At 69.6% G+C, this 45,280-nt stretch carries 39 protein-coding genes and 4 pseudogenes; 20 read left to right on the top strand and 23 right to left on the bottom strand.

Translation table 11 applies throughout. The features are described 5' to 3' along the window. Nucleotides 1-43: 43 nt before the first annotated feature. The 4 genes and pseudogenes from ACFU5F_RS33375 to ACFU5F_RS33360 all read left to right on the top strand — a co-directional run. Nucleotides 44-772, top strand: a pseudogene (locus ACFU5F_RS33375) (hypothetical protein); the annotation flags it as partial. Continuing rightward, nucleotides 772-2,238, top strand: a complete 1,467-nt coding sequence (locus tag ACFU5F_RS33370; RefSeq protein ID WP_383895508.1) for a hypothetical protein — start codon at nt 772-774, stop codon at nt 2,236-2,238. The pseudogene ACFU5F_RS33375 and the gene ACFU5F_RS33370, both read left to right, overlap by 1 nt. A gap of 125 nt (nt 2,239-2,363) precedes the next feature. After that, nucleotides 2,364-2,924: an RDD family protein gene (locus ACFU5F_RS33365; RefSeq protein WP_230218042.1), complete on the top strand. Its 561-nt coding sequence runs from the start codon at nt 2,364-2,366 to the stop codon at nt 2,922-2,924. A gap of 190 nt (nt 2,925-3,114) precedes the next feature. Then, on the top strand, nt 3,115-3,558 hold the full coding sequence (locus ACFU5F_RS33360) for a hypothetical protein (RefSeq protein ID WP_383895506.1): 444 nt from the start codon (nt 3,115-3,117) through the stop codon (nt 3,556-3,558). Nucleotides 3,559-3,710: 152 nt separating this feature from the next. Here the strand turns inward: ACFU5F_RS33360 and ACFU5F_RS33355 are convergent, their stop codons facing one another. The 4 genes from ACFU5F_RS33355 to ACFU5F_RS33340 all read right to left on the bottom strand — a co-directional run bounded on the left by ACFU5F_RS33355 (nt 3,711) and on the right by ACFU5F_RS33340 (nt 6,968). Continuing rightward, complete coding sequence (locus ACFU5F_RS33355) at nt 3,711-4,946, bottom strand: DNA cytosine methyltransferase (RefSeq protein WP_383895504.1); 1,236 nt, start codon at nt 4,944-4,946, stop codon at nt 3,711-3,713. A gap of 1 nt (nt 4,947) precedes the next feature. Then, the gene (locus tag ACFU5F_RS33350; protein WP_383895502.1) at nt 4,948-5,667 is read right to left on the bottom strand and encodes a phosphoadenosine phosphosulfate reductase; all 720 of its coding nucleotides are present in this window, start codon (nt 5,665-5,667) and stop codon (nt 4,948-4,950) included. After that, nucleotides 5,664-6,029 carry a hypothetical protein gene (locus ACFU5F_RS33345; RefSeq protein WP_383895499.1) on the bottom strand — a complete coding sequence of 122 codons (366 nt, stop codon included), beginning with the start codon at nt 6,027-6,029 and terminating at the stop codon, nt 5,664-5,666. Before ACFU5F_RS33345 ends, ACFU5F_RS33350 begins: the two co-directional genes overlap by 4 nt. A gap of 87 nt (nt 6,030-6,116) precedes the next feature. After that, complete coding sequence (locus ACFU5F_RS33340; protein ID WP_383895496.1) at nt 6,117-6,968, bottom strand: hypothetical protein; 852 nt, start codon at nt 6,966-6,968, stop codon at nt 6,117-6,119. Nucleotides 6,969-7,297: 329 nt separating this feature from the next. Between ACFU5F_RS33340 and ACFU5F_RS33335 the strand changes: the two genes are divergently transcribed. Next, nucleotides 7,298-7,672 (top strand): DUF6573 family protein, encoded by a 375-nt coding sequence (locus ACFU5F_RS33335; protein WP_383895494.1) that lies wholly within the window; start codon nt 7,298-7,300, stop codon nt 7,670-7,672. 159 nt (nt 7,673-7,831) lie between these two features. Here the strand turns inward: ACFU5F_RS33335 and ACFU5F_RS33330 are convergent, their stop codons facing one another. The 4 genes from ACFU5F_RS33330 to ACFU5F_RS33315 form a co-directional block, all read right to left on the bottom strand. Next, nucleotides 7,832-8,092, bottom strand: a complete 261-nt coding sequence (locus ACFU5F_RS33330) for a hypothetical protein (protein ID WP_383895491.1) — start codon at nt 8,090-8,092, stop codon at nt 7,832-7,834. Between the two features lie 30 nt (nt 8,093-8,122). Then, nucleotides 8,123-9,049, bottom strand: coding sequence for a hypothetical protein (locus tag ACFU5F_RS33325; protein WP_383895488.1), 927 nt, complete (start codon nt 9,047-9,049; stop codon nt 8,123-8,125). A 227-nt stretch (nt 9,050-9,276) separates the two neighbouring features. Then, nucleotides 9,277-10,482, bottom strand: a complete 1,206-nt coding sequence (locus ACFU5F_RS33320) for a hypothetical protein (protein WP_383895485.1) — start codon at nt 10,480-10,482, stop codon at nt 9,277-9,279. Then, a complete protein-coding gene (locus ACFU5F_RS33315) occupies nt 10,479-10,736 on the bottom strand; it encodes a hypothetical protein (protein ID WP_383895482.1) in 258 nt (85 codons plus the stop codon). The genes ACFU5F_RS33320 and ACFU5F_RS33315 overlap by 4 nt, the downstream gene beginning before the upstream one ends. 480 nt (nt 10,737-11,216) lie before the next feature. Here ACFU5F_RS33315 and ACFU5F_RS33310 point away from each other — a divergent pair, with 480 nt between their 5' ends. Both ACFU5F_RS33310 and ACFU5F_RS33305 read left to right on the top strand, forming a co-directional pair. After that, a complete protein-coding gene (locus ACFU5F_RS33310; RefSeq protein WP_383895479.1) occupies nt 11,217-11,576 on the top strand; it encodes a hypothetical protein in 360 nt (119 codons plus the stop codon). Between the two features lie 282 nt (nt 11,577-11,858). Next, nucleotides 11,859-12,458 (top strand): tetratricopeptide repeat protein, encoded by a 600-nt coding sequence (locus tag ACFU5F_RS33305; RefSeq protein WP_383895475.1) that lies wholly within the window; start codon nt 11,859-11,861, stop codon nt 12,456-12,458. 237 nt (nt 12,459-12,695) lie between these two features. On the opposite strand, the gene ACFU5F_RS33300 is transcribed toward ACFU5F_RS33305, so the two are convergent. Together ACFU5F_RS33300 and ACFU5F_RS33295 are read right to left on the bottom strand one after the other, a co-directional pair. Then, nucleotides 12,696-12,875 (bottom strand): hypothetical protein, encoded by a 180-nt coding sequence (locus tag ACFU5F_RS33300; protein ID WP_383895472.1) that lies wholly within the window; start codon nt 12,873-12,875, stop codon nt 12,696-12,698. Nucleotides 12,876-12,933: 58 nt separating this feature from the next. Further along, a pseudogene (locus ACFU5F_RS33295) lies at nt 12,934-13,100 on the bottom strand (cation transporter); the annotation flags it as partial. A gap of 246 nt (nt 13,101-13,346) precedes the next feature. On the opposite strand from ACFU5F_RS33295, the gene ACFU5F_RS33290 reads away from it, so the two are divergent. Continuing rightward, nucleotides 13,347-13,817 (top strand): hypothetical protein, encoded by a 471-nt coding sequence (locus ACFU5F_RS33290; RefSeq protein WP_030044230.1) that lies wholly within the window; start codon nt 13,347-13,349, stop codon nt 13,815-13,817. Between the two features lie 26 nt (nt 13,818-13,843). On the opposite strand, the gene ACFU5F_RS33285 is transcribed toward ACFU5F_RS33290, so the two are convergent. The 7 genes and pseudogenes from ACFU5F_RS33285 to ACFU5F_RS33255 form a co-directional block, all read right to left on the bottom strand. After that, complete coding sequence (locus tag ACFU5F_RS33285) at nt 13,844-18,232, bottom strand: hypothetical protein (RefSeq protein WP_383895469.1); 4,389 nt, start codon at nt 18,230-18,232, stop codon at nt 13,844-13,846. Continuing rightward, nucleotides 18,229-19,365 (bottom strand): ATP-binding protein, encoded by a 1,137-nt coding sequence (locus ACFU5F_RS33280; RefSeq protein ID WP_051870214.1) that lies wholly within the window; start codon nt 19,363-19,365, stop codon nt 18,229-18,231. Before ACFU5F_RS33280 ends, ACFU5F_RS33285 begins: the two co-directional genes overlap by 4 nt. A gap of 219 nt (nt 19,366-19,584) precedes the next feature. After that, a pseudogene (locus ACFU5F_RS33275) lies at nt 19,585-19,846 on the bottom strand (ArsR/SmtB family transcription factor); the annotation flags it as partial. Between the two features lie 82 nt (nt 19,847-19,928). Continuing rightward, nucleotides 19,929-22,232: a hypothetical protein gene (locus ACFU5F_RS33270; RefSeq protein ID WP_383895466.1), complete on the bottom strand. Its 2,304-nt coding sequence runs from the start codon at nt 22,230-22,232 to the stop codon at nt 19,929-19,931. A gap of 53 nt (nt 22,233-22,285) precedes the next feature. Next, entirely contained in the window at nt 22,286-22,633 is a 348-nt protein-coding gene (locus tag ACFU5F_RS33265; protein ID WP_383895463.1) for a helix-turn-helix domain-containing protein, read from the bottom strand. Next, the gene (locus tag ACFU5F_RS33260; protein WP_383895511.1) at nt 22,630-23,757 is read right to left on the bottom strand and encodes a tyrosine-type recombinase/integrase; all 1,128 of its coding nucleotides are present in this window, start codon (nt 23,755-23,757) and stop codon (nt 22,630-22,632) included. The genes ACFU5F_RS33265 and ACFU5F_RS33260 overlap by 4 nt, the downstream gene beginning before the upstream one ends. A 117-nt stretch (nt 23,758-23,874) precedes the next feature. Then, nucleotides 23,875-24,423, bottom strand: a complete 549-nt coding sequence (locus tag ACFU5F_RS33255) for a hypothetical protein (RefSeq protein WP_383895460.1) — start codon at nt 24,421-24,423, stop codon at nt 23,875-23,877. Nucleotides 24,424-24,470: 47 nt separating this feature from the next. Here ACFU5F_RS33255 and ACFU5F_RS33250 point away from each other — a divergent pair, with 47 nt between their 5' ends. From ACFU5F_RS33250 to ACFU5F_RS33235, 4 genes and pseudogenes are all read left to right on the top strand, one after another. Beyond that, entirely contained in the window at nt 24,471-25,646 is a 1,176-nt protein-coding gene (locus ACFU5F_RS33250; protein ID WP_383895457.1) for a tyrosine-type recombinase/integrase, read from the top strand. After that, nucleotides 25,643-28,174 carry a tyrosine-type recombinase/integrase gene (locus ACFU5F_RS33245; protein WP_383895454.1) on the top strand — a complete coding sequence of 844 codons (2,532 nt, stop codon included), beginning with the start codon at nt 25,643-25,645 and terminating at the stop codon, nt 28,172-28,174. Before ACFU5F_RS33250 ends, ACFU5F_RS33245 begins: the two co-directional genes overlap by 4 nt. Further along, on the top strand, nt 28,167-28,730 hold the full coding sequence (locus ACFU5F_RS33240) for a DUF6262 family protein (RefSeq protein ID WP_383895452.1): 564 nt from the start codon (nt 28,167-28,169) through the stop codon (nt 28,728-28,730). Before ACFU5F_RS33245 ends, ACFU5F_RS33240 begins: the two co-directional genes overlap by 8 nt. Nucleotides 28,731-28,793: 63 nt before the next feature. Then, nucleotides 28,794-28,934 (top strand): annotated as a pseudogene (locus ACFU5F_RS33235) (IS6 family transposase); the annotation flags it as partial. Nucleotides 28,935-28,976: 42 nt separating this feature from the next. Here ACFU5F_RS33235 and ACFU5F_RS33230 read toward each other — a convergent pair. Beyond that, nucleotides 28,977-29,987: a terpene synthase family protein gene (locus ACFU5F_RS33230; RefSeq protein WP_383895449.1), complete on the bottom strand. Its 1,011-nt coding sequence runs from the start codon at nt 29,985-29,987 to the stop codon at nt 28,977-28,979. A gap of 265 nt (nt 29,988-30,252) precedes the next feature. On the opposite strand from ACFU5F_RS33230, the gene ACFU5F_RS33225 reads away from it, so the two are divergent. From ACFU5F_RS33225 to ACFU5F_RS33205, 5 genes are all read left to right on the top strand, one after another. Then, nucleotides 30,253-31,281, top strand: a complete 1,029-nt coding sequence (locus tag ACFU5F_RS33225) for a transglutaminase domain-containing protein (RefSeq protein WP_383895447.1) — start codon at nt 30,253-30,255, stop codon at nt 31,279-31,281. After that, complete coding sequence (locus tag ACFU5F_RS33220) at nt 31,278-31,571, top strand: phosphopantetheine-binding protein (RefSeq protein ID WP_383895444.1); 294 nt, start codon at nt 31,278-31,280, stop codon at nt 31,569-31,571. The genes ACFU5F_RS33225 and ACFU5F_RS33220 overlap by 4 nt, the downstream gene beginning before the upstream one ends. A gap of 2 nt (nt 31,572-31,573) precedes the next feature. Next, nucleotides 31,574-33,070: a class I adenylate-forming enzyme family protein gene (locus ACFU5F_RS33215; RefSeq protein ID WP_383895442.1), complete on the top strand. Its 1,497-nt coding sequence runs from the start codon at nt 31,574-31,576 to the stop codon at nt 33,068-33,070. 191 nt (nt 33,071-33,261) lie between these two features. Next, nucleotides 33,262-34,545, top strand: a complete 1,284-nt coding sequence (locus ACFU5F_RS33210) for a wax ester/triacylglycerol synthase domain-containing protein (RefSeq protein WP_383895439.1) — start codon at nt 33,262-33,264, stop codon at nt 34,543-34,545. A 234-nt stretch (nt 34,546-34,779) separates the two neighbouring features. After that, a complete protein-coding gene (locus ACFU5F_RS33205; protein WP_383895435.1) occupies nt 34,780-35,244 on the top strand; it encodes a hypothetical protein in 465 nt (154 codons plus the stop codon). An 898-nt stretch (nt 35,245-36,142) separates the two neighbouring features. On the opposite strand, the gene ACFU5F_RS33200 is transcribed toward ACFU5F_RS33205, so the two are convergent. Both ACFU5F_RS33200 and ACFU5F_RS33195 read right to left on the bottom strand, forming a co-directional pair. Continuing rightward, on the bottom strand, nt 36,143-36,970 hold the full coding sequence (locus ACFU5F_RS33200; RefSeq protein ID WP_383895432.1) for a transposase family protein: 828 nt from the start codon (nt 36,968-36,970) through the stop codon (nt 36,143-36,145). A 51-nt stretch (nt 36,971-37,021) separates the two neighbouring features. After that, a complete protein-coding gene (locus ACFU5F_RS33195) occupies nt 37,022-37,468 on the bottom strand; it encodes a hypothetical protein (RefSeq protein WP_383895430.1) in 447 nt (148 codons plus the stop codon). 320 nt (nt 37,469-37,788) lie between these two features. On the opposite strand from ACFU5F_RS33195, the gene ACFU5F_RS33190 reads away from it, so the two are divergent. Genes ACFU5F_RS33190 through ACFU5F_RS33180 form a run of 3 tightly spaced genes read left to right on the top strand, consistent with a single transcriptional unit; the run spans nt 37,789 to nt 41,260 of the window. After that, nucleotides 37,789-39,381 (top strand): prenyltransferase/squalene oxidase repeat-containing protein, encoded by a 1,593-nt coding sequence (locus ACFU5F_RS33190; RefSeq protein ID WP_383895427.1) that lies wholly within the window; start codon nt 37,789-37,791, stop codon nt 39,379-39,381. Next, nucleotides 39,381-40,655, top strand: a complete 1,275-nt coding sequence (locus tag ACFU5F_RS33185) for a cytochrome P450 (RefSeq protein WP_361374422.1) — start codon at nt 39,381-39,383, stop codon at nt 40,653-40,655. The genes ACFU5F_RS33190 and ACFU5F_RS33185 overlap by 1 nt, the downstream gene beginning before the upstream one ends. Beyond that, nucleotides 40,652-41,260 (top strand): HAD family phosphatase, encoded by a 609-nt coding sequence (locus ACFU5F_RS33180; protein ID WP_361374424.1) that lies wholly within the window; start codon nt 40,652-40,654, stop codon nt 41,258-41,260. The genes ACFU5F_RS33185 and ACFU5F_RS33180 overlap by 4 nt, the downstream gene beginning before the upstream one ends. 658 nt (nt 41,261-41,918) lie before the next feature. Here ACFU5F_RS33180 and ACFU5F_RS33175 read toward each other — a convergent pair. The 3 genes from ACFU5F_RS33175 to ACFU5F_RS33165 form a co-directional block, all read right to left on the bottom strand. Then, nucleotides 41,919-42,911 carry a hypothetical protein gene (locus tag ACFU5F_RS33175; RefSeq protein ID WP_383895424.1) on the bottom strand — a complete coding sequence of 331 codons (993 nt, stop codon included), beginning with the start codon at nt 42,909-42,911 and terminating at the stop codon, nt 41,919-41,921. 140 nt (nt 42,912-43,051) lie between these two features. Continuing rightward, a complete protein-coding gene (locus ACFU5F_RS33170; protein ID WP_383895421.1) occupies nt 43,052-44,548 on the bottom strand; it encodes a hypothetical protein in 1,497 nt (498 codons plus the stop codon). 37 nt (nt 44,549-44,585) lie between these two features. Continuing rightward, a partial coding sequence (locus ACFU5F_RS33165) for a hypothetical protein (protein ID WP_383895419.1) occupies nt 44,586-45,280 on the bottom strand: 695 nt, incomplete at its 5' end.

Here is a 45,280-nt window from a genome sequence, read left to right as displayed (position 1 = left end):
TACGAGCGCAAGGCCGAACACTTCCTGGCCTTCACCGCCATCGCCTGCACCCTCATTTGCTACCGCCGACTCACCAAATGAGACGACGTCTAAGAACACCATCAGTAAGAAGACCAACAAGCAGAAGACCAGACCCCTCCGTCCGTGCGGCGAAGCGCCGCCGGCACGTGGACGGACGGACCAGCCGAACACGCCGGCATCCCTGCCGACCGTGCCCGCGGCGGATGAGATGCACCCAGGGATCCAGCTGCTGCTCGAACTCGCGGCGGCCAGGCCCGAACTGCTGCTGACCGGGCAGGCGCTGACCGATCAAGGCCGCGTCGTGACGGTGATGCTGGAGTCCGGCTGGAGCCGCGAGCAACTGCTTCACGTCATCGCCGCCCGGCCCCTGCCCCACCCAGTGCGGACCACGGTCGGCGCGATCATCGCTGCCCGCCTTCGAGCCGCCCAGGCCTACCCCCCGCCCGCCATCGCGGCCGACCACCACGACGAGCCCACGGGGGACGACTCGCCGCCGCGTCCGAGCAGCTCCTCGGCCTCGCGCTCCGTGAGTGAGGCCCTCACCTACCGCGCCCTCGTCGAATGCGCCGGCTGCGGCGTGCCCGGCACCGCCCCCGGCGAGGACCTCTGCCCGGCCTGCCTCGGCTGGCCGCCGTGCCGCACCTGCCCGGGGCCCACTCCCCGGCGCGCCCACCCCGACGGCGAAGGCCGCTGCACGACCTGCACGTCCGCCCTGGCCGCAATCACCGACCTTCTGGAGGAGAGCACCTGATGACGCACACGCTCCACACACCGCCCCAGAGGCAACACCGGCAGCCGCTGCGGCCCTTCGCCGGGCTTCCCCACCGGTGGGAAGAAGAACGATCCCGCGCGCTGGACACCGGACACATCTACCGCGAGACCGTCTGCACCATCTCCTGCGAGCCAGTCCTCGTCCACGAACGCACCGGGTGGGGATGGCTCACCTGGACCGTGCCCGCAGACGGCTCGCTGCCCGAGCGGCCTCACCGAGTGGGCGTGCTCCCTCCGGACGCGACACTGACCCAGCGGCTGGCCGTGCGCTGGCTGACCCGGCGGCCCGCCCACCACATCGCCCTGACCACGGCGAGCCACGCGTCCGTACGGCTGTCCACGGCCGCCGTCGCGGCCGTCAGCCTGTTCGCCGCCCTGCTCGCCATGAGCCTGGGCGTGGCCGCCGACGTCGTGCTGCCGGCGGCGCTGCTCGCCCCACTGCTCACCGAGCACCTGCCCGGCCGACTCGACCACCGGGCATACGGACACGTCCGCAGCGTCGAGGACGGTGCTGCCAGCCACTACCTCCACCGCCTCGCCTCCCTGCACACCCACCTCGTCCAGGCCGCCGCCGACAACGACCACCACGAACTACACCGCTCGGCGGAGATCGGCCAGAACCTGCTCTGGGACGCCGCAGGACTGCTCCAGTCCACCGACACCCGCTCCGCCTCCGCCGAACTCATCGACCGTGAACGGCTGATGGTCCGCCTCGCCGACCACGCGGACCAGGCCCTCAAACGCACGCGCACCCAGGCCTGCTCCCACGCAGCAGACGCGCCCAGCCGACCGGCTCGCCCTTTGGGGCCATACCCGCCCGGCACCGCTCGCCCGGCACGGCCAGGACCTCGACGACCGCCAAGCACCGCACCGCTGAAGGGATACCGCCCCATGCCCCAGCCCCAGACCGACAACGCGGACCCCACCGCAGACGTCTACCTGCTCTTCGCGCACGAGCCGTACTACCCCGGCCCCGGCAGCCGGGAGGTCAACACCACCGTCGTCGCCGCCGGCTCGCTGCTCCACCGCCGGGTGCGCCAGCCCGACGGCGCCCGGATCCACGCCCTTCTCACCCACCGCCGGCCGGCGGGAGAGATCGTCCCGCTGGCCACCCTCACCCACGAGGTGGACGGCGGCGACGGCTGGCCGAGGGTCGGCGACTGGCAGCGTGTCACCACCGACCTGGTACGCCTCGTCCGCACGGACGGCTGCGACGCCCTGAGCCTGGGCCTGCCGGACATCGCGCGCGCCCTGATGTGCACCGGACCCCACGGCCACGTCCGCACGCTCAATCCCGCGTCCGGCGAACGCGTCGACCACGGACCGACGCAGCGCGACGAAGTCCTGACCCAGATCGACGCCGTCCTCACCAGCCTGGTGGCCGAGCGCGACCTGTGGCCCGGAGACAACCTGCTGCCCGCCCTGACCGACGACGAAGCCCGCTGATGTTCGGCTACGAACCGCGCGCCGTGTGGGCCGACCTTCGCCGACTGCTCCACCGACAGACGACCACCGACTCCGCACACGCGGGCCGACCGCGAACCGTGCAGACGCACCCCCTGGAGGGAACCATGGCTGACCAGCCGCACCACACCCATCACCCGGCCGACCCCACTCCGCCGCCCTACGCACAGTTCCGCCCGTACCCGGGACCGGCATACGGGTACGCCATGCCGTTCGCACCGGCCACCGAGCCGGCCGGGCTGGCCGGGCTCGGAGCGCGCTTCGGCGCCCGGCTGCTCGACGTGATCCTCTGGTACGCCCTCTACTTCATCCCGGCCATCCCGGTCATGACGTGGATCGACGGGGGTGGCGGAACCACCGCGCGAACGGTGTTGCTTGCCTGGCTCGCCGTCTCCTTCGTCCTCTACTTCCCCTTCGCCGTCTGGAAGTTCGGCGCGACCCTGGGCAAGCGGGTGTGCGGGGTACGGATCGTGCGCCGGGAAACGGCTCACCCGGTGGGATTCTGGCGCGCACTCGGCCGGGAGCTGTTCTGGCTGATCGCGTTCATCATCCCGGTCCTCAGCCTGCTCAACCCCCTGTGGTGCTGCTGGGACAAGCCCTACCGGCAGTGCCTCCACGACAAGACCGCCGACACCATGGTCACAAACTCATCCGGACGTACGGAATGAGGCGGCTCCGAGTTCCGGCTCCTCACTGCTGCACCGCCCCGGCAACGGGCGGCCCGGCCGGGCGCGGCGGAGGCACGATCACCACATGACAACCGGCTTTCGAACACCCTCATTCGCTCACGGGAGTCCTCCCCGTGGTTGGATTCGCGGGCGTCGGATCATTCACGACGGGAAACGAGGAACGGGGACCATGCGAAGGACGCTTCAGGGCGCGGCCGCGCTCGCCACGGCCGTACTGCTGCTCACCGGATGCGGCAGCGACAGCGATTCCGCCGACGCCGGCGCGGAGGGTGACAAGGCCTCGGCGTCGCCGAGCACACCGCCGAAGAAGGAATCGGGCCAAGCCCATGAGGTCACCCTGCAAGTCAGCGGTGAGGGGACGACACGGGTCATGTACCACGCGGCGACCGACGGGTTCGAGGACCAGACGCTGCCGTGGACGAAGACGGAGACGGTCGAACTCACCGAAGCCCACCAGGAGGTGGGGTACCTGGTCTCCGTGATCCCGGGCACGGTGACCGACGCCGACGGACTGCTGCAGTTCGCACCGTGCGTGATCAAGGTGGACGGCAAGCAGGTCGCGGACAACAACGGCGGCAAGAGCACCAAGGGCTGCAGCTACACAATCAAGTAGCCGACCGGAGGGCGCCCGGCCGTCCCACAGCCCGCCGCTCACGGCCTGCAACACCACCTGATGCACGCGGCGCGGCGCCCCAGGAAATTACCTGGGGCGCCGCACGTTTTGCTGACTGCCGTGCACGAGACACGCTCACCTGAACGGTGCCATCACGGCGGCATGATTTTCATGGTTTCCAGCGCCGCCCAGGTGGCGACGGTGACGGGGACGGCGTTGCCGACCTGAGACTTGATCTCGGATGGCTTTCCGGCGAAGCGATGGCGTTCGGGGAAGCCCTGGGCGCTGGCGTTCTCCTCGACCGTCAGCGACCGGTATTCGCAGTCGTCGACGAGGAGGCTCTCGGTGGGGCGTACGAAGTAGTGGTGGGCGCCGCCCTGGGCGGTGATGGTGCCGATCGGGTCGTCGAGCGAGGACGCGGTGCAATGGTTTCGCAGGGTGACGATGAACGGCTGACCGCTGTACGTCGCGATGCCGGCCGCGACCCGGGCGCGGGTTGCCTTCCCGTACGCCTCGTTGCGGTCCTGGCGGCCGTCGCCGAACCGGTGCCCGCGCACGCTCTTGTTGATGACGCTGCCGATTCCGCGGGTCACCGGTTCGACGCGCTGGTGGCATCGCTCGGTGGGGCACACGTAGTAGTACGACGTTTTGGCCCTGGAGGTGCCGCTCCTCGCCATCCTGTGCAGGTACGAACCGATACGGCGTCCGCGGCCGCTGGTGTGGCCCGGCCAGAACTGGACGCCCTTGACCGGGCCGCACTCCCGGCAGATGGACTGCGGGCGGGGGCGCAGGTCGGGCACTTTGCCGATGTCCTTGCGGACCATCACCCACACGAGCCGGTCGCGGTACTGGGGGAGCGGGCCGAGGACGCCGTCAGGGGTCTCGACAGTTATGTGCGCGGAGTTGACGGACGTGAACTCCGGGTAGTAGCCGAGGGCGTCCCACACGTGCAACCAGGCGTTGAACAGAGGACGGTTTCCGGTGGCGAAGCGGGGCACGTTCTCGCCGGCGTAGACGAGGGGCTTGTGCACCTCGGTGTAGCGCACGGGTTCCCAGGCGGTGATGCGGGTCTGTTCCCAACAGGCGGACTCGTCGTTGTCGGTCGAGTCGGCGCTGAGCTCGACCTGGACACGGACCTGGCTGTTGCCGCCAGCAGGGGCGGATTCCCAGCAGATCGGCGAGCCGCCCAGGACATCGGCGTAGGGCAGGGTGCGCATGTCGATCGTCTGGATGGCGGCTTCGCGCACATAGATGTTGGGCCAGTTCAGGCGCGCCGTCGCCACGCTCGCCGCATCGTGGTTGGCACCGAACCGCGGGTCGAATCCGGCGTTGGCGAAGCCGCGCATGTCGCCGCAGCCTCCGTTGAACAGGAAACCGGTGGTGTACACGTCACGCCTCCTGGTCCGGCCCGGCAGACGCGCAGCCGTCGCAGCTGCCGGGCAGGGCGTCTGCCCCGGGTACGGGTCGGACGTAGCGGGCACGCTTGGCAGGCTTCTTCAGCGCGGCCTGGACGGCGTTCTCCAGAGCGTCGAACTCGGGTCCCTCGTCCTCGGTGACCACCCCCGGATCGGGTGCTCCGGGCCGGGCAGCTCGCTCGATCAACTCCGCCATGCTGGTGTTGGGGTTGAAGGGGACCCCGCGTACCCGCTCGACGAGCGCGTACAGCTCCGCCAGCCGCGGCCGGCGCCGCACGGCGAGCAGCAGGTCTCGCCGGTTGGCGAGGACACACAGCGAGCAGGAGCAGCGGCTGGAACCCTTCCAATCTCCCGCCCCGGGGTGGGAGTCGTAGCACCACTGGTGAGGAAGACCCTGCTCGTCTGTCCAGTCCTTGACCTCCTGGGTGGTCACCTGGTGGGCGGGGGACCACTCATGTACGACACGGGCCGTGTTGTCCGTCGTTGTCCGCAGCGCGGGCCGCTTCTTGCGGTCCGGGCTCTCGTCCGCCCTGATCCCCAGGACGTTCGCGCAGACCACCGGACGGCCGAGCTCCTTCTTGCGGGCCCGGACCATGGAGCTGAAAGCGCCGTAGATGAGACCGGTCTTCCAGTCGCTCCGGCAGGGGAGCACCCCCTTCCACGGCCAGTCACCGCGCTCGGCGATATAGGTCACAGGTCGTAGGGGACGCGCTCGCCCTGCAGCTCGTGGGTCCGGCGGACCTCGATGTGCCGCTCGGGAGGCACCCCCAGGGCCCGGCTGTGAAGGGCCGCCAGTTCGCTGCTGCCGGGGTAGCGGACGCCGTCGACGGTGACGGCGGGCCACTCCAGCGGGCCGAGACTGGCGTGGATGGTGTAGACCCGGTCTTCGACGCCGACGGCACGCGCGGCGTCCAGGGCCACGGCGGCGGCGCGGGGGCCGTCCTTCCCGCCGGAGAGATTGAGGATGTAGATGTCGACCTCGTCCGGGACGAGGTCCGGCATGAGGTCGGCTACCGGTTCGGTGGGGAACAGACCGAGCTGCAGATCGCGGCTCATGAGGACGTCTCCTTGCGAGCTGAGTTGGTGGCCTGTCGGCCGGGCGTTGCCGCGCCCGGCCGACAGAGTGAGGATCGAACTGGCGCCTCAGGCGTGGGGCTGCCGGGGCTTGTCCCGGAGGACGGGCCCACCGCCGTGCTTGCGGGCGCACTTGAGTACCGCGTCCGCCAGAGCCGCGGTGTTCGCGGCACGGGTCAGGCCCGGGCGGGAGCGATAGACCTCGGCGACGGCGTTGTTCGCGTCGCCCCACACGGCGAGCCAGCCGCCGAGTGCGCCGACCGCGTGCTGGGAGCCGGCCTCGCGCCCGTCGGCGGCCGCGGGGCTGATGGTGATCTCCGAGCCGTCGGCCAAGCGGACACGCAGACACGTCCCGGTGCGCCCGTGGACGGGGGCCCCGCACAGGCCTTCCGTTTCCAGCTGGCCCATGAGCGAGGCGGTGAAGTCGTCGGGCAGGTCGGCGAGCTGGATCTCACGGGTGAGGTGAGTGAGCGTGATGTCGAGGACCCGGAGGGTGGAGACGTCGACGTGGACGGCCTGGGCGCGGTCCTGGGTGCTGACGGTCCAGTTGTAGAAGCGGCGGACGTCGTCGCCGGTGCGCAGAACGGCCGGGCCGAACCCGGTCAGGGAACCGTCCTCACGAGCGCGGGTGAACCTGAAGAACCGCTTCACCTCGTGCGCGTCGGCCGGGAGACCCGGCAGCGGCGTTGGTTCGCCCTCGCCCGGCAGGTCCTCGAGGGTGGTGATCGTGCGGGCCTGAACGAGTGTGCGCTCGGTCAGTTCCATACGGGCCGTCGACGGCTTCGCGGTCCAGAAGTTGTACTGCTGGCGAACGGCCGATGCGTGCAGGCCGGTCGATAGGTGCGAGGACCCGTACGTGTCGTGGACAGCCACCGTCCAGTAAACGGTGCGCTGTTGGGGAATGAGAGGCAATGTGATCAAGGCTGCTCCTGAGTCGCTGGTGACCGTTCCAGGTTGCCGCCTGAAACGTAAAATCAATTATACACTCTTCCGGGGGTGGTGCAGCCCCCTTTAGGGAAGGCTGCGCAGGTCACAGCCCCGCTCACGCCGCGGCCGCGAGCCCGTGATCCTCCGGCTGGTTGCCGGGGGAACCGATCGGCGCGTACGTGGAACCGCGAGACCTGTGAGGCGCTGGGGTTGTGACTGGGCACGGTGTAGTCACTCGAACGAGGGACAGCGGTCGTGGGGCAAGGACGGCAAGCTCAACAGGACGCTGGACAGGCGAGAGTTGATGGATCGGGGCATTTGGCATGGATGATGAATACGGGCCCGAGGTTTTCTCCTACACGCGGGCAGAGGCCTTCGAGGACGGCACCTTCATCGAGGTCCCGCCCGCGGCGGCCTCGGCCGCTGGCATCGAGATGCCGCTGATCATCACTGCAGGCGCGCGGCAGGAATTCGTGGCAGGCAACGATGGTGGCGAGGCTGGGCGGCTGGGGACGGTGCTGTCCGCGGTGGCAAGGGCTGTCGAAGCCTCGCCCGCGGACGAGATCTGTTTCGTGGTGCCAGCCGGGGAATTGCCGTCCGGGCAGGAGCCCACTGGCGCCGACCGGCTCATCGCCATCACGGAGCCCGGCGATTCGGGCGAGCCCGTCATGACCTTGATGCTCCCCGACGAGATGTGACCGCGAGCTACCTGCCCAGCCTGCTTCCGTGTTCGGCGATCGTCCTGACGGCGGCCGTCGGGCGCCCGCCTGAGCCGGGAGGCAGCGCGGCGCAGCGTGTGGGAGCGAGGCACCCGGTGTTCGATCGTCGTATCGCGGATCGTGGGCAAGCGCTGTCGGCTACAGCGCGGGCAGGGGGTCGGCGGGGTCGTCGACGCCCAGGAGGAGCACGTGGTGCCCGACGGCCTCGGTGCTGCCGGCGGTGACCTTCTCGACGTCGAGGCGCAGCCGGATGCGCCCGGCGCCTTCGCCGTTGGCCGCGAGGTCGCGTTCCAGTTCGTCGTCGAGGCGGTCCGCCGCGGCCTCGGCCGCGGCGTAGTCGGCCAGGCCCCAGGCGAGGAGCCGGCGGGTGGCGGTGTCGCGGAGCTGATAGCTGGGCATGGGGGATCGTCCTCCGGCTGGTGGGAGCGTTCAGGTGGTGGGGTCGGTGAGCCGGCGGGCCGCGTTCACCGCGCGCGACCAGACGTCGGGGCTGCCGCCGTGCTCGCGGGCGAGGGAGGCGGCAAGCCCCCGGACGTCGCCGCGCTCGCGCAGGGCGGCCAGGGCGACGGCCGCCCGCCGGTCGGCTTCCGTGCGGGGCGGTGCGGTCGCCGGGCGGTGCTCGAGGGCGTTGCGCACGACCCACTCCCAGGACCTTTGCGGCCCCCCGTGCTGCACGCTGAGTTCCGCAGCCAGGCCCGGGCGGTAGCCGTCGCGCTCGATCGCCTCGGCGGCGAACCGCTCGGCGAGCTGCGTGGCGGTGAGCGGCTCACCGCCGGCGTGGGCGCTCAGCTCGGCCGCGAGGACCTCCTCGAGGGCGGAAGGCCGACCGACGGGCGCCTCGGGCTGCGGTCCCGGACGGCGGCCGGCCTTGCCGAGCTTCTCCCCGGTGCGCTTCTTGTCGAAGTCCTGCAGGTCGCCGACGCGGAAGGCCTGGATCATGCGGCCGGTGGGACCCTCGACCTCGCCGACGGAGTCCGGGAAGTAGCCGGGGTTCGCCTGCTGGTACTTGCGGATCGTCGAGGCCCCGGCGAAGCCCAGCAGCTCGGCGGCCTTGTTGATGGAGACGACGGTCTCCGGGGTGAGCTCGTGCAGCTCGGGGTCGGCCTTGAGGACCTTGCTCGCCTTCTCCTCCTGGAACCACGCGTAGAAGTCCCGGAACTGCTGCTCGTCGTAGAAGTCGGTCCCCTCGATCCGCTCCTTCTCCGGGTGACGGTGCTCCTTGGGCTGTTCGTCGCGCACCTTGTACCAGCGGGCCGCGGTCCCGACGCTGGCGCCGGTGAGCTCGCGGATCCAGTCGCGGTTCACCACGGCGCGGCCGCCGACGAGGCGACGCTGCGGGTTCAGGGCCTTGGTCATTGCACTCTCCGGTTCTGGCTGCGGCCCTATACTGAGGGCCTGCTCCTCTTTGTTCCTTCGGTGCTCACGCGCCGGCGGGCAAGTCGAGTTGGTGAAGGTGGTCGGCGGGACGTTCGGCCGGGGTTGCCGCCCTGGGTCGACACCCTCGTAAGAGGGTGCCTTCCGCCGCCCACCGCTTTTTGCCGCTGCGTTCGCATAATCAATATGACGCTCTTGGTGGGTGGCTGTCAATCTCGCCGGCCCACCCCCCGCCACGAATGTGCCCTCCATTCCCGTTCGAAGCGCGGCACCTGCTTGTCCCGGACGTGATGGGGAGCCGTCACCATCAGCTCCTCGACCGTCGGCAGCTCCGCCTCCCGGCGCCGGATCCACGTCCGCACCCGCCCGTAGCGCTCGTCGACCTCGACGGGGTAGCCGTGCCGCTCCGAGACGGTGCGCAGCCTCCGGCCCAGAGCGGAGGCGCGGCCCACGTGGACCTGCTCCACCGAGCGCATCGGCCGCCCGCGCCGGGTGGGGTCCGCCTTCGCGACCGGCAGGATCCTCCGCACGTGATACAGCGCCCACGGGCAGGTGAGCTCCTCCTCGAACGCGGCGAGGACGGGGCGGTCCGCGGGCCGGCCGGGGTCGAACTGCTCCAGCAGGCTGCGCCGGCCGAACAGCTTCGCCTGGGGGTTGAGGCTGACGGAGGTGTACTCCAGGCGCAGCACGCGTCCGGCGATCTCCGGGTGGGCGCGCATCCGGTCCAGGTGGTCAGCCATGGCGCCCATCGAGACCGGGAAACAGCAGAAGCTGCAGTAACTCTTTTCCCACCGCACGCCGAACCGCTCGTACAGGAACGCTTCGCACCGATCACGCCCCCACCCCCAGTCGATCAAGGGATACACGCCCTGGCGCAGCGGATTCTTGCTCGCCGCCTCGTCCCGACGACTGCGGACGGCCTCGTCGGCGTTGAACCCCATCACCTGCCGAAACGGCCGGTCGCCGATTCCCAGGGCGATCAGCGCGTCACCGACCTCGCCCTTGGCATGCAGGCTGCAGAGCCGAATGCCGCCCTGCTGGGGAACCGTGCCGCCCGCCTCGTACTCGTCCCACAGCGCCCAGGGCCCGCGGTCGATGATCCGCTCGGGCTGCCGGGAGTCGTCCATGACCGCGATCTCCAACGCACGGCTGGCACGGGCGACTTGAACGAGCCGGACCCGGTGCTCGCGAAGGAGCGGCAGCACGAACTCCTCGGCGTGGGCGCGGGTGGCCGGCCACTCGTCCCCGGTGAGCTGGTGCATGACCAGGGTGCGGGCCAGGTCGACTCCGTGAGCGGCCGGGTCCTCCAGTATCTTCACCAGGTACGCGGTCGAGTCGACCGCCAGTCCCCAGTTGATGACCAGCTCGATGCCCTCGAAGCCGAGGCCGGCTGCGGCGCGGGATGCGGCGTTCATGCGGCCGCACCCCCTTGGTCGGCCTTCGGGTACGGGTAGGAGGTGACGGCGAGGCGGCGGCCGGTGCGCGGTCCGATGTAGGCGGCGTAGCGGTGGTGGCCGCCGTGGTGTACGCCCTGCGCGCCGACGGTGTGCAGGGCCTCCTCCAGCCACGCCCGGCCGGGCTCGCCCGGGTCACGGGGGCGAGCGCCGAGGGCGACCAGGCGCCGCTCGACCCCGCTGCGGCCGCGCTCGTTGTTGCGGACCTTGGACATCGCGCGGTCGGAAGCGCGCGGGTTCGCAGAATCCCGGATGCGGACGGGCTGGAACCCGCACGGGACCTGCGGTTTCGGTGAGATCCGCGTACGAGTACTGCTTGCTTGAAGGGGCGCTCCCCCTCCTGCTGGTCTGATTCGCCTGTCAGCCGAAGCCGACGCCGCTTGTCTGGCAGCGGGTGGAGGTGAGTGCCGGGCGCGATGGGGGTGGGGAGCTAAGGCAAGGAGGAGACCGTGCGCATCGGGGACGTCGACATCGTTCCGATCTTGGTGAGCGTGGGTTCGATTGCGACGTCTCGGTGGGCCCGAGGACGGGGCGGCCTTCATCGCCTGGGCAAGAACGGTGGTGCTGGCGCTGGGCCGCGGTGGGCCAGGAGCACGCCGTTCTCCGCCAATGGGAGGAATTGCCAGTAGCTCGGGATTAGCCGTCGCCGCTGTGGTGGAACGCGTGACGAATCGGGCAAGAAATGGTAGGCGTCGATGCTGGTGTGGCAGTTCGCGCTCCTGGGGGCAATCGGAGGCTTCCTAGTCGAGGTCCTTTCGGTCTTCGGTTCGTTCGCAACCTGGCAGGCCGCCCGGCGCACACCAACAGGCAAGCTGAAGAGCAATCCTCCCAGGCTGTCCGTCTACATCGATGTCGCGGCCCACACTTGGATCGCACTGTTCCGGTCAGGCCTGGGTGCAGGAGCAGCTGCCTTGTTCGGAGCTGGCGGTCAGATTACCGGCACATTCGTCTCAGTCGCGTTGGGCTTCTCCGCACCGTCGGTGCTGGCGCAGCTCGGATCCATTCCCCAGGTGGCAGCTGCCATCACGGGTCAGTCTGCACCGGAATCTGAGTGAGAATTCGCGATGAAACGTGCCTCGCTCGTCCGCCGGGTCGCTGCTGGAATCCTCAACGTGCAGGTACAGCCCGCAACCGCCCCTCAGCCTTCTGACCTCGCCAACTGTTCCCTGGCACGCCGCGTCCTTGCAGGCCTCATTGGAGTGAGCCTTCCCGCTCGTCCTGTTCCGGCCGCTCCCCGTGGCTACAGGTATGCCGTTGTCAGAGCAAGTGTTGGAAGCGTAGGACCCGGCGCAACCGTTGAGGCTGGAGGGCTCGCCGTCGGGCGAGACATCCACATCGTGACGGGTGACCGGCGCCCTGGCATCGAGCACTACCGACACGTAGTCGAGGGCCTTCAGCTGACGAAGGGCCGGAGCCACCCTGAGACCCTACGCGCCCGTCTCAACCTCGCGGAAGCCCTACTCGCGGACCACTACCATTCCGAGGCGATGATGCACCTAGAGCAGCTTGTCGCCGACTCTGTGCCGGTGTGGGGTCCTGATCATCCCGACACGCTCCTCGCTCGCCACACCCTTGCCGTCGCCTACGGGCGGGTCGCACGAATCGAGGACGGCATCGAGGTCGAGGGGGACGTTCTGAATGACGCCGAGCGTGTGCTCGGTCCCGATCACCCGGACACCGTCCAGAGTCGTGCTGGGCTGGCGTGGCTACTGGTACAGCGGGGCCGTATCCGCATGCCCGGGGATGCAAGGGGTGCTTTGAGGGACGGGCTATCGGCCATCCGCATAGTCCACTCTCGGGTTGGGGCTCACCCCGAGCCGTTCCGGCCCGTGTTGCGGCAGGCGTACCTGCTCGCTGCCGACGCCGCCGACCACAACCGCTGGCCTGAGCTTGCCGCAGCCCTCCGCGAGCGGGCCGACGCAACTGAGGCCTCTTGAGGTGTCGCCACGGGCCGTCTTCGTGCGGGGTGCAGGCCCGGTGGAAGCCGAGCTCGGGGGACCAGCACCACGGGTTGTGCTTGCAAGTGATCCGGAAGTCGAGATCGTCCTGGAGACGGTAGCCCAGGTGCGGGCAGTGCTCCTCGTGCCGGTGTGGAGCTGGTATGTGGGCGCGTGGGGCGGGAAAGCGGCCGTCGGTGCCGCGCCGGCGTGGAGCGGGCACGGAAATGGGCGCAGTCATTGGCGCAGGGCGAGCACGCTGACCACCATGGCGACCGCGAGGCCGGCGTTCTTGCTGGTCGTGATCGCGGTGAGGTAGCCGGCCGTGACCGCTGCCGGTATGACGAGGAGCGGCAGTGCCCACAGCGCGGTGCGGTGCTGGTTGCGTCGCTCGGCGGCGCGGATGGAGTCGGCCATGGCCTGGGCGCTCGCCCCGGCGCCGGTTCGGCGGCGAGCTCGCCTGGTGGGCATCCCGTTCGAGGCCAAAACCGATCAGCGCGGTGGAGGAGACGATCGTGCCGACGGTGATGGCGACGACGGCCTCGATGACGTTGTAGGTGTTGGTGGCGCGACCAGCAGCCGTATGCGCTTGGCAAGCGCGTCACGGCGGGCCGGGGACGGGCCGAGGGATATCGCGGTCATCAGCAGCAGCCCTTCGTGGCGGCGTCCGGGCAGGTCTGGTCGGACTCCACGGCGACCACGGCGGCGATCGACAACGATCGGCGCTCCCCGGGGTCGGCCTGTCGCAGGCGAGGCGGCTGGCCTGCCCATGCCCGAGGTGTCAGCCAAGGCAGAGGATGGGTAGGTGCGTTGTACGGGAAGGGAGCCCTGCCGATGCTGCTCAGCCAGGCGCCTTTGATCACCGATTGGCTGAGTGCTGTCGGGCAAGTGGCAGGCGCCATCGGAACGTTCGCGGCGGTGGCTGTGGCGCTGCGGCTCGCTGTCAAGGACAACAGAAGACTGGCGTCGGAGCTCCGCGACCGGGAGGCGTCGACGGCCCGTCTGGTCTCCGCCACGATACGGCGTGGCTTGGGCCTGACCTTCCTTGAGATCCGCAACGACAGCAACGAGGCGATCCACGATCTGGACGTGCGGGTGACGGGCGCCGGAGCCCTTCGAGTGACCGGTCAGAACGTCGAGGAACGCAACGGACGTTTCGTCCCAGCTGGCCCGGGATCGGCGACGGAGAGCGTACGGGCTCTCAGGCCCGGTGAGGTGCGACGGCTCGTCGTCGAGGCCGCCGACGAGGCCCAGACCGTCGACCTGCCGGCCTCGGCCGCGGTCTGCTTCACAGACTCAGCGGGCCTGCGCTGGCTGCGGACCGCGCACGAACCGCCACGGCGCTGGCTCGGTGACTGAGGGTCCTGTCCGGCGGGACCCAGGCGTCACGGCCACCGCCACTGGTCGCAAACCTGTCGGATGATCCGCGCCAGCGCCAGCTGCTCGGAGCTATCGAGGAAACCGGTGAGCGCCGCCATCTCACCCGACAGGGCACGCAAGAACTGTGTGCGTGGCTGCGTGGAGAGTTCGGACAGGCGCAGGGACACAGCGGTAAGCAGAGCAACCGCCTCCCCGCCGTCCTCGCCGTCCGCGTGCAGGCAGTCGGACAGTCTCATACCGGCCCGGCCGAACATGAGCAGCGCCTGATACCGGGCCTTCGGCGTCGACAGCCGGGCTGGCAAGTCAGACAGCCGCTTGCGATCCCGCGCCTCCTTTCCGATCCGCACAGCGAGGGTCATCAGTTTCAGCAGCGCCTCGTCGTCACCAGCGGCACCAGCTTTCCCGGCCTGGTCGAGGATGATGTCGAACGTGCGGTCCGCGCCCAGATGTCCCGTCATCAGCAAGGCCGCTGCTCCCACCGAGGAGGGCGTGTCGAACGACGCGACGTTCTCTTCGGCCGGCGCGATGGTGTCCGTTCCCGCGTCGCGCAGCGCGTCCTGGGCACGCCAGAGCACCCACAGCCGGGCAAACCGGGACTCCAACGACTGGACCTCAGCGTGGACGAGCCGGGCGGTTGTCTCGTCGGCCACTGGCAGCAGCACGGCGAGCCCTTCGGCCCGTTCGGGCTCGGGAAAGTCGCGGAGCAGCAGCACTGCCCGCATGACGTCGTCCTGCGGCAGATATGGCGCCAACTGCGCCAGGAAGCGGACACGTGACGTCATGAAATGGACGGACGAACGGAACCGTTCGCCCCTGAGCTGGCTGCCGATCAGCTGTGCCACTACCGACCTGCTGTTCTCCTCGTACCGGGGGTGCGGGCGCAGAAAGCCGCCCCAGTCCTGGTAGATCTCCTCCAGGAACTCGGCCTCGACAGCTGCCGCGGACCGGCTCTCGGCCTCGGGGAGCGCGGCCACCACGTCGAGGAACACTCCCCGTTCCGCGCCGGGCAGATGCTCGACGACCTGGGTGAGCGCGGCCAAGTCGTCCTCGCCAAGACGGGGCGCGTGATCGACGAGTTGCCGGACCGAAGCGGTCAGTACGTCGGTGTGGAACTTCTCGGGCAGGACCTCCGAGAGCCGCGACAAGGCGTGGATCCGACTGAGGACCGGAGAAGCCAGCAGCATCTCCCTCAGGACGTCGTTGCGCAGGCGCCGCGCGAAGGGGCTTAGGATCCAGTCGGCCATCCGCCGCCTCGCCTCTGCCTGGGGCAGGCCGTCCGAGCTCTCCTGCCCGAGCCGTGACAGGTGGTCCTCGCCGGTCAGCCGACGGTACTCGGCCAAGTCGTGTGGGTCGAGGGATCGTTGGCGAGCCTCATCGAGGAAGGGTTCGCTCAGGTCCGGGAACCGCGGCGCGACGAACTCCGCGAGCTCCGCCTGCCGCTCCACGGTGTGACGATCCGCATGGGGGAGCAGGTCGATCAGCAGATCGATACGCGCCGGGTCCTCGGTGACGTAACCGTATGCATCTGCCAGCGCCGCCCCGGTGAGGAGCGGCACGTTCACCTCGTCCCTCTCCTGCAGGTGGTTCAGGACGGCCGCTCCGAGCCACGCGCACGGACCGGAGGCGGAGAAACCCATGGCCACCTCTGCCGCGACCGCGCGGCGCGCGCCGTCCAGCCGGTCCACCACCGCGGCGATGATCTCCGCGGATTGCACCTGCCGGTGCATCAGGAAAACCGCGGGCTCTTCCATGGAGACGACCTGCTCGACTTCGCGTGGCGGTGCGGAGTCATCCAGCTGCAGGTAGCCCCGATAACACTCGACGGTGTGGTCGAAGAGCAGACGGGCCAGTGCGGCGTCGGCCGTCTTCGCCAGTGTGCGGAAGAGGGGCTCGCGCGCAAGATAGGGCAGGCCCTTCGCGTAGTCGAAGGCACGGCGCGCGTCGGACGGTGACAACGCCGGGGCCAGTGCGTGCACCACGGCCGCACGCAGGAACTCGGTGGTCCAGTCGCGTCCCCATGCCTCACTGGAGCCGCCTGTGAAGCGTTCCGGGAGCTCCATGGCGGAATCCAGGGCCTGACCTGCCATGGCCGCGTCGAGGGACTCCGCGCAGGTAACCAGGGCGACAGCGCGCCAACTGTAGGTGCCGAACGCATTCACGGCCGGCAGCTTCAGGATCTCCTCGAACAGCGCCGCGGGAACCGTCTGGTCACGGCCGGCGTGCCGACACAGCCCGCACAGGGCGTCCGTCCGGTTGTTGACGCTCAACCGCCTCACCGCTGCCAGCACTTCGGGGCTCGCTATCACGGCTGCGGCGTTGTGGTCGTTCCCGCCCGGGGAGTTCAGAAGCGCGTCGGCGTAAGCCCAGCCGTCCTCGATGCCGTCCGCCGCAGCGACAGCCATCTCCTCGATGACTGCCCTTTCAGTCGCGTCGGCCGGACAGCCGGCGGCGATCTCGCGCAGCGCCCACACCTGTTCGCGCGAGTCGCCCGGTCGCCAGCTCAGGGCAAGGACTCGTTCGATCGTCTCCCTGGGGAGACGGGTTGCCAGGATGTTTAAGCCCCGGTTGCGTACCGGTGTGCTGCGCACGGACAACAAAGCGTCCGCCAAGCGGACGGCACCCCTCGTGTCGAGGTGGTCGACGACCGTTTCCAGGGCGGCCAAGAGCGGGACGTCCCGGACCTCTGCCTCGTGCGACTGGAACAGACCGCTGGCGTGGTTGCGTTCCGGCTCCGTCGGCAGGCCGAGTACGAAGTCCACGACGGGTGTCAGGTCTGCCGCCGTGATCAGTTCGGTGTCCACACTGGTCCAGGCGCTCCGCATGCCGCCCGCTCGATGCGCCGAGTCGAGCGCGTGGCGCAGCAACCCGCCCATCGTGCGTCCGGCCAATTCAGGGTCCAGCTGCTCATTCCGCACGGCGTTGTCGAGACTGAGCAACTGCACGTCCAGGAGCCCGTCGTCGAACACGGCGGGAATGAACTCGTCAACAGTTTCTGCAGGCTTGCCGCTCAGCGCCACGGACATCGCGGCGACGAACGGGGCCGCGGAGCGCATGACCGCGTCCATCGCGAGGGACCCCGATTCGGCGGGCGTTTCCTCGTTCTGCTGCGGCGTCGGCACAATTGGGGGGAGCGGAGGTGCCGCGGGGAGGCCGGAGCCGCCCGTCGCCTTCAGGGCACCGAGGGCTCGCTGCACCCATCCGCTTTGTACCTCCTCCAGCGTGAGGTAGCCGATATGGTCTCTTTCGTCTTCCCACTGGGGACCCTCCTTCGACAAACTGCTGCGCAACAGAACCTGCCACTGCCACCACAGGCGGTCCTGGTCCCGGCGCCAGAGCGGGGACGTGTAGCACGCCGCCTGCACGTACGCCGGCGGCTCCCAGGGGACGCCCGCCTCGTGCAAGCCCGCGGCACAGCTCGCCGAGAACGCCGACCATTCCTCGGCCGACGTCGCACTCCCCACACACGACGCGAACGCGGCCGGCAGGTCGTCGGGGGACGGGTACGCGGGCAGGAACTCCGCAGCCGTGGCCAAGGCCGCCAACACCCGGGGCCTGCGTCTGTAGTCGCCGTACGTCACTTCCGTGAGATCGGCTGTCGCGACGTCCTGAAGGGTGGTGGCGGTGTCGAGCGGGTCCGCATACTCCGCCTGGGCGTTCCGGCTGATGCGGTCCGCTTCTTCGAGGAGCGTGTCGACGGCTCTCTTCACCAGGGCTGGTCGTCGTGCCTCGGGGACTTCCGCCATCATCTTGACGACGGCGACCGCACTGAGGACGCCCGGCCCGGAGCCGCGTCCACGCAGGGCGAAGCGTCCGAGCGGCTCCATGCGGCACAGCGCGAGCCGGTCCGCCACGGCACCTCGATCGGGTGGGCCGAGGAGGGGGATGCCGCACAGCAATTCGGCCGTCGGCATCTGGTCGGGGCGGACGAAGGCGAGGGCGGTGAGTGCCCGCTGTACCGAGGTGCGGCCTTCGGTATCCATGCTCGACCGCAGCAGGGAGACGTAGGCTGAAGCCTGCCGGTTGCGGTCGGCATACCGCTCGATCGCCGAAGTGATGTCTTCTCCCTGCCATGCCCCGGAGCGGACAGCGCCGTGCAGGACGCCCTCGGGGATGTCGGTCGACGAGGTGAGGGCCGACCGGATCATGCAGAGGCGCACCAGCCGCAGTACGGATTCACCGGCCGGCGCACTTCCCCGAGCGATGTCCCGGTCGAGGCTGTCGAAGGCGAGGGTGAGGTCCGACGCGTACCCCGCCCAACCCTGTTTCGGGTCGCGGAGGTGCAGCAGCAGCCATCGGTCGGACTCGAACACCTGGTAGACGCGCCGCGATTGCCCCGCACCGTGGAGGAGGGCGACCATCCTGCTCAGGGCCAGGGTCTCCAGCTCATGAGTCATGTGTCCTCGGTGTCCCCCATCATGTGCTGCCACAGCAGTTCAGCGATGGCCGCACGGACGTTGGTGAGGTCCATGCCGGCGTTGGCGACCACGTCGTGACGGTGCAGAAAGTCACGGAAACTGGCGTGGTAGAGGCTGTACTTGGCCGGTGAGGTCGATACGTCCCGGTGCAGGAACGGCAGCCACTGGGTCAGACACTGCTGCACGGACGCCGGTGACACCCGTGTCGTGACGGGAGCCAGGATCGAGGAGATGATCCACGCCGGCAGCGGAGCCTCCGCCTCGCACAAGACATACAGAATCCACGCGTTCACCGTTGGTGCCTCGGCAGCGGTCATGCCCATCGACTGCCAGTGCATCCGGTAGTAGTTCTCAAGACCCTGAGGCAACTCCCGCAGAAATCGGTCCAGATCGAGGCCGGGCGACCGCGCGATATCTATGAGCGTGTAATAGAGATACATGAAGTTGCCCTCGCTCATCTCACTGAGCCGGGCTACCACCTCGCCTGCGCTGAGGTGAGATTCCTCCACGCGGCGGGCAAGAGCGCCCTGGGACAACCGGTTCTCCAGGTGACACCGCACGTCGGCCATGGTCTCGGCGTGGAAGTCCTTTAAATCGATCTTCTGGAACGGGCCGTCGACGTGCAGCGCAGTCTCGTTGCGGCGCGTTGTCAGCACGAGATAGGTGCCCTTGTCCAGAATCCCCGGAAGGTACAACGGGTTCGCCGCGCCGGGGGGCGCCTCCGCCTCGTCGAGAGCGTCCACCGCGACCACCAGCGGAATTCCGTCCGGCAGTATCGCCCTGACCTCGCTGAGCATCCGAGGTACCGCCTCACCGCCGTCTGCACCGCCGGCCCCATGGGTGCCGTAGCGTGCCACGAACTGCTCGGACAGACTCTTCACGAAGTGCCCAGCCGTGTTGAGCCCCTGGGCACGCAGATTGAAGTGTCCGACACAGTGGGTCCGGCGTATGTACTCGGCGAGAATGGCGGTCTTACCGGCTCCGGGATCGCCTTCGAGGACCAGGAACCCGCGGTCGTGGTCCTCGAGGAACTTATCCACGGCGGTGAAGACGTAGTCGCGGCCGACGAAGCCGGTCGTCTTGGTCCTGATGATGTCCGCGGCAGCGACCATCCCGCCCCCGTTCGCTGAGTGAGCGCCGCCCCCCAGCTTGGGTGGTGAAAACGCGCCGACGCAAGAGGTGGACGTGTTCACGTTGGGGCCGGGGTGGGGTGTTGGCCGGGGCCTGCGCGGTGGCAGCCCCCGCAGCTGCTCGACTTGCCTTACTTGCCTTCACCTATCGTACGACGCTGACCTGCTAACTAGCTTGACAACCCTAAATAATCATCGGTGGTCCAGGGCGTGGCTGAGGCGTTCGTCGGCGAGCTCGTAGCGGGTGCGGCGCTCGTCCGGCGCGGTGACGACGAGACCACAGTCGCGCAGGCAGGCCAGGTGGTTCGACAGCCGGGTCCGGGACACGCCGAGCGCGTCGGCGAGGTCGGCCGGGTACGCTGGCGCCTTACACAGGGCGAGCAGGATGCGGCAGCGGATCGGCGGCGGCGAGCGCGCGGCCAAAGCGGGCCAGCACGTCGATGTCGGAGGCAACGATCAGCACCCGGCGACAGTACATCCGAATCTGAATTCAAGGATTGAACTGTCGATATGGTCGGTCCGCCCCGCAGCCGAGGGCGCAGACGTCACCGGGGAAGCTTGGCGGTTCGTTCGGGGTGGGCGGCGGTGACGTAGCGCATGGCGGTCTTCTCGGCGATGCCGAACAGGCGCATCAGCCTGAGCGGGTCGGCGCTTTCGGCTGCTTCGTTGAGGATGCGGTCTTGTCTCAAGCCGCTCAGTGTCAGCCCGCGGGGAAGGGCCCCGCTCAGGGTGCCGGTGCTGACGGCCGGGTGGTCGGGATCGACCGCGCTCTTCTGGCTGACCAGCAGGTGAGGGTTGGACGAAGCCGGCCAGCGCTGGTGGCGGTAGGTCGTCCAGTCGGCGGCGAGCTGGTGGGTGAGCTCCTCCAGGTAGAGGGTGTGCCGCAGCAGACCGCGCCGGACTTCGAGGGTGCCCCGGGAGAGATCTAGGTCCGTGGTGTGCAGGGTCTGGATCTCCTTGCCGGGCAGCGCGTGGACGGCGGCAAGGGCCACGACGAGGCGGCCGAGCGGCGTCGTCGCCTGGTCGAGCAGCCCCATCAGGAGGTCGGAGGGGATGGACTTTGGGATGCTCTTGATGTCGCCGACCCGCAGGTCCCGGGCGGGGTTGCGGAAGATCACACGTTCATGCTTCAGCGCGCGGAAGAGGCTGCGCAGGGCAGTGGCCAGCCCTCGGCGGGCATAGCCGGACGCCCCGTCCACGGCCTCCTCCACCTGGTCCTTGGTGATCTCCCTCAGCGAGGTGACGCCGACGGTCGTGGTCCAGGTGGTGAGGGCGGGCTGGAGGTTCGTGAGGTACCGGCGGATGCCGTCGTACCCGCGCGGCTCGCCCTCGCGAGGACCCTGCTCGCGCATGACCTTCACCCAGGCGCCCACTTGGCTCGCGACCGGCTCCGGCAGCGCGGCCAGGGCCGACTCGATCCACATCTGATCCGCGTCCCGGTGTAGGTCGGGGTCCGCCACCAGCAGACCGCGCATGCGCAGGAACTGGCAGACGGGCTTGGCCGCGAGGTTCGCGTCGATCCGAGCGAGGTCGTACACGTCGCGCTCGAAGACCGCAGCGTCGGCGCCGAGCCAGTACAGCAGGACAGCGAGTGTGCGGGTGTTCTTCTTGTAGTCCGGCCGCTGCCCCCGCCGTTCCCGGGCGAACTCCTCGACCAAGTGGCGAGCGGTCACGGTCAGCGGTGGCTCGCCCGCAGGCGTGCTCCGCAGCCGGGCCAGCACCGGGGCCCAGTCACGCCGGAGGGTGAACAGCGACTCCTGCCCGCGGCTCGTGTGCAGAGCAGGCCGCCGCTCGTCGTAGTCCGGCACCTCCGGCTCGCCCACTGGGAACGCCTCGAACGGCCCGCCCTTGCCGGTCGGCAGCGAGATCACCAACTGCGTGAACCACCGGGAGGCGGGGCGGGCTTCGTCGAGGAGACGGTAGGGGTGGCAGTTGCGGCATCGGTCGTCGCGCAGGGCAAGCCCGTCGCGACCGCAGCGGCAGCACCGGCCCCGCCCCGTCCGCTCCCGCCAATGCCGACACGGATCACAGACGAAGCCTGCCCGCCGACCGGCGGGAATCCACGCGTAGCAGTCCGCACACTGGCGCGGTGGCCGAGGCGGCAGCGGCGCCGGAGCGGTGATGTACGGAGTGCGGGCCAGCTGGTCGGAGATGGAGAACCGCATGGGCTTGTGGGCCTCGTCAAGGAGCCCAGCCCGCAGCAGGACCAGGCGGACCGCGTCCCCATTGCCCGGAAGATCTCGCAGCATCGCCTCGGGAAGCCGCTCGGCTCCCTCGGCCTCACGTACGGCCAGGGCGAGGCGGACCATCTCGGCGACCTTGCGGCGCCAGGCCGCGGTCAACCCGTGCTCGGCCTCGATCGCCTCGATCACCGGGCGGGCCTCCTCCCACCCGGCGACCGGCCGGCCGACGATCGCACTGACCGTGGCATCGCCCAGCACTCGGGGCACGGTGAAGAGCGGGATTTGCCCGCGGACCTGTGCCTTAAGCACCGGCGGGCCAGCGGGAGCAGCACGCTGCTTGCGGAGCTTGGTCCACCACTCCACCCCCGCCTTCGAACCGTTCTTGGTGGGCCGGCGCAGCGGCCGGGACGAGAGTGACCGGTCGCCGTACGTGCCGCCGACCGTGAGCTGCACCGGCCGCGGTCGCGCCTCCTCCAGGCCCAGTGCCCACTCGGCGTCATCCTCGGCCCGGATCGCAGAGAGGCACGGCTTGCACAGCCCATCCGTGTTGAGGTGTGCCTCGTGCCGGCACCGCGGGCACACCCCGCACTCGGGGTACTTCCTCACCCAGGGCCGGCACACGTCGCACACCCGGTACCAGTGCACCACCAGCCACCCCAGGCACACCGGGCAGCTCCGAGCCAGCCCTGCCCCGCGATCCACCGCCACCGGCCAGCCCCTCAGCTCGGCGGAAGCGAACGCGGACCCGCACCACGACGGCCGCGCGGCACCGGCCGCACCGGGCCCGCCGACGGCTGTTCCTCCGCGCCGACCGCGCGCTGGCCGCACTCCGGCGCCGCCTGGCCCGCCGCGAGCGGCTCGGCCTGGAGCAGGTCGGCGACCGTGCAGCTCAGCGCGGCGCACATCTTGTCCAGGTCGTCGAGCCGCACGGTGACCGGCGTGCCGCTCCACAGTGCGGCCACCTTGCTCAGCGACGGGTTGAACCCGACCTGCTGAAAGGCGGCGAGCACCTCGGTCGGCCGCCACAGGTCCCGCTGGGCGGCCACCATCCGCAGATTCCATTTCACCGAAGGTTCCCCTTGTCCATCACCAGTCGCTGGGCCGCCCGGGAGCTGGCCGCCAGATTCGCGAGCTCCGGGTCAGCGTGTGCAGTCGCCATGTATCGAAGAGTCGTCGTTGCCCAGTCGTGTCCGAGGACCTTCTGGACCTCCCAAAGTGTCATCCCGCGCTCGTAGTTGTGGGTCGCGCAGGCATGCCGCAGCAGGTGCGGAAACAGGTCGGTGACCGGGCCCGTCAGGTAGTGCACGGCCGCAGTGTGCAACGCCTTGCGGAACGTCGAAGGCACGATCGCCGGCGCGATCGGCACGTTCAGGTCGGCGATCGCCTTCGACTTGCGCTCCGAGGGCCACAGCGGCGCCCGCGGGTGCTCCGCGTCGTCTCCAAACTCGCCCCGGATTTCCTCGATGTACCACCACAGCAGGGCACGGCCCTCCTGGAACAGGTACGCCTCCCTCGGGCGGGGACCGGAGCCCCGGGCGCCCTTGCCCAGGACGACGAACCTGCCCCACTGGCCGTGCTCCCAGTGGATGTCGCCCAGGCACACCCCGCACAGCTCCGCCGCCCGGACGCCGGAGAGGTAGGCGATCTTCGTCATCACGTAGTCGCGGCAGGCGACCGCGTACTTCCGCGCGTTCGGCAGGTCCTGACGCCACCTGCCGAAGAAGTCCTTCATCGCCGTCTGGGACGGCGGGATGCGCAGCCCGAAGTCTCCGCGGTGCCGAGGCCGGTTGAAGGGGTCGATCGGCGACTCGACGGAGGCACCGAAGCGGCGCATGATCTCGCCGGCGTAGCGCTGCTCCAGGAACGCGAAGTACGCGTCGAGTTTGTTGATCTTGCCGCGCAGGGTCGACTGAGCCCGTTTCCCCGGCCCCGCGAAGTACCGGTCGACCTCCCGGGAGGTCAGCTGCCACGGCACGGTGCCGTAGAACTCGCAGACCTCGATCACCGGCTTGATCAGCCCGTCCAGCGTCGTCGGTGCCAGACCCGCAGCGTCGCGCGCCCACTGGTACTCGGACAGCGTGTCGAGAAAGAAGCTCTCCTCGTCATGCACCGAGATCCGGGCCTGGCGCCGCCGTTGCAGCGTGACCACGTCCGCGAGCCCGGTCTCCACCGCCACGTCGGCCGGGTCCATCACGGCCGCCGGGTCCGGAGCCGGGCGCACGAGGGTCAGCAGGCGACTTTCAGAATCTGACACGAACACGCATATTACTGCGACCACTCGCAGATTTTGCGAGTTACACCAAAAATCTCACACGAGCGGTGCAGCACACCTTGCACCCTCATCTACCTGCTGAGATGCCGGTATCCGGGACGTCAGAACTCCAGCCGAACCCGCGCGTACTCCACTATGGAGGACCGAGCCGTCGGGCAGCATGGTCAGGCGCCGCGGGCGCGTCTTGCCCAGATAGTCCATCCCCTTGGCCTGGTAGATCGTCCCGTAGTGGCCGGGGAAGATCGTCTCGGGCCCGTGGGCGGTGAGGCGTGTCCTGGGCTCGGGATCGCTGTGCGCGACGACTCCGCGGATGCCCCGGGCGGCCGCCAGCCGGAAGGCGCGCGCCTGTGCCCACGTCTCCGCGTTGGCCGGTACGTCGTCGAGCAGCACCAGCCGGTTCAGCTCCAGCGACTCCTCATACGGCGTGAGCCGGCCGAACACCGAGGTGAGCACGGCGGCCTGGGTCGGGATACCCAGGGTGAGCACCCCCACCAACTGGCCGGCCGCGGGCGCGGCGGTGTCGATGAGGCCGTAGGCGAAGCGGACGGCGGGCCTTATCTTCACCGTGATCTTTCCAACAGCCACGTCAGCCACATGCATGCTGAACTGGCCGGATCAACGGTATCCAAGGGGTGTTCGGCATCACAGGCACGTTCGTCACGTCCTTCCGCGCAGAGCGGGCGACGCTGACCCAGGACAAGACAGGGTGGGTGATCGTCGGAGCTGACGACTACGCCCTCCACCGTGAAGGCTCGCTGTTCCTCGCAGGTCTGCGAGACGCCGGCAGGGCCTACAACACGGAGAAGACCTACGCCGGGCGGGCGGCGCTGTACCTGACGTACTGCACGTCCCACCGCCTGGAATGGGCCCAGATCACCGTGTGGCAGCTCGCGCGGTTCCTGCACTGGCTGGTGGAGGAGCCGCTGCCATCGCGCGCCCGCGGCGGAGGCGGGCCGGAACTATTCCGCGACGAGAACACCGCGAATGCGATCGTGGGCACGGTCTGCGAGTTCCTGAGCTTCGGCGTTCGCATGCAGTGGGTCGATCCTGAACTCGCCGGTCAGCTGACCGAGCCCCGCTACCTGCGGTATCTACCGAAGGGCTTCAACCCGGGCGAGAACGACCAGCACCGCACGGTCCGCACGCGAATACTCAAGCTCCGGGGCGTCGACTCGGGGATCGAGTGGCTGACGGTCGAGCAGATCGCCCGCCTGATCGACGTGACCCGGCACGCGCGGGACCGCTTCCTGGTGCTCCTGCTGTGGTGTACCGGCATGAGGATCGGCGAGGCGCTCGGACTGCGCCGTGAGGACATGCACCTCCTGGCCGACTCGCAGGCTTTCGGCTGCCAGGTCAAAGGCCCGCACGTGCACGTACGGCGCCGCTTGAACAGCAACGGCGCGTGGGCGAAGTCGCGGAAGCCGCGCGCCATCCCGGTGACCGCAGACCTCGGCATCGCTTATGCCGACTACCTTCACGAGCGTTCGGTGGTCCCGCAGGCCGACTCCAGCGACCAGGTCCTGGTCAACCTCTTCCGGGAACCGCTCGGACAGGCGATGACGTACTCCGGAGGCAAGGGACTGTTCGACCGGCTCGCCCGGCGGGCGGACCTGATCGCCCGGCCCCACATGATCCGTCACAGCGCCGCCACCGAGTGGATCCGCCAGGGCACCGACCGGTCGGTGGTCTCCGACCTCCTCGGGCACATGTCCGAGTCGTCCATGGCCCCATACGTTCATGTCGACGAGGGATCGAGGCGGGCCGCGGTCGAGAAGGCGGACGCCCGACGCCGGGAGCTGGCCCGATGACCATCGACATAGCGGCCGCCGTGGCCGAGCCCCGCCTTGCCAAGCTGCCCGTCGACCGCGCAGGGTGGATGGCCTGGCTGACCGAGAACACCGAACAAGACTGGCGCCCGGACGAATGGGATGCGGCGAACTGGCTGTTCACCGGCGATCCGGACAAGGACGAGACCGCGATATGGCGGTGCAACAGCGCTGGCTGCCACGTCGCGGTCCGCGCGACACGACACCTGTGCCGGTCCTGCTACGAGCAGTTCCTCGAAAGCGGGCTGAGCCGCGAGGAGTTCGTCGACGTCGGCCGCCGCACCCTGGTTCGTTCCCTGCCTGGGGAGCGGGCGAGTTGCTCGGTCGAGCGTGACGGCGTGCGCTGCGCCCTGGACGCCCAGTCGCGGGGCGCGTGCACCCCGCACTACGTCAAATGGCGCTACCACCGCAACAGCGGGAAGACGGCGCTTGCGCTGGAGACGTGGCTCCAGGCCGAGGCCGAGCCGCTCCCGCCGGGCACACCGTGCCTGGTGGGAGCCTGCGCCGGCAGCGCCCACGGCCGGGTGCCGCTGTGCGCGTACCACCGTGATCGCTGGCGCCGCCACCGGAACAAGGCCGGCATGGAGGGCACGATCTACGAGGGCCTGGAGGAATGGGCCGCCGTACAGCCGCCCTGGCTGACCGGCTTCCAGTTCTCGCTCGTCCCGCTTCCCGAACTGGTCCGCCACGAGCTTCTCTTCGCGCTGGCCGAACGCGACAAGCAGCGCCCGACGCTCAGCCCTGTCGCGATGCGGCTGATGGTCCGGGGACTGGAGGGCGTCTCTTCCATCGCCGAGCTCACGGACACCAAGCTCGGCGACCTGGGATACCTCGACCGTAACTGCGAGGCCCACTGGAACGACGTCGTACGTCTCGTGCGGGGCGCTTTCGACCGCTTCCGGGGCGTCGACCCGCTGGAGCGGCCGGTCTGGGAACTTGGCGACCTGGGCCTGCGCTCCCGCACACGATCCGGTGTCCGCGTGTCTTCACGCCGGCTGGACGTCACACAGATCCGCCAGGAGTGGCTGCGCCGCCTGCTCGCCGACTGGGTCAAGGAGACCACCCCCGACAACGACGACTTCCGGCGCACCTTCGAAGGCTGCCTGTCCGCGTCGCGGGCCCTGTCCGCGCGGCCCGGCGGCGGGCATGACCCCGGCGCACTGAAGGTCACCGACATGGACGCGGTCGTCGCCGCGATCCGCGACCGGAAACGCCAGGACGGCACCGCCACCCTCGCCTACGGCTCCCGCGCCGAGCTCCTCGCCCATTTCTGCCAGTTGCTCGACTTCGGGCGGCGCCTTCAGATCCTCGACCACGTCGCCTCTGTCTTCGCCCGCCATCCGCACCACAAGATCCCGTACGAGGACATGGCCGAGGACATGGCCGGCAAGGCCATCCCGGAGTACGTGGTCGCTCAGCTCGATGCCCACGTCCACCTGATCGGCGACGGCTTCACCTACGCGGACATGGCGCCCGACGTGGTCAAGGCCATGCTGCGCACCGTCTACATCCTGCTGCGCGACACCGGCCGCCGCCCCTGGGAGGTGCGCTGGCTCCGGATGGACTGCCTCGAAGCGCAGGACAACGAGTACATCCTGATCTGGGACAACCACAAGGCCCGCCGCAACCGACGCCGCCTGGAGATAGGTAGGGAGACGGCCTTCGCCATCCAGGAGTGGCTCGCGATCCGCCGGACCCTGAAGATCCCAGCCCGGTCGAGGACCTTCCTGTTCCCCGCCGCACGCCACGGCTACGACGCGTGCATCGACTCCGACACCGTCGCCAAGATGCTCCGGCGCTGGGTCGACGGCCTGCCGGAACTGCTCACCGACACCGTGGACAAGGACGGCAACCTCCTGCCGTTCGACCGCAGCCGCATCTTCGCCTACGCCTTCCGCCACACTTACGCCCAGCGTCACGCGGACGCAGGCACGGAACTGAACACCCTGCGTGATCTCATGGATCACAAATCGGCAGATACCACCATGGGTTATTTCAAAGTGTCCATGGAGAAGCGTCGCAAGGCCGTTGAGGCGATGCGCCAGCACGTCGTTGACCGGGCCGGTAATCCGGCGCCGACGCCGTCCGCGACCGCGTACGAGGCCCGCTCGGTTGCCGTGCCGTTCGGCAACTGCACTGAGCCGTCCAACGTGAAGGCCGGCGGCGGCAGCTGCCCGATTCGCTTCCAGTGCTCCGGATGCGCCTTCTACCGCCCCGATCCCTCCTTCCTTCCCGCGGTCGAGGACCACATCCGGGCTCTCAAGGCCGACCGCGAGATGGCCAGAGCCCTGGGGACGGCGGAGTTCGTGGTCCGCAACTTCAGCGACCAGATCGACTCATTCCAGAATGTCGTCACCAGCCTCCACCGCCAGATCGAGCTGATGCCCGAAGACGACCGCCGCCACCTCGAGGAAGCCTCCGCCGTCCCGCGCAAGGTCCGCGCCTCGGCTCCCGCGCCTGTTCTCCTGCCCGTTCCCGCCATCCCCGCCCGGAGCAGTGCCGATGACTGAGCCCCGCACCCCCGCCCAGGTCCTGCGCGAGGCGCGGCAGAAGGATTCACGCGACAAGCGCGCCCGCGTCCTGTCCGTTGTCGGCCAGTTGATCGCGGACGACGAACCGGTCACCTTCACCGGCGTCGCCCGCGCAGCAAATGTCTCCCACTGGCTCGTCTACGCCGAGGGCGTGCGCGAGCACATCGAGGCCGCGCGGCGCCGCCAGGGACGCGCCGCGGCCAGCGGCGCCCGCGCCGGCGCCAAGGAGCCGGCTGGATGGAAGCTGGAGAAGCAGCTCCTCCGGGAGGACAACCGACGCCTGCGCGAAGAAGTCGAACGGCTCAAGGGCGCCGTCCGCCGCAGCCTCGGCCAGCAGCTCGACCAGTTCGGCGCGGCCGACCTCGGCACCCGCGTCGACGAGCTCACGACGGAGAACCAGCGGCTGCAGGCCGCGCGCGACAACGCCTTGGCCCAGGTCAGGGAGCTCACCGCACAGCTCAGCGAGGCCCAGGACGATCTGGCCAGCGCCCGGCTCACCCTGCGCCGCATGATCCGAACCGAGAACACATCCTGACCTTTAGGCGGCGATCAGACGTTGAGATGCGCCGCCCCGTCCGGGAATGGACCGGGCCGGGCGGCTGCGTTCAACGGTATCTCGCCCCACTTCCGGCCCCGCCGCCATCTGATGCCAGCCCACGACTACCGAGCCGAGATGACCGTCCGCTTCGCCATCTGGGAGCAGATCACCGGCGTCGCCGGCCTTGCCACCGCGGCCTGAGCACAGGCCCGGCTCCCAAGCCCACCCTGCCCCGACGCGCCGTCAGGCAGTCACACAGCCAACAACGTGACAACGCCGCTGGTCGTCACGGGCAGATCCGCCGGACTGCATGCGGTCTCGTACACGCGTGGCATCGGCGGCGTAGCGGTTGGTGCGGGCCATCCAGGTAAGGGAGGCTGTGACGTAGCGCTCCACCTGGGTCACGTACGCCCCCAGCTCGGCCGCCTCATCCGGCGGCAGTGTGCAGGTTTCGCGCAGTTCGCCGGCGGTGATGCGGAAGTCCTTTTGGCGCTGGGTGATCCTGGCGCTCACTCGCCGGCGTGCCGTGCTCGTGTCGCAGCCGTCTCCCCGGGCGATGAGGGTGACGAGGTTGTCCTGGCCGACGGTGGCGTCGTCGCAGGCGGAGGCCAGGTCGTTGACCCAACCGGCGATGTCGGCTCCGGCCCGGCGCAGAGCCGCCAGGTCAGCCTCCAGCTCTGGTGGCAGATCCTCGGGCAGCGGGGCATGCCCGGTACGTTCCAGCACCGTGAGCATGGGCAGCACGGTGATCGTGCGGCGCCGCAGCCGCACGTAGGCGTCCGTAGTGAGCTGGGTCGCGCTCTGGCGGATGGTCACCTCCTGCTCTGTGGCATCCAGGAAGTCGGTGTAGTCCTGCACCAGGCGCCGGCGCCAGGCGGCGCTCATCCCCGCGGCGGTCCGCGCGAACAGGTCGGCAAGCACCCGAGCGTGCCGACCGGTCACCTCGCGCAAGTCCGCGTCGGACGCAAGGACACGGCGCAAGGGCGCGGTGAGCTGTTCGAGGTCACGGGCTGCCATGCCCAGGTCGCGCCGGTCGATGTGGTCATCCAGACAGCAGATGAACGCCGCCCACTGAGCCGTCAACACCACATCCGCGAGATCACCCCCAGGCAGCGCTCCACTAGCCAGGATGGTGAGCCGCATCCGGGCCAGACGCCGCTCCTCGTGCTCGCCGGTGACCAGGCCGGTATCCCGCGCCCACCGCAACACCGCCTCGTGCCCCGCAGGCACAGCTTCCCCCGCTCGATCCACCATGCACCAAGAGTGACAGATCGCCTACCAAGCGCGAAAGGGGTGCCTGTGGTGAAACCGCACGCTCCCACTGCCCGATTGACAGCAATCGTGCGCCGCATCCGCTCCGGCCGGGGCGCGGCCGTGACGCAGCTGCAGGAGTGTCGTTCAAAGGGCAGCCAGGCGAAATGCATCAGCAGGTCGGCTTGGAGCCTGCCCCCTCAGCTCATCGGAGGCTGCCATCCCCACCCCCGCCAACACTCCTGCTGGGGCGTCTGCCGACCCGCAGGTGCGCGCACTGGCACAGGTGCCGGCGTCCGCGGACGAGCCGGTGCCCTTCGACGCGCTGGCCGCGGCGCTGGAGCGCTTCCACATGGTCCCGGCCTGGGCCGCCCGCTACGACACCGACACCGCGGTGGCCGCAGCCTTGCTGCGCACCCTGCCCGAACATGTCGCCGGCCTCGCCGCACGTGGTCTGCCGTGCCGCGTCGACCCTGTGCGCGGCCCGCTGTTCGAGCGGGCCGACCTGATCAACGTTGGACTGCTGTCGGCAAGCGAACGCACCACCCTGGAGATGGCGCTGCGCTTCCTCCTCGCCTTCACCGCCGACCCGTCCGGTGAATGGCTGGACGCCAAAGACTGGCTGGTCACCGTGCATCTGCCGGAGGCCGACAGCGGCCGCTACCGACTGCGTGTACCCGACTTCACTGCCCCAGGCATTGCCGTTCTGCCCGCCGACGGACTGCGCCTGCCGCCGCGCGGCGTGGAGTTCGACACCCGCGGACACCAGGCAGCGGTCCGCATCACCGGCGCATACCACCAGGTCCACGATCCGCAGGCACGCGACATCTACCTGCAGATGCTCGACGATCTGCACGCCCGCCGGGTGATCTACCAGTGCGTCGCCGAACCACTGCGCCTAAACCACCAGCAGGCATGGCAGGCAGGCATGGCCGACTGCATCGTCGTCAGCCGCCTCATCACCGACCGGCTGCGCGCGGCCGGCCTGACCGCACGAGCCCGCCGCGGCTACCTCCTCGGAGTGACCGGCACCGAGCACGCCTGGTGCGAGCTGTTCGAAGACGGCCGGTGGAAGCCCATCGACGTCGGCCTCGCGTTCATTCCCCGCCGCTTCCCCGGCGGCCAGGACTTCCCCGACACCCGCGAATTCACCGACGCCTGCTTCGGCAGCCGCCTCAACCGCCTGCTGCCCTGCACCGGCACCGACGCCGCCTCCCTCATCCACGACACCCTCGACGACCAGCCCCGCGCCATGTTCGGCCTGGCCAGCGGAACACTGTGGAAAGAAACGTCATGACCCCCACCACCAAACAACTCGACCAGGCCCGCCATCTGCTGCGCGGCTGCCTGCGCCCACCGGCGATGGCCGACCTGATCAGCGACAGCGACAACCTCGCCCATGCGGGCGTCGACTCCCTGGCCACGATCCAGCTGATCGCCCGCTGCGAGGACCTCCTGGCCCGCCCCCTCACCCACCACGAGACCCACGGACTCAACTCCATCACCGCCATCGCCGCGCTCCTGCACACCGGCGCCACCGACACCACCGGTGCCGGTGGCGGCACTGTCCTCGAAGAAGGGAACTGACGATGTGGCTGCAGCAGCTGCTGCGCCAACGGCAGGTGGACGCCCCGCACGCGCTCGCGCTGCGCGACGCACGCCGCGACGTCACCTGGAGCCGTCTGCACCGGGATGCCACCGCGCTGGCGCACGCCCTGCATCCACACGCCACACCCGGCAGCCGCGTCGTCGTGCTCAGCGCCAACCGCGTCGAAGTCCTGGAAACGGTCTTCGCCTGCGCCCTGGCCGGAACCATCGCGGTGCCGCTCAATCCAGCACTCACCGACCACGAAATCGACGGCATCCTGGGCGGCATCGCCCCTGACTGCGCCGTCGCCGACGGCAGCGGCCTCGCCCGGTTGCCCCGCCTGCGCCCCGCACTGCCTCTACTGGCCGCCGACGACATCCCCAACCTGCCGGAAGGAGCCCGCACGCACCCCGGCGGCGCCCGCCCCACGGACCCGGTGATGATCCTGCACACCTCCGCCACCACCGGCTTCCCGAAAGGCGTGATCTGCGACCACAACTACTTCCAGGCCCAGGCCACCTCCTGGCGCAGCGAGGTCGAACAACAGCCGACGACGACGTATCTGCATACCAGCCCGCTGTGCCACGGCAGCATCACCATCGCCGTCAACTACCTCGCCACCGCATCACCGGTCTGCGTCCTGGACCAGTTCACCCCGCACGAATTCCTGACGGCCGTCGAGACCTGGCAGATCGGCCACACCTTCGTGGTGCCGACCATGCTGAAACTGCTCCTCGAAAGCCGCCAGCTCCCCGACAGCGACCTGACCTCCCTGACCCTGGTGACACACGGCGGCGCACCCTGCCCGCCTCGCCTCGCTCACCAAGCACGCCAGGCCCTCGGAGCCGAACTCCGCACCATCTTCGGCATCACCGAAGGCGGAGGACCCGTCCTGTCCCTGGCACCAGGCGCCGCGCCAGAAGACGCAGCCGTGCCCGGCGCCACCTGCGCGGGCACACCGATGCCCGGCATCACCGCACGCATCACCACCCCCCAAGGCACCACAGCCGCACCCTATGAGGTAGCCACCCTCCACCTGCACGGCCCCGGACTCATGCGCGGCTACTGGAACCAGCCCGACGCCACCGCCCAGACCATCACCGACGGCTGGCTCAACACCGGTGACCTCGGCTACCAAGACAGCGCCGGACATATCTGGATCGTCAACCGCCGCAACGACCTCATCCTGCGCGCAGGACAGAACGTCTACCCCGCCGAGATCGAACACGTCCTGCGCACCCTCGACTCAGTCACCGACGCCGCCGTCGTCCCCGCCCCCTGCCCCACCACAGGACAGACCCCCGCCGCCTTCATCCAAAACACCCCCGGCTCCGACTTCGACGAACACGCCCTGATCTCCCACTGCATCCGCCACCTCGCCCCCTACAAACGCCCTACCCACTTCATCCCCATCGACGAACTACCGCGCAGCACCCTCGGAAAACTTCTGCGACGCCCCCTGGAACGACACGCCGCAAACCTCGCCCACCCCTACTGATCAGCACTTTCACAGCGCAAATCTGCCCACGTCTAGGCTCGACAGCTCATCCGGCGCCCTGGCCGTTCTCCTGACGGTCTTCGGCCCCCGGATGCTTGCGGCGTCTGGCTGCGCTGCCACACCTTCGGCCAGGTCGCCGTCGGGATGCTGATCGACGCTGCAGTGAGGGCGCCCCTCTACACGCTCCTGGGATGAGACAGATGAACCGGTTCGCAGATCCCAGCCCTGCTGATCTCGTCATGATCAGGGCTGAACAGGCGGCGGAGCACCCGGACGCCAACATGAGGATCGGGATGGTGTTGCACCTGGGCGGTGCCGTGCCCGATCTCGCCGGCCTGCGCGAACACGTCACCGCTCGCCTTGACACCCTGCCCTGTCTGACACACCTCGTGACTGGCGACGGGCCGACCGCACGGTGGAAGCCCGCCGTCCAGGGCATGACCTGGCACGTCCGGTCCATGGAGATCGCGGGCGGACCGCACGCTCTTCAGGAAGCCGTGGGCCTCCTGCTGCGAGAACCGTGGCCGGAGGACGTCCCGGGCTGGCGCATGGTTCTGGTGCACGGTCACGTGCCCGACGGGTTCGCGCTGCTGTATCTCACCCACCACGCCGTCCAGGACGGCGCCAACATCGTCACAGTCCTGGAAACGCTGTTCGGGCCGCAGCTACGGCGAGATGAATACTCCCTGATCATCCGGGACACTTCGTCTACCGCCCGGCCCAGTCCGCACCAGGTCGCGCGGAGCACCCTGAGTCTGCTGCGGCACTCTCGCCAGCACCGCCTGTGGCAGTCCGCGGCGCATCCGCTGTCCAGCCGCCGCCATCTGCTGTGGGCCCACGTGCCCTCCGACCGCCTGCGCACCGCAGCGCGCGCCGGCGCTGCCAGCACCAACGACGTCTACCTCACCGCTCTTGCCCACGCGATCACCCAGTGGGCCAAGGACGCCTGGCCTCGCGCTGCCGGAGCGGCCCTGCCGGTGCTGGTGCCCGTCAACCTGCGCACGCCCGACGAAGTTGCAACTCCCGGCAACCGGATGTTCCCGGTACGGATCGACCTGCCCGGCGCCCCGATGCCGGTCAGCCGGCGGCTGGCACGGACACGAGAGCGCACCCGTGCGCTGAAATCCGCCGGGCACAAGGCGGTGCTGCGAGCCGCGATCACCCGCCTCCCTCGGCGGCTGCTCCAACTTCTTGTGGACGTGAACATGGTCCCGGGCCGGCTCACCGTCTGTGCCTCCAACCTGGTGATGCGCCAGCGGCTGCACTACGGCGAGGCGGCAGTACACCGCATCGACCCCATCATGTGCTGCCCGCCCAGCGTGCCCCTCGCTGTCGCGGCCACGACCTACGGTGACACGACCAGCGTGTGCTTCCGCATCGACACCGCCCTCCCCGACGCCGACAGCCTTCCCGAACGCTGGCGCAAGGCTCTGACCGACTTGACGGCTCAGGCCCCGCATGAAGCTTCCCCTTGAGGCTACTCCGGCGGACCCTTCATCGGGTCGTACTGCTCACACATCTCGGCACCCTCGTCACGCGCGATCAGCGCCTCGTCCCAGCTCAGGGTGGCTCCGGTGGCGAAGAGGCAGCCATCGCTCGCATGGGGTGCAGATTGTCCGTGCTTGCGACCATCTCGGCGTGGCGACCGGCTCACGTCTGCCAGATCACTACGGTTAGCTAGGAATGATCACTCAAAGTGAGGTGGCGTCATGGGATCCAAGACTGTCGAGGTTCACGCGAGCAAGAGCTGGCAGGACACGGGGGTGAAGATCTACCCCAACGAGCTCGTGAAGGTCGCTCCCCAGGCGGGATCAACGTGGCGTGACCGGGCCGGTCACGCCAAAGATGCGGGTGGGCAGTTCACAGGAGCCGGCAACACCCCCACGGGGCTCCAAAACGTGGAGGGAAACACGGACTACGCGTACCACGGCCCCGGAGCGGTGGCCGGCCAGCTCATCGGCAGTATCGGGAACGACGTGTTCCCGATCAACCACGGCATTCTGATTGGAGACAGCAGCGTCAGGTCAGGCAACGAAGACATCGACAACGCCGGCTCATTCCCGATTCACCCGCTGAACACGATGGGGGATCTGGAGCTGCGGATCAATGATGGCGACAGGGACGAACACCTGGGCGACAACTCGGGATCCATCATGGTGAACATCAGGTGGTAGACCTTTGAGAGGCCGCGCAGCGGCGGCCGGGGTCAGCTGGCGGACGGGACAGGCACAGGCTCCGCGGTCACGGAGTTGTTACGCTCTGCGATCATGGGAGACCTGTGCCTGCGCTGCAATCATGGCTGACCGAACCGTTGTGGGACCAATTCGCCGCTCTTCTGCCGTAGCGGTCAGATCACCGGCGTCGCCGGCCTTGCCACCGCGGCCTGAGCACAGGCCCGGCTCCCAAGCCCACCCTGCCCCGACGCGCCGTCAGGCAGTCACACAGCCAACAACGTGACAACGCCTAAGGATGGGTTCTGAGTGGCTGTAATGAGTGTCTAGGAGCCTCAAAGTGCCAGGTCAAATGGTATCTAAAGGGGTTCGCGAAGGCTGGATCTTGCGCGCTGCGGCGTGATCGAATAGGGGATGACATCGTTTTGGACTGGTAAGCGGGCACGCCTGCGCGGCATCGAGCCTGAGGACTGGAGGCGCGCACGGCCCCTGCCACCGTCCCAGGAGGACCCCCGTGTCGGCTCCGCCCAGCACACCGGCCCAGACCACGCGGACCGGCGACCCCCAGGCCCCGCCGCGCCGAGCACCAGCTCGACACCGACCCAGCCGCAGGCCCCCGCCGCGCCGCAGACCCCGCAGCAGCCGAGCGCGAGGTGATCCGAAGAAAACGGCCTATTCCTGACAGAGGCCGTCCTCAGCAATAGGGAGCCCAGGGTCGTCGATCACGGCATCGTTCACTGCGATCACCTGACCGGACACCAACACGCAGGAGCGGCAGTCCAAATACACCTCTTCATTTGAGTGGTGTGCAAGCTGAAGTTGCTGGTCACGGGGCTGGTGTGCGTGGGCATCGGGATGCTCGTGCTGGTCGCCGGCGGGTGACTTTGGTGAAGATCGTCGGTCATCGGGCGACTTCGCGGTTCGTGAGGACCAGCAGGGCCCGGACCAGGGCGGTCGCCCAGGAGGGGTCGGTGCGTACCTTGCCGAGGACGCGCCAGTTCTTGAGGTGGGCGAAGCCGTGCTCGACGGGTGCCCGGACGGCCGCCAGTGCCATGTTGGACAGCTTCTGGCCTCGTGTCAGGGGCCGGTTCCGGGCGGCCTTGTAGCCGGTGATCACCGCCGGGTCGGCGTCGGGGCCGCCGTCGTCGAGGCCAATGAATCCCAGGTCGGCGATGGCGCCGAGCCCGGCTTCCCGCAGTTTCTGGGTGAGCTTGTCGTGCCGGCAGGCGGTGATCTCCGAGGTGCGGCCGGGGCGGGCTGCCGAGATCCACAGCAGTCGGCCCCGGTCGTCGGTGAGGGCGATCACGAGCAGGCCGTGGCATTTGTTCTTGCCGGAGTAGTTCTTCCGGTTTTCCTTCCCGGTTCTGCGCCGGGTGCGGATCACCGATCCGTCCAGCAGTACGATGCCGCCGCCCATTCGGGCGATCTTCTTCAGGGCCCGGTCCAGGCGTGGGGCGCGGCCGACGACCTCCCTCACCCAGCGGGTCACGGTGGTGCGGTGCACTCCGTTGCCGCCGGCCAGGTCGCCGGGCCGCTGGTCACAGCGCAGCACTGCCAGCACGATGGTGGCGATCTTTCCCGCGGGCAGGACGCGCCACCGCGAGCCGATCTTCTTCAGGCGGCCGCGTATAAGGTCGGCGAGATAGCTCAAGGTCGCGCTCGACAGCGGCAGGCGGGCGGTGTAGACAAGGCCGTCAGGGCCCTCGACGGAACTGTTGTTTTTCTTCACACAAACTCAACTGCCGCCGGGGGCCCGTCAGTTACGGGCGCGCCCGCGCATTCACAGACGTGCAGCGAACCGCCCGTCGGGCCGTTTGTGCAGCCAGCCGCGGTCGGCGAGCTTGGTCATCTTCGCCCGCAGAGGTTCCAGCTTGCCGCGCACCGAGGCGTCCAGGCCCAGCCGCTCGCCGACCGCCCTGACCTGCACCGGGCCGTCGGCTTCCCGCACGATCGCCAGGATCTTGCGGTAGTCGCCGGGCAGCGAGCCCTCGTCGGCCGCGTCGCTGCGGTGCGGGATGAGCAGGACTGCCCGCCCGGCCACCTTCGCCGCTACCGGAGCGACAGCCTCGACATCGGCCCGGACCTGCTCGGCCAGGCGGTTCAACACCCGCTCCGCGATCGCCAGTTCGTCCCGCTCGGCCTGGACCTCCTGAAGCTGCTTGGCCAACTCCTCGGCGAGGGCGTCCAGTTCGCTCCAGCGGGCGGTGATCCACTGCCGCTCCTGCATCACCCGCGCCCTCCCGCGTTCTCACGGTGTGCCGACCTGCTGACGGATCGTAGGCGGGGGCCGGTCGTGGGCGCAGCCGAACCCGGCATCCCGCCGGAGCCCGACCTGCCCGACGATCTACGCCATGGTCATCGGCCGCCGACCGGCACGAGTACCCAACTCGCCATTCACACCAGACCTGTGACCTGCGACTTCAGCTTGCACACCGCTCATTGAGGTATTCACTCTTTCAGTGTCCGCTCGTCCCGTTTTTATGCTCCCCGTCTATCGAGCGTGGGAGAACAGCGACGGGGACCGATGACGAGGAGAGGAACTTGGACATGGCAATGGATCAGGTCGGCACATCCGGTCCCCGCACCGCCGGTGTGTCACGGCTGTCCGACGGGCTGGTGATCGCGCGGGCCCGAGTGTCCGCACACTTGGCCGCTGCCGTCGATGGGGACGGCGCGGTCCGCCGGCCGTGCACCAGCCGGACGCTGGAGTCGGCGCTGCTGCTGGCGCTGTTGCGGCGGCGTGGCGGTCATCCGCAGCAGGTACAGCGTTTGGTGGCCCACTTGAGCCGTGGCGAGGCGCATGCCAGCGGATTCGACGGGGCGTTGGTCCAGGCGGTCCTGCACGGCAAGCGGGCGGACCGTGACGTGGTGGCCGACGAGCTACTGGCCGGCTTCGACCACTTCTCCCTGGTACGCAAGCGCCTGCTCTTCGACGTCTACCTGGCCGCGGCGGGCGCCGTCGAGTTCGAGGCCTCGATGCTGCGCCCGGCCGCAAGGGCGTCAGCGAGGGAGGACAACACGGTGGCCTGGGTCGAGATGGTCATGCTCAGCGTACGGGTGCTGGTCGCACACAGGCTGGGCCGGGCGCAGGAGGTCACCGAGGGGGAGCGTGGGCGGCTGCTGGAGCTGCTCGCCTCCAGCCGGGTGCCAGTGTGGGAGGACTACCCCGCCGCGCACCTGCTGGCGCTGCTGGCGGTCCAGGAGTTCGACCCGGGGCACCCTCTGATGGACAGCGGTGTCACCGCGCTGCTGGACTGTCTGAACCCCGACGGCGGTGTGCCGAGCATCTCGAATCTGGCCGTGTTCAGCACCGGGGTCGCCGGGCTGGCCCTGGCACGCGGGAACGCCGATCCGGCCCTGCTGCACCGGATGGGTGACTACCTCACCGGCCGGCAGATGCCGGACGGCGGCTGGACGTTCGGAGAGGACATGCTCCACAGCGACGTCGATGACACCTCGTACGCCGCGGCGTTCCTGGCCACCGCGGACCCGGTCCGGCACCGGGATGCGCTGGTGCGCGCCGCCGGGTACTTCCGCAACATCGTCGGCCCCGACGGCGGGTACCCCACTTACATGCAGGGCGATCCCTCGGAGGTCGGCATGACCGCGGGCGCTGTCAGCGCCTTGGCCTGGGACGGTGCTCACAACGCCGACCTGATGGCGAACGGCGCTCGCTGGCTGCTGGATGCCCAGCACCCTGACGGCACCTTCGAGCGCAGTTGGAGCTTGAGCGAGGCCAACACGATCTGGCGGGCGATGTGGGCCCTGCACTCGCTGCCCGAGCCGGTCCGCACCCCCCTGAAGGCGCGTATCGCCGCCGCCACCGCCGCCTCGGAGCGCTTCCTCGACGCGGCGCAGAACACCGACGGCGGCTGGGGATACCGGCCCGGGGACCGAAGCGACATCGCCAGCACCTGCTACTCCCTGCTGGCCCTCTCCGCCATGGGCCGACTCGCGGACCAGGACGCGGTGGTACGCGCGGGCGTGACACACCTGATCTCGCGGCAGGATGCGGACGGCGGGTTCACCGCGCTGCCCGACCAGGTCGCCCCCCGCCCCCTGCTGTTCGACGCACCGGTCTTCTCCGACATCTGGGCCCTGCTCGCCCTGTCCAGCTGCAACCGCAACTGGAACCGGTAATGGCCGACCCCCAACAGAACGAGACCCAAGCGGTCACCAGCCCGCTCCCGGCGGGCACCGCCCCGGCACCGATCACGCTGCCCGTGGCCCGGCCCGATCCTCTGAAGATCCCCGGCGACTTCCGGCGCCTGCAGGCCGAGCAGCCGGTGGCGCCGTTGGCCTTCCCCGACGGGCCGCCGGGCTGGCTGGTCACCCGCTACGACGACGTACGCGCCGCACTGGCCGACCCACGGCTCAGCTCCCGCCGCCCTCACCTGAACTCCCACGTACGGGCCAACCTCATCTCCACCCAGGAAATGGCCGTACTGCGCCCCTCGGACCTGCTCACCAGCGACCCACCCGAGCACACCCGACTGCGCCGGCTCGTCACCGGCCAGTTCACCGCCCGCCGCATCAACCAGCTGGCCCCCAGGATCCAGACCATCGTCGACGACCACCTCGAGGCAATGGCCCACGGCCCCCGGCCCGCCGACCTCATCCAGAGCCTCGCGCTGCCCGTCCCCGCGCTGGTGATCAGCGAACTGCTCGGCGTCCCCTTCACCGACCGCGACCTCTACCACCGCCTCACCCGGGAACTGCTCTCCCTCGACCGCAGCCGCGAACAGCTCCTGGCCTCCAAAGCGGACATGAAGAGCTACCTCCTCGGCCTCATCCACGCCAAACGAGCCGCACCCCCCGGGGAGGACCTGCTGTCCGGCCTCGTCCACGCCCCCGCCATGGAAACGCCGCTCACCGACGACGAGATCGCCGCTCTGGCCCAGCTCATCCTCATCGCCGGCCACGAGACCACCACCAACGCCTTCGCCCTCACCGTCCTGCACCTGCTGCGCACCCCCGGCCTGTGGCACAGCCTGCATAACCGCCCCCACCTCGTCGACGGCGTCATCGAGGAATCCCTGCGCCACGCCACCGTCCTGCAGTTCGGGCTCCTGCGCGTCGCCCGCCAGGACCTCACCATCGCCGGCCAGACCATCAAGACCGGGGACCGGGTCGTCCTCCACCTGCCCGCCGCCAACCGCGACCCCGCCCAGTTCACCGACCCCGACCACATGAACCCCGAACGACCCAACGCCACCCGACACCTCAGCTTCGGCCACGGCCACCACCACTGCCCCGGCGACCACCTCGCCCGCATCGAACTGCGCACCCTCCTGGCCACCACCTTGCGCCGCTTCCCCGACCTGCGCCTGGCCACCGACCCCGCCGAGATTCCCACCCACCACCAGCGGGTCGTGTACGGGGTGGCCCGGCTGCCCGTGGACTTCACCCCGTGACCCGCGCAGCGAGCCACCCGGACCGAGCTGGCCGAGGAACCGGTCACGCGGTCTACGCCTTCGACTTCGACGGCACCCTGGCCGACACCACCGACCTCAACCACCGAGCCGTCCAGGCCTCGCTCGCCGCCCACGGCATCAGCGTCCCTCTGGCCTGGCTGCACGCCGACCCCGCCTTCACCGCCGGCCGACTCCGCGACCGGCTCCAGCTCGGGCCGGCCGACCTTCCCGAGAACAGCTTCGTCGAAGCCGCCCGCGCCTACTGGTTCGCCAACACCGACCGGATCCGCCCGATCGCCACCGCCACCGCCACCGTGCGCGCGGCGGCCGAGCACGCCGCGCTCGCGGTGGTCTCCGCCAACTACCACGACGTCATCCACCACGGCCTCGCACTCGTGGGACTCGACGACCTCGACTGGACCATCGTCGGCCGCGACGACGTCCCCCGCCCCAAACCCGCCCCCGACGCCTACCTGCACGCCGCCCGTCTCCTGGGCGTGGAACCCCGCGACTGCCTGGCCCACGAGGACACCGACGAAGGCATCACCGCCGCCACCGCCGCCGGCATGGAGGTCATCGACGTCCGCCGACGAGACTGGCGGTGACAGACCGGAACAACACCGTCGCGTCCCTCCCACGCAAAGTGAAGGCCAACCGCCGGCCCCCGTACGACGCCACCAGCGACTGACCCCCCTCCTCGGTCCGGCACCGGAGCCGCGCGGGTCGCAGAAGTCCTCCGGGAATCCGTCGAGCGCGGCACCGGTGAAGGAACCCGGACCTTGCCTGAGGCGATCAGGTCATGCAGACCTCCTGGCGTTCAGCCAGGGGGTGGGGCTGCCGGGCGGCGTCGGGTTCTGCCAGCGTCTTGATGTCTGCGCTGCTTGGCGGTCCGGGTTGTGAAGTGCCGCAATGAAATGCAGCAATCCTTACATGCCTTCAGAACCTGCAAGCCACTGACCAGCCCAAGCACTTGACAGGTGCAGATAAGCGGCCACGAGCCGCTGTAGTGGTGGGCGAGGACGAAGGCCTTCGCCGTGTGGACCAGATCGTTCGGCATCTCGCGGACGCGGTAGCGAGCGGGGTCGAAGCCGCCTTCACCGGTCGCCCTCCAGCTGTGCCGGCGGTTCCTCCACCGCTGGCAGATGGCGCCGAGATCGAGCGGCGGTTGTTCGTAGGCAGACATCACAGGGGTCCTCTCGGGGCGGTCGGTTGGTGAGGGAGGCCGGTCCGGGGTTGCCGCCCCGGACCGGCAGTCGGTGAGGGTCAGGTCGTGGAGGGGAGCATCAGCTGACGGGGAGCGCGCAGCACGTCCAGGACGCGCTCGCGCCAGCGCATCGCCCAGTGCACGCAGTTGGAGCAGCTCTTGTGCTTGCCCTCGCACTGGGGCAGCGGGTCGTTCCAGCGGGCATCGCGCGACCAGGCGAGGGAGTCGGCGGAGGACAGGTACTCGGCGCACGACTGAAGGGCCTGGGTCTTCAGCCCGAAGCCGTGCAGGCGCAGCCCGGCAGCGGCCACGGTCGCGAGTACGGCCTCGACGTCCTTGACCGACTTGCGGCGGCAGACGGAGCCGACCCCGACCAGCGGATAGTCCGCCAGCCGTACGCCGCGCTTGTCGTACAGGTTCAGGCAGAACTCGTAGTCGGCCGGAAGCCAGCCCTGGACGGTGGGGATGATGTCGACGCCGGGGTCCTCGGCCATCAGGTCGACGAAGTTGCCGACCGTGCGGTCGATGTGCTCGCGCACGGACAGCCCCGTCTTGGCGATCATGTCGGGCTCGCACATCCAGTCCTGCGGACCGGCCCAGACCAGCCGGCCGATCCCGTCGCGGAACTGGTGCAGCTCGCGGACGTAGGCGTGCGGGCCGATCGTCCAGCCGCCGTGGTTGTCGAGTTCGGAGAAGGCGCCCGAGTCGTACACCCAGTCCTCGGCGGCGCGCGGCAGCGTGGCGCGGCCGGTCAGCGCGGAGCGTGAGACGCACATCGGCACGCCCCAGGTGGACAGCGACTTGGCGTGATGTCCGCCGAGCCAGAACATCGGGCCCTCGGACGGCGAGTCGCCCGGGTGGAAGCCGAGGCCGTACTCGCAGTGACAGACGCAGCTGCCCATGGTGCAGAACCCGCAGTCCAGGCACTGATCGTGGTAGCAGTGGCCGCAGGCGTAGCGGACGGGGGGCGTGCAGGTGCACGTCTCTGGAAAGAGGGCGTCTGCCTGCGGCGATGGCATCCGGCGGGCTGGGGCGGTGAGTACGGCGTTCACGGGAGTTCCTCAGGGGTGGGTGAGTTGGTGAGCGGGGCCGGTCCAGGGGTTGCCGCCCCTGGACCGGCTGTGATGCGAAGTGCTGAGCGCTGCCGTGGCGGCGGGGCGAGCCGGTGAGGCTCGCGCCCGTCTGCGCGGCGTCAGGCATCCGTGCCGGGAGGGTCGCCGCGATGCCAGGGCCCGAGGACCGCTCGCGGCTCGCTCGCCCCGTGGCCGCGTTCCTGCAGCGCGGCTGCCAGAAGAGCGAGGATTCGTTCGCCCTTGACGGCGGCCTGGTGGCGCAGCGGGCCCGCGGGGATCTGGTCGGGGAGCGTCACCCGCCTCGCCCCCAGGTCGATCTGCAGCGTGATGGTGCGCACGAGAGGGCATCCCTGTTCATCCCCGGCGTACAGCTGGAGCCGGGCTTCCACGCGGTGGTCGACGGGGGTGAGCTGTACGTACTCGTTGCGCCAGGAGCGGTTTTCGACGTCGGGGGAGATCCGCACCGCGGCGGGAACCGTTTGCCCGGTGGGCACCAAGCGGTCGTTGAGCGGGGCGGTGGGGTCCTTCTCCCGGCGCGTCACGTGCTGGTGGAACGGGTACCAGCCGGGCCCGTAGAACACGGCCTGGGCGTCCAGGACGTACCGCCAGCCGCCGAGCTCCAGCTTCACGCCGTACATGTCCCGCTCGGGCTCGGGGGCGACGTAGAGGCCCTTGGGCGACGTGACGGCGCGCGGCATCAGGTCCGGCTCCATGCAGGGGAACGCCGGAAGGTCGGTGGGCAGGAACGTCGTGCGGGTGTTCCCCAACTCCCCCGAGCCGAAAGCGCCGTCGCCCACCACTCTGCGGACCAGGCGGGGGACGACGCGATCGCGCGGAGTGATGCGGAAGGCGACGGCCGACCCCTCGGCCGAGATCAGCTCCTGGAAGTCCCAGTCCGGCCGGTCCGCGCGCAGTCCGTGCTGCAGCTCGCGCAGGGCCCGGGAGACGCGGCGGCCGAGCGGGTCTTCCGGGTCCCAGCGCGGGGACGAGGGGAGGACCAGAGCGGCGTCGGGGTGCCACTGGTCGGACAGGACCTGCCACGGTCCGGGAGTCAGCAGCGAGGCGACGTGGCCGGCGAGCTCCTCGGCGGCGGTCAGTTCACGCAGGACGACGGCGGTGAGACGCGCGGTGGACGGCGCGTCCCAGGGACCCCCCAGGATGAGGCTCAGCCCGTTACCGGGGGCGCCCAGGGTGACGCTGAGCCGCCGGCCGTCCAGCCAGGCCTGCGCAGGCCCGAACTGGACGAACAGCCCTGGCTCGCCGGGCTGCCGGAACGGGGCGCCGGTGGTGAGCAGGCGGGCCACGGTCTCGCGGGGCGGCTGGGCGTCGCGGGCATCGGGCAGGGCCGGGGCGTAGCGGGTGACCGTGTCCAGGATCCGCGACACGGCGGGCGTCGGGATGTGCGCGCTGATGCGCGCGGTGCAGATCCGCGCCGGCCCGGTGGGCGACGGCGCGGCCAGGGCCGCCTGGACCGGCCCGCCCAGCTCGCGGGTCCGCAGCGTCAGGCGGTAGCCGCCGGGCAGGTCGGCGCGAAGGCGCGCGCCGCCGCGCAGCCGGTGTGCGACAACGGCCTCGGAGATGCCGTAGGTCGGAGAGACGGGCTCGAACTCGTACATGGCTCAGGCCTCCACGGGCGGCGGTGAGTGGTGCTGGTCAGCGGGTGATGCGGGCCCGGGCCTTCTCGGCCTGGACGTGGACGGCGTCGGCGTGTGCGGCGGCGCGGACCTTGTCGGCCCAGTCGGCGGCGCGCTGCGCCAGGTCGGCGAGGCGCACGAAGGAGGCGTCCTGGTGCTGGCGGGCGCGGTCCATGAGCCGGGCGTGCTCGGCGGTCAGCTCTTCGGCGGTGTACGCGGCGATCGCCTCGGTGCCGTGGCGGCGGGTGATGCGCCCGAAGGGGCAGGCGCCTTCCTCCTGTTCGATGACGGCGAGGTCGGCGGCGGGCCAGCCGGTCTCCTCGTCGCGCGTGCCGAGCTGGATGTCGAGCACGCACACCGCGTCCGGGTCGTGCAGGCCGTTGCCGTGATAGCGGCGCTGCGGGCGGGGCACGGGGCCGGTCTGGCGTTCGGTGTGCGCGCGCCAGAGTTCGGGGGAGGGGTCTTCCTCGTCCTGACGGAGGCGGTGAAGGTAGGCGACCAGCGCGGGCAGCTGCCAGGCGGCGGATCCGAAGGGCGCGGCCGGCATGGCGAGCCCGGCCCTGGCGATGAGTCCCGTGTGGTTGCTGACGGCGGCCTGGGCGACGAACAGAGGGGCGTGGAGGCGGAGTTCGGAGCGGAGCATGGCGAAGCCTTCCGGGCTGGCGGCACGCAGAGAGAGGGGAGGGGGCCCGGGCCGGACCGCGTGGTCCGGCC

The organism is Streptomyces sp. NPDC057438 (assembly GCF_042802995.1).
Classification (GTDB): domain Bacteria; phylum Actinomycetota; class Actinomycetes; order Streptomycetales; family Streptomycetaceae; genus Streptomyces.
The sequence above is the reverse complement of the archived record's forward strand: the minus strand, read 5'-3'. Positions and strand labels throughout refer to the sequence as shown.

What these genes read in the sequence shown, in the direction of transcription:
- ACFU5F_RS33370 (WP_383895508.1), top strand. Translation starts at nt 772, where the DNA reads ATGACGCACACGCTCCACACACCGCCCCAGAGGCAACACCGGCAGCCG.
- ACFU5F_RS33365 (WP_230218042.1), top strand. Translation starts at nt 2,364, where the DNA reads ATGGCTGACCAGCCGCACCACACCCATCACCCGGCCGACCCCACTCCG.
- ACFU5F_RS33360 (WP_383895506.1), top strand. Translation starts at nt 3,115, where the DNA reads ATGCGAAGGACGCTTCAGGGCGCGGCCGCGCTCGCCACGGCCGTACTG.
- ACFU5F_RS33345 (WP_383895499.1), bottom strand. Translation starts at nt 6,029, where the DNA reads ATGAGCCGCGATCTGCAGCTCGGTCTGTTCCCCACCGAACCGGTAGCC.
- ACFU5F_RS33335 (WP_383895494.1), top strand. Translation starts at nt 7,298, where the DNA reads ATGGATGATGAATACGGGCCCGAGGTTTTCTCCTACACGCGGGCAGAG.
- ACFU5F_RS33330 (WP_383895491.1), bottom strand. Translation starts at nt 8,092, where the DNA reads ATGCCCAGCTATCAGCTCCGCGACACCGCCACCCGCCGGCTCCTCGCC.
- ACFU5F_RS33325 (WP_383895488.1), bottom strand. Translation starts at nt 9,049, where the DNA reads ATGACCAAGGCCCTGAACCCGCAGCGTCGCCTCGTCGGCGGCCGCGCC.
- ACFU5F_RS33320 (WP_383895485.1), bottom strand. Translation starts at nt 10,482, where the DNA reads ATGAACGCCGCATCCCGCGCCGCAGCCGGCCTCGGCTTCGAGGGCATC.
- ACFU5F_RS33315 (WP_383895482.1), bottom strand. Translation starts at nt 10,736, where the DNA reads ATGTCCAAGGTCCGCAACAACGAGCGCGGCCGCAGCGGGGTCGAGCGG.
- ACFU5F_RS33310 (WP_383895479.1), top strand. Translation starts at nt 11,217, where the DNA reads ATGCTGGTGTGGCAGTTCGCGCTCCTGGGGGCAATCGGAGGCTTCCTA.
- ACFU5F_RS33300 (WP_383895472.1), bottom strand. Translation starts at nt 12,875, where the DNA reads ATGGCCGACTCCATCCGCGCCGCCGAGCGACGCAACCAGCACCGCACC.
- ACFU5F_RS33285 (WP_383895469.1), bottom strand. Translation starts at nt 18,232, where the DNA reads ATGACTCATGAGCTGGAGACCCTGGCCCTGAGCAGGATGGTCGCCCTC.
- ACFU5F_RS33280 (WP_051870214.1), bottom strand. Translation starts at nt 19,365, where the DNA reads ATGGTCGCTGCCGCGGACATCATCAGGACCAAGACGACCGGCTTCGTC.
- ACFU5F_RS33260 (WP_383895511.1), bottom strand. Translation starts at nt 23,757, where the DNA reads ATGGACCCGGCCGACGTGGCGGTGGAGACCGGGCTCGCGGACGTGGTC.
- ACFU5F_RS33245 (WP_383895454.1), top strand. Translation starts at nt 25,643, where the DNA reads ATGACCATCGACATAGCGGCCGCCGTGGCCGAGCCCCGCCTTGCCAAG.
- ACFU5F_RS33240 (WP_383895452.1), top strand. Translation starts at nt 28,167, where the DNA reads ATGACTGAGCCCCGCACCCCCGCCCAGGTCCTGCGCGAGGCGCGGCAG.
- ACFU5F_RS33230 (WP_383895449.1), bottom strand. Translation starts at nt 29,987, where the DNA reads ATGGTGGATCGAGCGGGGGAAGCTGTGCCTGCGGGGCACGAGGCGGTG.
- ACFU5F_RS33220 (WP_383895444.1), top strand. Translation starts at nt 31,278, where the DNA reads ATGACCCCCACCACCAAACAACTCGACCAGGCCCGCCATCTGCTGCGC.
- ACFU5F_RS33215 (WP_383895442.1), top strand. Translation starts at nt 31,574, where the DNA reads ATGTGGCTGCAGCAGCTGCTGCGCCAACGGCAGGTGGACGCCCCGCAC.
- ACFU5F_RS33210 (WP_383895439.1), top strand. Translation starts at nt 33,262, where the DNA reads ATGAGACAGATGAACCGGTTCGCAGATCCCAGCCCTGCTGATCTCGTC.
- ACFU5F_RS33205 (WP_383895435.1), top strand. Translation starts at nt 34,780, where the DNA reads ATGGGATCCAAGACTGTCGAGGTTCACGCGAGCAAGAGCTGGCAGGAC.
- ACFU5F_RS33195 (WP_383895430.1), bottom strand. Translation starts at nt 37,468, where the DNA reads ATGCAGGAGCGGCAGTGGATCACCGCCCGCTGGAGCGAACTGGACGCC.
- ACFU5F_RS33190 (WP_383895427.1), top strand. Translation starts at nt 37,789, where the DNA reads ATGGCAATGGATCAGGTCGGCACATCCGGTCCCCGCACCGCCGGTGTG.
- ACFU5F_RS33185 (WP_361374422.1), top strand. Translation starts at nt 39,381, where the DNA reads ATGGCCGACCCCCAACAGAACGAGACCCAAGCGGTCACCAGCCCGCTC.
- ACFU5F_RS33170 (WP_383895421.1), bottom strand. Translation starts at nt 44,548, where the DNA reads ATGTACGAGTTCGAGCCCGTCTCTCCGACCTACGGCATCTCCGAGGCC.